50 protein-coding genes are annotated in these 47,111 nt (G+C 60.3%); 22 read left to right on the top strand and 28 right to left on the bottom strand.

Going from position 1 to position 47,111, the window contains the following annotated elements; all coding sequences use genetic code 11:
- Positions 1-436 precede the first annotated feature (436 nt).
- Positions 437-889, top strand: coding sequence for a thiol-disulfide oxidoreductase DCC family protein (locus tag H043_RS0125305; protein ID WP_177325664.1), 453 nt, complete (start codon positions 437-439; stop codon positions 887-889).
- 8 nt (positions 890-897) lie between these two features.
- Here the strand turns inward: H043_RS0125305 and H043_RS0125300 are convergent, their stop codons facing one another.
- Positions 898-1,389, bottom strand: coding sequence for a DUF2269 domain-containing protein (locus H043_RS0125300; protein WP_027614196.1), 492 nt, complete (start codon positions 1,387-1,389; stop codon positions 898-900).
- Positions 1,390-1,391: 2 nt separating this feature from the next.
- Positions 1,392-2,507 carry a saccharopine dehydrogenase family protein gene (locus tag H043_RS0125295; protein ID WP_027614195.1) on the bottom strand — a complete coding sequence of 372 codons (1,116 nt, stop codon included), beginning with the start codon at positions 2,505-2,507 and terminating at the stop codon, positions 1,392-1,394.
- A gap of 136 nt (positions 2,508-2,643) precedes the next feature.
- Here H043_RS0125295 and H043_RS0125290 point away from each other — a divergent pair, with 136 nt between their 5' ends.
- Positions 2,644-3,678, top strand: coding sequence for an FAD-binding oxidoreductase (locus H043_RS0125290; RefSeq protein WP_027614194.1), 1,035 nt, complete (start codon positions 2,644-2,646; stop codon positions 3,676-3,678).
- Between the two features lie 115 nt (positions 3,679-3,793).
- Positions 3,794-4,915, top strand: coding sequence for an SMP-30/gluconolactonase/LRE family protein (locus H043_RS0125285; RefSeq protein WP_027614193.1), 1,122 nt, complete (start codon positions 3,794-3,796; stop codon positions 4,913-4,915).
- 145 nt (positions 4,916-5,060) lie between these two features.
- Here H043_RS0125285 and H043_RS0125280 read toward each other — a convergent pair whose 3' ends face one another.
- Entirely contained in the window at positions 5,061-6,140 is a 1,080-nt protein-coding gene (locus H043_RS0125280; protein ID WP_027614192.1) for an SDR family oxidoreductase, read from the bottom strand.
- A 74-nt stretch (positions 6,141-6,214) separates the two neighbouring features.
- On the opposite strand from H043_RS0125280, the gene H043_RS0125275 reads away from it, so the two are divergent.
- The gene (locus H043_RS0125275; RefSeq protein ID WP_027614191.1) at positions 6,215-6,607 is read left to right on the top strand and encodes a MerR family transcriptional regulator; all 393 of its coding nucleotides are present in this window, start codon (positions 6,215-6,217) and stop codon (positions 6,605-6,607) included.
- Positions 6,600-6,737, top strand: coding sequence for a DUF1993 family protein (locus H043_RS31025; RefSeq protein WP_368681407.1), 138 nt, complete (start codon positions 6,600-6,602; stop codon positions 6,735-6,737). Before H043_RS0125275 ends, H043_RS31025 begins: the two co-directional genes overlap by 8 nt.
- Before the next feature lie 19 nt (positions 6,738-6,756).
- Here H043_RS31025 and H043_RS0125270 read toward each other — a convergent pair whose 3' ends face one another.
- The 3 genes from H043_RS0125270 to H043_RS0125260 form a co-directional block, all read right to left on the bottom strand.
- Positions 6,757-7,191: a GFA family protein gene (locus tag H043_RS0125270; protein ID WP_081730284.1), complete on the bottom strand. Its 435-nt coding sequence runs from the start codon at positions 7,189-7,191 to the stop codon at positions 6,757-6,759.
- Positions 7,192-7,374: 183 nt separating this feature from the next.
- The gene (locus tag H043_RS0125265) at positions 7,375-8,607 is read right to left on the bottom strand and encodes an NADH:flavin oxidoreductase/NADH oxidase family protein (protein WP_027614189.1); all 1,233 of its coding nucleotides are present in this window, start codon (positions 8,605-8,607) and stop codon (positions 7,375-7,377) included.
- A 74-nt stretch (positions 8,608-8,681) separates the two neighbouring features.
- On the bottom strand, positions 8,682-9,761 hold the full coding sequence (locus H043_RS0125260) for a trans-acting enoyl reductase family protein (RefSeq protein ID WP_049827952.1): 1,080 nt from the start codon (positions 9,759-9,761) through the stop codon (positions 8,682-8,684).
- 194 nt (positions 9,762-9,955) lie between these two features.
- Between H043_RS0125260 and H043_RS0125255 the strand changes: the two genes are divergently transcribed.
- Together H043_RS0125255 and H043_RS0125250 are read left to right on the top strand one after the other, a co-directional pair.
- The gene (locus H043_RS0125255; RefSeq protein ID WP_027614187.1) at positions 9,956-10,744 is read left to right on the top strand and encodes a type 1 glutamine amidotransferase domain-containing protein; all 789 of its coding nucleotides are present in this window, start codon (positions 9,956-9,958) and stop codon (positions 10,742-10,744) included.
- 37 nt (positions 10,745-10,781) lie between these two features.
- Entirely contained in the window at positions 10,782-11,786 is a 1,005-nt protein-coding gene (locus H043_RS0125250; RefSeq protein ID WP_027614186.1) for a hypothetical protein, read from the top strand.
- Positions 11,787-11,801: 15 nt separating this feature from the next.
- Here the strand turns inward: H043_RS0125250 and H043_RS0125245 are convergent, their stop codons facing one another.
- On the bottom strand, positions 11,802-12,281 hold the full coding sequence (locus H043_RS0125245; RefSeq protein WP_027614185.1) for a MerR family transcriptional regulator: 480 nt from the start codon (positions 12,279-12,281) through the stop codon (positions 11,802-11,804).
- A 71-nt stretch (positions 12,282-12,352) separates the two neighbouring features.
- A complete protein-coding gene (locus tag H043_RS0125240) occupies positions 12,353-13,048 on the bottom strand; it encodes a tRNA (adenine(22)-N(1))-methyltransferase TrmK (RefSeq protein ID WP_027614184.1) in 696 nt (231 codons plus the stop codon).
- A 240-nt stretch (positions 13,049-13,288) separates the two neighbouring features.
- Between H043_RS0125240 and H043_RS0125235 the strand changes: the two genes are divergently transcribed.
- From H043_RS0125235 to H043_RS30020, 3 genes are read left to right on the top strand one after another with little or no spacing between them, the layout of a single operon-like run.
- Entirely contained in the window at positions 13,289-13,483 is a 195-nt protein-coding gene (locus tag H043_RS0125235) for a hypothetical protein (protein WP_027614183.1), read from the top strand.
- Entirely contained in the window at positions 13,480-13,812 is a 333-nt protein-coding gene (locus H043_RS0125230) for a low molecular weight protein tyrosine phosphatase family protein (RefSeq protein WP_027614182.1), read from the top strand. Before H043_RS0125235 ends, H043_RS0125230 begins: the two co-directional genes overlap by 4 nt.
- Before the next feature lie 48 nt (positions 13,813-13,860).
- Entirely contained in the window at positions 13,861-14,019 is a 159-nt protein-coding gene (locus tag H043_RS30020) for a DUF2986 domain-containing protein (protein WP_081730283.1), read from the top strand.
- Positions 14,020-14,050: 31 nt separating this feature from the next.
- Here the strand turns inward: H043_RS30020 and H043_RS0125220 are convergent, their stop codons facing one another.
- Positions 14,051-14,647, bottom strand: coding sequence for a DJ-1/PfpI family protein (locus H043_RS0125220; RefSeq protein ID WP_027614181.1), 597 nt, complete (start codon positions 14,645-14,647; stop codon positions 14,051-14,053).
- A gap of 271 nt (positions 14,648-14,918) precedes the next feature.
- Here H043_RS0125220 and H043_RS0125215 point away from each other — a divergent pair, with 271 nt between their 5' ends.
- From H043_RS0125215 to H043_RS0125205, 3 genes are all read left to right on the top strand, one after another.
- Positions 14,919-15,842 (top strand): LysR family transcriptional regulator, encoded by a 924-nt coding sequence (locus tag H043_RS0125215; RefSeq protein WP_027614180.1) that lies wholly within the window; start codon positions 14,919-14,921, stop codon positions 15,840-15,842.
- Between the two features lie 100 nt (positions 15,843-15,942).
- Entirely contained in the window at positions 15,943-16,668 is a 726-nt protein-coding gene (locus H043_RS0125210; protein WP_027614179.1) for an alpha/beta fold hydrolase, read from the top strand.
- A 105-nt stretch (positions 16,669-16,773) separates the two neighbouring features.
- On the top strand, positions 16,774-17,223 hold the full coding sequence (locus H043_RS0125205) for a GNAT family N-acetyltransferase (protein WP_027614178.1): 450 nt from the start codon (positions 16,774-16,776) through the stop codon (positions 17,221-17,223).
- Positions 17,224-17,302: 79 nt separating this feature from the next.
- Here the strand turns inward: H043_RS0125205 and H043_RS0125200 are convergent, their stop codons facing one another.
- Complete coding sequence (locus H043_RS0125200; RefSeq protein ID WP_155953516.1) at positions 17,303-18,637, bottom strand: hypothetical protein; 1,335 nt, start codon at positions 18,635-18,637, stop codon at positions 17,303-17,305.
- A 163-nt stretch (positions 18,638-18,800) separates the two neighbouring features.
- On the opposite strand from H043_RS0125200, the gene H043_RS0125195 reads away from it, so the two are divergent.
- The gene (locus tag H043_RS0125195) at positions 18,801-21,182 is read left to right on the top strand and encodes a DUF3772 domain-containing protein (protein WP_027614176.1); all 2,382 of its coding nucleotides are present in this window, start codon (positions 18,801-18,803) and stop codon (positions 21,180-21,182) included.
- Positions 21,183-21,854: 672 nt separating this feature from the next.
- Here H043_RS0125195 and H043_RS0125190 read toward each other — a convergent pair.
- The 5 genes from H043_RS0125190 to H043_RS0125170 form a co-directional block, all read right to left on the bottom strand.
- On the bottom strand, positions 21,855-22,619 hold the full coding sequence (locus H043_RS0125190; protein ID WP_027614175.1) for an ABC transporter permease: 765 nt from the start codon (positions 22,617-22,619) through the stop codon (positions 21,855-21,857).
- On the bottom strand, positions 22,619-23,818 hold the full coding sequence (locus H043_RS0125185; protein WP_027614174.1) for an ABC transporter substrate-binding protein: 1,200 nt from the start codon (positions 23,816-23,818) through the stop codon (positions 22,619-22,621). The genes H043_RS0125190 and H043_RS0125185 overlap by 1 nt, the downstream gene beginning before the upstream one ends.
- The gene (locus H043_RS0125180) at positions 23,784-24,626 is read right to left on the bottom strand and encodes an ABC transporter ATP-binding protein (protein ID WP_027614173.1); all 843 of its coding nucleotides are present in this window, start codon (positions 24,624-24,626) and stop codon (positions 23,784-23,786) included. The genes H043_RS0125185 and H043_RS0125180 overlap by 35 nt, the downstream gene beginning before the upstream one ends.
- Positions 24,623-25,693: an acyl-CoA dehydrogenase family protein gene (locus H043_RS0125175; protein ID WP_027614172.1), complete on the bottom strand. Its 1,071-nt coding sequence runs from the start codon at positions 25,691-25,693 to the stop codon at positions 24,623-24,625. Before H043_RS0125175 ends, H043_RS0125180 begins: the two co-directional genes overlap by 4 nt.
- A gap of 64 nt (positions 25,694-25,757) precedes the next feature.
- Positions 25,758-26,303 carry a carboxymuconolactone decarboxylase family protein gene (locus H043_RS0125170; protein ID WP_027614171.1) on the bottom strand — a complete coding sequence of 182 codons (546 nt, stop codon included), beginning with the start codon at positions 26,301-26,303 and terminating at the stop codon, positions 25,758-25,760.
- Between the two features lie 103 nt (positions 26,304-26,406).
- Here H043_RS0125170 and H043_RS0125165 point away from each other — a divergent pair, with 103 nt between their 5' ends.
- From H043_RS0125165 to H043_RS0125155, 3 genes are all read left to right on the top strand, one after another.
- Positions 26,407-27,318 carry an AraC family transcriptional regulator gene (locus tag H043_RS0125165; protein WP_027614170.1) on the top strand — a complete coding sequence of 304 codons (912 nt, stop codon included), beginning with the start codon at positions 26,407-26,409 and terminating at the stop codon, positions 27,316-27,318.
- Positions 27,319-27,436: 118 nt separating this feature from the next.
- Positions 27,437-27,598, top strand: a complete 162-nt coding sequence (locus H043_RS30520; protein ID WP_007966374.1) for a hypothetical protein — start codon at positions 27,437-27,439, stop codon at positions 27,596-27,598.
- Positions 27,599-27,651: 53 nt separating this feature from the next.
- Positions 27,652-28,242: a helix-turn-helix domain-containing protein gene (locus tag H043_RS0125155; RefSeq protein WP_177325665.1), complete on the top strand. Its 591-nt coding sequence runs from the start codon at positions 27,652-27,654 to the stop codon at positions 28,240-28,242.
- A gap of 194 nt (positions 28,243-28,436) precedes the next feature.
- Here the strand turns inward: H043_RS0125155 and H043_RS30015 are convergent, their stop codons facing one another.
- Positions 28,437-28,946 carry a hypothetical protein gene (locus H043_RS30015; RefSeq protein ID WP_007966376.1) on the bottom strand — a complete coding sequence of 170 codons (510 nt, stop codon included), beginning with the start codon at positions 28,944-28,946 and terminating at the stop codon, positions 28,437-28,439.
- Between the two features lie 386 nt (positions 28,947-29,332).
- Between H043_RS30015 and H043_RS0125140 the strand changes: the two genes are divergently transcribed.
- Positions 29,333-29,794 carry a DUF3574 domain-containing protein gene (locus tag H043_RS0125140; RefSeq protein WP_027614167.1) on the top strand — a complete coding sequence of 154 codons (462 nt, stop codon included), beginning with the start codon at positions 29,333-29,335 and terminating at the stop codon, positions 29,792-29,794.
- Here the strand turns inward: H043_RS0125140 and H043_RS0125135 are convergent.
- The 11 genes from H043_RS0125135 to H043_RS0125085 form a co-directional block, all read right to left on the bottom strand.
- A complete protein-coding gene (locus H043_RS0125135) occupies positions 29,791-31,155 on the bottom strand; it encodes an APC family permease (protein WP_027614166.1) in 1,365 nt (454 codons plus the stop codon). The genes H043_RS0125140 and H043_RS0125135 overlap by 4 nt on opposite strands.
- A gap of 41 nt (positions 31,156-31,196) precedes the next feature.
- Positions 31,197-33,584: a TonB-dependent siderophore receptor gene (locus H043_RS0125130; protein WP_027614165.1), complete on the bottom strand. Its 2,388-nt coding sequence runs from the start codon at positions 33,582-33,584 to the stop codon at positions 31,197-31,199.
- A gap of 430 nt (positions 33,585-34,014) precedes the next feature.
- Positions 34,015-34,680 (bottom strand): sulfite oxidase-like oxidoreductase, encoded by a 666-nt coding sequence (locus tag H043_RS0125125; protein ID WP_027614164.1) that lies wholly within the window; start codon positions 34,678-34,680, stop codon positions 34,015-34,017.
- Positions 34,681-34,748: 68 nt separating this feature from the next.
- Positions 34,749-35,804, bottom strand: coding sequence for a substrate-binding domain-containing protein (locus H043_RS0125120; protein ID WP_027614163.1), 1,056 nt, complete (start codon positions 35,802-35,804; stop codon positions 34,749-34,751).
- Positions 35,805-35,835: 31 nt separating this feature from the next.
- Positions 35,836-36,861 (bottom strand): ABC transporter permease, encoded by a 1,026-nt coding sequence (locus H043_RS0125115; RefSeq protein ID WP_027614162.1) that lies wholly within the window; start codon positions 36,859-36,861, stop codon positions 35,836-35,838.
- Positions 36,854-38,404, bottom strand: coding sequence for a sugar ABC transporter ATP-binding protein (locus H043_RS0125110; RefSeq protein WP_027614161.1), 1,551 nt, complete (start codon positions 38,402-38,404; stop codon positions 36,854-36,856). The genes H043_RS0125115 and H043_RS0125110 overlap by 8 nt, the downstream gene beginning before the upstream one ends.
- 8 nt (positions 38,405-38,412) lie before the next feature.
- Positions 38,413-39,084: a methionine ABC transporter permease gene (locus tag H043_RS0125105; RefSeq protein ID WP_027614198.1), complete on the bottom strand. Its 672-nt coding sequence runs from the start codon at positions 39,082-39,084 to the stop codon at positions 38,413-38,415.
- Complete coding sequence (locus H043_RS0125100; RefSeq protein WP_081730282.1) at positions 39,081-39,881, bottom strand: methionine ABC transporter ATP-binding protein; 801 nt, start codon at positions 39,879-39,881, stop codon at positions 39,081-39,083. The genes H043_RS0125105 and H043_RS0125100 overlap by 4 nt, the downstream gene beginning before the upstream one ends.
- The gene (locus H043_RS0125095; RefSeq protein WP_027614160.1) at positions 39,878-40,687 is read right to left on the bottom strand and encodes a MetQ/NlpA family ABC transporter substrate-binding protein; all 810 of its coding nucleotides are present in this window, start codon (positions 40,685-40,687) and stop codon (positions 39,878-39,880) included. Before H043_RS0125095 ends, H043_RS0125100 begins: the two co-directional genes overlap by 4 nt.
- 27 nt (positions 40,688-40,714) lie before the next feature.
- On the bottom strand, positions 40,715-41,767 hold the full coding sequence (locus tag H043_RS0125090; protein ID WP_027614159.1) for an isopenicillin N synthase family oxygenase: 1,053 nt from the start codon (positions 41,765-41,767) through the stop codon (positions 40,715-40,717).
- Between the two features lie 215 nt (positions 41,768-41,982).
- Complete coding sequence (locus tag H043_RS0125085; RefSeq protein WP_027614158.1) at positions 41,983-42,918, bottom strand: Gfo/Idh/MocA family protein; 936 nt, start codon at positions 42,916-42,918, stop codon at positions 41,983-41,985.
- A 258-nt stretch (positions 42,919-43,176) separates the two neighbouring features.
- Between H043_RS0125085 and H043_RS0125080 the strand changes: the two genes are divergently transcribed.
- Both H043_RS0125080 and H043_RS0125075 read left to right on the top strand, forming a co-directional pair.
- Positions 43,177-43,440, top strand: coding sequence for a hypothetical protein (locus H043_RS0125080; RefSeq protein WP_003224234.1), 264 nt, complete (start codon positions 43,177-43,179; stop codon positions 43,438-43,440).
- A complete protein-coding gene (locus H043_RS0125075; RefSeq protein WP_027614157.1) occupies positions 43,437-44,174 on the top strand; it encodes a Fic family protein in 738 nt (245 codons plus the stop codon). Before H043_RS0125080 ends, H043_RS0125075 begins: the two co-directional genes overlap by 4 nt.
- 134 nt (positions 44,175-44,308) lie before the next feature.
- Here the strand turns inward: H043_RS0125075 and ycaC are convergent, their stop codons facing one another.
- Positions 44,309-44,941, bottom strand: coding sequence for an isochorismate family cysteine hydrolase YcaC (ycaC, locus tag H043_RS0125070; protein WP_007966399.1), 633 nt, complete (start codon positions 44,939-44,941; stop codon positions 44,309-44,311).
- Positions 44,942-45,512: 571 nt separating this feature from the next.
- On the opposite strand from ycaC, the gene H043_RS0125065 reads away from it, so the two are divergent.
- Entirely contained in the window at positions 45,513-46,280 is a 768-nt protein-coding gene (locus H043_RS0125065) for a helix-turn-helix transcriptional regulator (protein ID WP_027614156.1), read from the top strand.
- Positions 46,281-46,767: 487 nt separating this feature from the next.
- A partial coding sequence (locus H043_RS29330; RefSeq protein ID WP_155953515.1) for a hypothetical protein occupies positions 46,768-47,111 on the top strand: 344 nt, incomplete at its 3' end.

Here is a 47,111-nt window from a genome sequence, read left to right as displayed (position 1 = left end):
TTCTTCAACAACTTCAACCACTTGCGCTTCCGATCTCTCGTTAGCGGGAGGCGAATTCTACAGCGTTACACGCTGCTGTCAACACCTCTTTTTCTCCGCTTTCGACCGAGAAGATCGAACCGTCAAAAGAGCCAAGCATCACCGCTCTTTCAACTCCTTCCAGGCTTCGATGAACTGAAGCAAGTCGCTGCCGAAAACTGCGTAACTCATTGAATCTCAAGGAGTTTTCCGTTTCGACTGCGCCGGAAGTGGGGCGAATTATAGACCTCCTGAATCTGCCGTCAACCGTTAATTTCAGTTTTCTATCAATGCACCGAAAAAGCCTGCTTATATATAGACGCACCGTCAACAGATGCGCAGCATACGGTCCATCGCCTAAAACAACGCCTTCGGATGATGCCTCACAATGACAGCCCAACTTCCTGGACCCCGGGCCTTGTCCGGCTCCCGAATACGCCCTACCCCAGCGCCCCTGCTCAACCCAGGCGAGACCGTGGTGCTGTTCGACGGCGTCTGCAAGCTATGCAACGGCTGGGCGCGTTTTCTGATTCGTCATGACAACAAGCAGCGAGTGCGCCTGGCGGCAGTGCAATCGCCAGAAGGTCAGGCCTTGCTGGCATGGGCCGGTCTCCCGGTGGACGAATTCGACACTATGGCGGTGATCCGCGACCAGCATTACTGGGTGCGCTCTGATGCGTTCTTCGAAGTGATTGCACAACTGCCGTCTCGTTGGTCGCCGGTCAGGCTTCTGCGAGTTTTCCCACGAGCACTTAGAGATTGGGCCTACGACCGCGTCGCACTCAATCGCTATCGGATCTTCGGCAAGTACGACAGCTGCCTGTTACCCGACCCCGATCACGAACGTCGCTTTCTCAAGTCGCCGGTGTGAATGCTCAGCTACAACATCAACTGCAGCCACTGCCCCGGCGTCATCTTCGTCACCATCATCAGCACGATCACGAACATTCCCAGAAACCCGCAAACGCCCATCCAGAACCACTGCCGATAAACAGCCCGGTAATCAGCATCAAGCCCCGCCCCACATTGCACCGCGTCCGCCGCCATCCCTTGCAGACGTTTCTGCAGCAACAGCACCGGCAACCAAAGCGAGCCCACTACAAAGAACAGGATCAGCGACATCAGCACCCAATCCGTGGTCAAGGGCAACCCGGAAAGCCTTGTCAGCCAATAACCCGTCGCGATCTGGATGAAGCCCGCCGGCGTGGTGATCCAGGCGTCATAGCGCACGACCATTTTCGCCACATGCGCAATCACTTGCGGATTGGCCGTGCGACTGGCGGCGATCAGGTACAGATAGGAACCCATGCCGAAGCCGAAGAGGAAAATCGCAGCGACGACATGCACGTACTTCACGCTTAGATAAAGCATGCTCAACGCATCCCGCCAGAGAAGATCACGGACAGGCCAAGATTCTGCGGATCGTTGATCGCTGCCATGTATTCGTCGACGCTGATCTCACCGACGCAAGGACGGGCCCCCGGTTCGGGCAAGTAACCTCGAGCGATTTTCGCGGCCAGAGCAACGGCAGCACAACTCGGAATCTCCGGCCCCTTGTCATTCAGCGCGGTCAGTTGCGCCGTCATCAACAACGGCTGGTCGTTCAAGCCGACACCTCGCACATCTATATACATCGCACTTTTGCCATCACCGAAACGCTCAAACCATGTCCCCCAGCGATGCAACCGGGCCGCCCACACCCTGTGGTCACGCACCAGCCCTTTCCTCATCGCCAGTGCAAACAGATAATTGGCCACGCCGCCGAGCTTGAGGCCAGCGCCTGCCTTGAAACTCAACGTGTGCGCACCAAAGCGGCTGGCAAAGATGTCCATGTCCGGCACATCAACATTGGCCAGCGCACGAGTGCCCAGGTTCTGCAGCTTGCGCAGGGTCAGGTCTTCCCAGCCCATCACCTCATGCACTTGACCATTGCGCAGTTGGCGGATCGGTTTGCCCGCATACGCCAGCACACCCTCGATCGTCGACAACCCCGGCATTTTCGCTGACGAGGAAATGCCGTGCTCGATCGAGTCGATGCGTTTGAAGTGATGGCGCTGCTCATCGATGATCGCCGACGACAGCGTCGGCACCGAACTGCAACCACTGAGGATGGCGACACCAGCCTCTCTCGCCCGTGCATCGAGTACGCCGATGCCATTGACGAACGTCCGGCAGTCCGCCAGATCGCAATAGTTGACGCCCGCCTCGATGCAGCTTTCGGCCACCGCACAGGATTGCCCCTGAAACGGGCCGCCCGTGTGAATCACCAGTTGAATATTCATTGCGCGCAGAGCAGCGGTGAAACCGGCGCCCATCGCATCACCACACCAGCGCTCGCAGCTCGCCCCCAACTCAGCGACCTTGCGCCCCAGCTTCTGCGGATCGCGCCCCGAGATCGCCAGTTCGATGCCCGGCATGTCGATCAGATGCCGACAAACGATACTGCCAAAGTTTCCATACCCGCCAACCACCAACACCCTGAGTGCCATCAACGCTTCCCTGAACAATTCAACAACTGACCCGTAACCGGATTCGGCGCAGCTTCCCTGATATCACCGGGCCAGGCAAGCCTGCGTCAAAGTGCGGCGATGTAGTAACGTCAGCGCCTCGACAACGGAGGTTGATATGAGTAAACGAATCATCGTCATCGGCGCGGGAATCGTCGGCGCGTCAGTTGCGTATCATCTCGCCGCGAAAGGTGCACACGTCATAATGGTCGAGGCCGGTGAGATTGCGTCCGGTGTGACGGGCCGCTCCTTCGCCTGGATCAACACTTCGCACGGCGGACCGGATTCCATTGCGCCGTTGCGCGCAGCGGCCATCGCAGAATACCGCCGACTCGAATCCGAGCTGCCGGGGCTGAAGGTGCGCTGGACCGGTGCGCTGTCTTACGGCGATGGCCGGTTTCAAGCGCCTTCTATATATAGCGCGCAGATTCTCGAGCTTGAACCCAACCTCAAACATCCTCCAGAACGGGCGTTCTTTGCCGCCGAAGAAGGCGCGCTGGATGCCGTGCAGGCAACGCGGGCCTTGATTGCAGGTGCGCAGGCGCAAGGAGCGACTCTGCTCACCCATACGCCAGTGCTCGGTTTGCAGATTCTGGACGGTATCGTCAGCGGCGTGATCACTGCGACGGGCAAGCACGATGCCGACGTTGTCGTACTGGCAGCCGGAACCGCCACCCCGCTGTTGGTGGATCAACTGAACGTCACCCTGCCCATCGACGCCTCACCCGCAATATTCATCCGTTACAAAACCCAACCCCAACGAGTGAACACGATCATCTCCAGCCCCGAAATGGAAATCAGGCAAGACACTGACGGTACGTTGCTCGCTGCAGAAGACTATGTAGATGAGGCACCGCTAAACAGCGCGCAAGCCATCGCACAGAGAACGGCCAAAGTCATCCAGCACGAACTGCACGGGGTGCTATCCATAGAGCCGCAAACGGCGTGCGTCGGCCTCAGACCAATGCCTGTCGATGGCATTCCAGTCATTGGCTATCTGCCGAACCTCAGCGGTGCCTATGTTTGCGTCATGCATCCGGGCGTGACACTGGCGGCAGTCGTAGGACGACTGGTGGCCGAGGAGATCGTCGGGGGAGGCTTTGCGACCGCGTTAGCGCCGTGTCGGCCGGATCGATTCCAGTCACCGGTTTGAGTGATTCACCCGCGATAAAATGCAGCGCTGGCGGCGGCATGTCAGCTTGTACGATGTCTTATCACAGGGTATTACTACGCCTCCTCAACAAAAATAAAACCACGGAGATCGCTACATGGACTCATTCCTGTCCGCCAAGCCTGAAAGCCTTGATCAAGCGAAAGGCAATACCCGCCGCAGTTTCCTGAAAAAGTCGCTCGCTGTTTCCGCCACGCTCGCCACTGTCGGCAGCGCCGCACTGCCCCGCTTCTCCGATGCCGCCGAACCCTTGAGTCAGCGCTACCCTGATCCACTGATTCATATCCTCGACGACAGTTTCCTGGAGCTACGCGTTTTCAACGCCAGTGTTGAAAAGCTCGCCACCGGCATGCGCTGGGCCGAAGGACCGGTGTGGGTCGGTGATGGCCGGTATCTGTTGGTCAGCGACATCCCCAATAATCGCATCATGCGCTGGGACGAAATCACCGACTCCTTCACGGTGTACCGCGAACACTCAAACTTCTCCAACGGCATGTGCCGGGATCGACAGGGGCGTCTGATCGTTTGCGAAGGCTCCACCACCACTAGCGAAGGGCGCCGCATCACGCGCACCGAACACAATGGCACGATCATCGTGCTGGCCGACAGTTTCGACGGCAAGCCCTTCAACTCGCCCAACGACATCGTCTGCAAAAGTGATGCCTCGATCTGGTTCACCGACCCGCCATTCCAGACCGGCAACAACTACGAAGGCCACAAAGTCACCCCGACCCAACCCCACGCCGTGTACCGCATCGACGGTGAGAGCCAAAAAGTCACTCGGGTAATCGACGACCTCAACGGCCCCAACGGCCTGTGCTTTTCTCCCGATGAAAAGACCCTGAATGTCGTCGAAGGTCGCGCCAAGCCCAATCGCTTGATCTGGGCGATTACGGTGAAAGACGACGGCACCCTGGGTGAACGCCGCAAGCACATCGAAGGCTTGGACTATGCCGCGATTGACGGCATCAAGTGCGACGAAGCGGGCAACCTGTGGTGCGGCTGGGGCGGTAATGGTGATCCCAAGGCCGACCTGGAAAAACTCGACGGCGTGCGTGTTTTCAACTCGCAGGGCAAGGCCATCGGGCACATTTCGCTGCCAGAGCGCTGCCCGAACCTGTGCTTCGGCGGGCGCGAAGGCAATCGACTGTTCATGGCCAGTAGTCACTCGATCTACTCATTGTTTGTGAATACTCGCGGGACTACGTTTGCGTTGTAAAACCGACGTTGGTCTAGCGATAGTTCCGTGAGTATCGAAACAAGATCCTGCCGCGCATCCGAGGCTGCGCGGTGACGATCCTTGTCGCTGAATTGTCGTTCGATAGCATGCCGCCCTGTATCGACGGCGCCGCCCAAGGGAGAAGTCAGAGTGCCTGGCCCTTGGCTATGCAAAACGCGTTGACGAACGTTGCCGTGTGCTGCAAAGCCTGACGTATATCCGGTTTGGCGATTCCATGCCTGTTGGCAAACTGCTCGACCGCCGCGGTGTTGAAACGAGTGGTCTGGATAAAGTCCAAGGCTTCGGGTTTTGTATTCAAAAACCACGCGACCGGAGGAATACTCAGTAGCCACTTCAGCAGTCGGAGTGAAATGTGATGTTTGGGAGACTTCAAGCCCAAAGGTTTAGCCACCTGTGCCAGGAGTTCTCGCAAGTTTGGCGTTTGATCATCAAGCACCAGCAGTTCCTCGCCCACCATGGCAGGATCAAAAGCACAAACAGCCACCAGTTCGACCAGATAATCCACGGTGACCAGTGGCAGCCAGTGCTCGGCGGTACCGGGCACTGCAGTCATCTTGCCCTGCACCAGGTTGCGTATCAGCGCCACCAGCGGCTGACCGTCAACGATATGCCCGGTGCGGCTGTGGCCACAGACCGTCGCAGGGTGGACAACGGTCATCTCACCACCCTTGGCGGACATGACCTGCTGGGTCGCAAAATGCGCCTCCAGCTTGCTTGCCTCGTATCCACCGACACGTAGGTAGACGGCGGGCCAGTTCGTCAACTCCGGCTGACGAGGATCAATGCCGATGCGTTGCAGATGTTCATGATTGTTCAGCATGTAGCCGCCGATCATCACTAAACGGCTTTTTTGCTCAGCCGCCAACAGCGCCACACGCTTTGCCCCCTCCACATTCACCGCACGAGACTGCTCCATCGAAAGCCCCCATGCGAAGTGAGCGCCCAGATGGAATATGACGCTGGCGCGCCTCAGCACCTCCTGATCAGCCAGGCTCAGCCCGAGATTGTCCTGTTCCAGATCGCCAGCCACGGCAAATACCCGTGTTGCGCACCCGCCTAAACTATCAACTTGCTCGCGCAACGCAGCCAGCCGCTCCGGGCGACGCATCAATACCCGAAGGGTGTGACCTTTTGCACTCAGGTTCGCCAGCAAATGTTGACCGATGAAGCCGGTTCCTCCCGTGACAAAGCACTCCACGCTCATTTCCCTGCTCCTTGTTGAAGGTGAGAAATCAAGCGTAAAGTATCGACCCAACTCTACAGTCAAGTGGTGTTTTCATGAAAATCGGCGAACTCGAGGCTCGCAGCGGCGCCAGCCGTCATACGTTGCGTTACTACGAGCAGATCGGCCTGATCTCACCGCTGCGGCAAACCAACAATTATCGTGTATATACCGAGCAAACCCTGCAGGATCTGGACTTTATCCAGCGCGCGCAAAGCATGGGATTTTCCTTGGGGGAAATAGGCGAGATTCTGGATGCGCAGCGCAACAAGCTGATCGACTGTGCTGACGGCGCGAAGCTGATTGAAAAGAAGATGGCCGAAATCAAACAGAAAATTGCCAACCTCCAAAGCATCCATCGGTATCTGGATGTTGAGCGTGCGGCCCTCGAAGCGAGTGCTGCCAGGCAACTTGAGCTTCAACAGTTGAGCGACGCTGCCAATCATTGAGCCTAAGGCAAATGTCGTGGGGAGGCTCCGGCGCAAAGTGTGCTGTGCCTACAACATCCTGCGCCACAACGGTGTGCCGCTGGGCAAGGCGGATTATGTGCAGCACATGTTTGCGTATCTAAGGAAGTAATTGCAGCGCGAGCTTCGGGTCAATCAGGATTGAGCCGGAGTTTTTGCAGAAGAAACGCCAGTGACTCCACCGCCCCGTGATAACTCCGCGTTGAACGCTGCGTATCCCATGACATGGCATCGTCCACACAGAAATCGCCAACGCATTCCATGCTCAGATCCTCATCGAGCAGTCCGAGCGGAATCCACACGTAAGGCGATTCGCGAAGCGGGTTGGGCACGGTCGAGCCGCACTGTGCGCAGAAGTCGTTTCTGTAGCCGCTGGATTTGATCCAACTGTTGATCGAGTCCTGCCCTGCGTCCCAACGAAAGTCCCGAGCGCTGACCAGAGTAGCGAGGTTGAACCCGACACCGGTTTGTTTGCGGCACAGTGAGCAGTGGCAGCGATAGAAAAAGCGCGGTTCCACTGTGAGGGAGAAGCGTACTGCAGCGCAAAGACACTGCCCTGTTATCACGGATATCTCCTTTGGACGAGCGCTTGCGCATCCATGCTGAAGTTTCAAAACCGCATTCTAGCGATCTGCGACCGTATGACCTTGGCCCGAAATAAGAAAACTGCGCCCAAAGTTTGCCATCGGTTGACTTGGCGGGCTCTTCTCAGAGCGTCCGCCAACGTCAAGATTGAAATGCCTTGCGACTCACGCCGAACGCTTTTCCATCCAGCGCCGATATTGCCGAGTGCGAAACGCCATGGCGATCTGCTGCAAAATCAGCGCGCGTAACGGTGACACCCCCGGATCAGGCTTTTTCGCCCGACTGAGTTTACCCAGCTGAAACTTCACCACCGCCATGTTCGCCAAGGCCGCAATGGCCTTGTTTTTCCAGGTGATCGGCGGTAATTGCGGGGCGTTGTCCTTGCCCTGCAGCCAGTCACGCGGCAGGTACGGATCGATGGCCAACGCGGTACCGATGCCGACCATGTCCACACCACTCTGCACAACGCTTTCGGCCACCGGACGACGGCGGATGCCGCCGGTGACCATCACTGGCATTTTGGCAACGGTCTGAAGGTCCCGGGCAAATTCGACGAAATAGGCCTCGCGAGCCAGGGTTCGACCATCACGCGCCTCACCCTGCATGGCCGGAACTTCGTAGCTGCCACCGGACAGTTCCACCAGATCCACGCCCAGATCGTTGAGCAGTTCAACGACCTTTTTCGCATCGTCAGCGGTGAATCCGCCGCGCTGGAAATCGGCGGAATTGAGTTTGACCGCCACCGCAAATTGCGCGGAAACCACGGCTCTGACTGCCTTGACGATCTCGACCAATAACCGCGCGCGGTTCTGCAGAGAGCCGCCCCACTCGTCCGTCCTTTGATTGGTCAGTGGCGAGAGAAACTGGCTCAACAGATAGCCATGAGCGGCGTGGATTTCCACCCCAGTGAAGCCGGCCTGTTCACCCAGGCGTGCGGTATTCGCAAAACGCTGAATGACGTCCTCAATCACACTGGCGGTCATGGCGTGCGGCGTGGCGAAACGCTTTGACAGTTTGCCCAGCTCCAGTGGCACCGCTGACGGCGCCCAGGTTTTCTGCCCGAGGTTGGACTGCATCTGGCGCCCCGGATGATTGATCTGCAACCAGAACTGCGCACCGGCAGAACGGCCGATCCGCGCCCAGCGCTCGAACTTGTCGAGTTGCTGATCATCCTGCAGCACCACGCCGCCCGGCCCGGTCATGGCGCGGCCGTCGACCATCACGTTGCCGGTGATAATCAGCCCGGCACCACCGTCGGCCCATGCCTGATACAGACGCATCAGTTCTGCAGAGGGCGCCTGGTCGGCGTCCGCCATGTTTTCTTCCATGGCGGCTTTGGCGATGCGGTTCTTGATGGTTGAACCATTGGGTAAGGTCAGGGCGGCGAACACATTCATGGGGCAGTCCTCAACTGGAGATGAGGTCACCATAAGATTGAAGTCAACTTTAAGGTCAACGACTTTTTTCAAGGTCATTCAATGTTGATTTCGCTCGACCCAGGCAAGTGCGTCACCAGATCCGCGCCCAACAACCGCGCAGGTGTGTAGGCACCGCCGGGCGGACGTGTCTGCAACAGATAGCCAACCACCGCCAACGCAGCGTCGATCGTCAGGCTGTAAACGTTCGCGGTGTGCACGCGGGCGACTTTGCTTTCACCGCGCGCATTGCGGGCCTCGCCCCACACATAGGTGCCTTGGTCAGCACGTTTTGCCTGATCCGGGCCGGTCACTGTCTTGCCGATGCGCGCCTTGAGCAGCCGCTGCACAAACGACAGTCCCAGCAACGGACGAATCCAGTTGGCGAGCCTGGCGCCGCGAATCATCCCCGCCGAACCCGGTATGAACACCTCGATATTGGCGATGCCGGTGGTGTGCCAAGCGGTGGACACATCGCCCCAGGGGATGGTCATCGCCAGCTTCTCCCCGGCACCGAAATCGATACGCCGTACCCGATAGGCCAGCGGCACGGAAACAATCTTGCCGTCACGTCGGACCTTGCCACCCTGCGCCAGACCTTCGATTGAAGTCTTGGCAGTGCCGGGTGAAAAGCTCGAACGTGAATCGAAGCCCAGCGCCAGATGCGTCGCATCCGGCAGCGCGTCTTTCAGGGCGGCGGCAACGCAGTCGGTCGGGACTACATCGAAGCCGACGCCGGGGCAAATGACTGACCCCGCTGCCCGCGCCCGCTCATTCAGGGACTGCGCATGTTCGAATACGGCAATCTCGCCAGTGATGTCCAGATAGTGCGCGCCGGCCCGCAGGCAGGCCTCGATCATCGGCGCGGCGGTCGCGGAAAACGGCCCCGCGCAATGCAGAATCAAACCGTGGCCCTTGATCTGCGCCAGCAACCGCGCAGGGTCATCCAGGCCGAACACCCGGGCTTCGAGACCCAGTTCCCGGGCCAACGCTTCGACCTTGTCGCGGCTACGTCCGGCCAACACCGGCCTGAGTCCACGCCTGACGGCATCGCGAGCGATCAGTTCGCCGGTATAGCCGTTGGCGCCATAAATCATCCATTTCATCGGTGTATCCGGTTGGTCTTGCTGACTCATGCCTGGCTCCTGAGTGAATTGATGACCGGCGTTATTGCCTTGCCCAATCAGCTTCAGACGCTAGCGTTAAAGTCAGGTTGAGGGTCAAGCAAAAGTCCGATGGCATCGACGCAAATTATTCGCAGCAGCGGGGTTGACCTTAAAGCGAGGTTTAAGGTGAGCATGCGCCGACCTGCTTGCTCGATGGAGCCCGGATGATGCTCAAGACCCTTGTTTCCTCTGCCCTGTTATTGATAGGTGGTGCTTTCATGACGTTTGCAAATGCTGAGTCGGCGGCGATCAAGGATCGCCAGATCCTGGTGATCATGACCAATCACGCCAGCTATCCCTCTCGAACCGATACCACCGGGTTGTGGCTGACCGAGCTGACCCACTTCACCGATGTGGTGGAAGCCGCCGGCTACACCACCGTGTTTGCCAGTCCCAAGGGTGGCGCGGTGCCTCTGGACGAACGCAGTCTGGGCTGGTTGTACATGGACAAGGCTGCGCGGGAGCATTTGCAGTCGCCTGCGTTCCGCGCGCGCCTGGCCAATACGCTGCCGATCGCCGAGGTCGATCCGTCCCGCTTCGGCGTCATCTACTTCACCGGGGGCCATGGCGTCATGTGGGACTTTCCGGACAACCCTGACCTGCGCCGTGTCGCCGAAACCATCTACAACCAGGGCGGCATCGTGTCGGCCGTGTGCCATGGCGTAGCGGGTCTGCTGGATCTGAAGGACAGCCAGGGCCAATTGATCATCAAGAACCGAAACATCACCGGCTTCTCTGACCGCGAAGAGCTGCTCTCGGGCATGAAAAATCAGGTGCCATTCTTTCTTGAGGACCGCTTGGTGAGCCAGGGCGCGCACTACCGCAAGGGCTGGCTGCCGTTCACTTCATTTGCCATTACCGATGGAAGACTGGTGACCGGCCAGAACCCTCAATCGCCCAAAGCCGTAGCTGAAGCCGTGATGGCGGTGCTCGCTGGCGAACAAACGCGCTGAATCTTTTTGTAGTGCCTACCCACCGGAGAAAGTCCGATTGAAACTCGCGAGCGCCGTTTTAACAGGTTTGCTGATCACCACTTTTGCCAACGCTGCGTTGGCGGAGACACCTGAAATGCCCGACCTGACCGAGACCACCACCATCGACATTGCCGGCCATTCAGTACCCGTCGTCAAGGGTGGCCTCTATGACCGCTTTCGCTCCAATCCGCCGTTGTCGGTGATTGCCGCCGAAGTCCCGGGCGTTGATTTGAGCTGGTTCAAAGGACTGGAAAAGCACAAGGTCGACATTGGCTTCGAGTCCTATTCCCCAAACTTCTACTACCAGAACAGTCGTGTCACGGCGATCTACACGGCCGACCTCGAGCGACTCCGGGCGTTGATGCCGCCCGAAATACTGGCCACCGTGCAGCCGCTGCAAGTCTGGCCAGGACGCGGCTTGATCGCATTCACTGCATACACCTACGAGCATTGCGATAACGACGCCTATAACGAAGTTGCCGTGTCGATCATTACCAACAAACCCGGCAAAGCCAACCTGGGCCCGCTCACGTTGATTGGCCAGTCGATGTCAGAAGATTTCTGGGGTTATGTGCTCAAGTTGCCGGTCAATACCGAGCTGGCGCGGGTGCGCGGAGTGGTCGGATACAACCTGCCGAAGTGGCTGACCGGGATTGATCGCAAAGAAAACGGGCAATCGGTGATCTACGAGATCAGTGACAGCCAGACCGGCAAACCGGACGTGTCCTTCACCGCGAAGAAGCTCGACAAACTGTCGCGCAATGAGAATATCGTCACCAGCAGTTTCACCAACCTCGATCACCAGGGCCAACTGGCCTATGGCTACGCGGTTTCGCGCCAACTCAGCCACGGTTCAAGCCGAGACGCGGATGCCGCCACGCTGACACTGGGCGATGGCAGCCTGTCGAACTACTTGCGCGACTTGAAGCTGGGGAAAATGCTCAAGTACGAATATGTCCCTGAGTTCCAGAGTGCGCTCTATGCGCCAAAACCGCTTGCCACGCTGGTTGGCAATCGCTGAAAGCGGTAACGCCCGTCAGGCTCTGGATGCCTGACGGGCGTTTGCTTTTCTTGCCGCAGCTGCTGGCTGCTTGTCGGGCGCAGAAGCCACGCCGTCTTCGCACAGCCGTTGGATCAGCCTCTGCGCATTGTCCGCACACGCCATCCCCGCAGGCTTGCCCTCGATCCCCTTGATGACCAGCAGCAGTTGCTCCTTGTTCTGCGCCAGCCGTTGCTGCAGGACTTCGATTTCTTCGACCTTTTGCTTCAAGCCACTGAGCAATTGGTCATGCTGCCAGCCACTCGCGTTCATCGGCATCAACTGACGGATCTCCTCCAGGGAGAAACCTGCCGCCTGCGCGCCGGTGATGATATGCAACACCCACTGTGTGTCGGGGGCGTAATCGCGATAGCCATTGGCTTTGCGAGCGACCGAAGTGATCAATCCGCTCGCTTCGTAGAAGCGGATACGCGATGGCGCCAGTCCGCTGATTTTTGCCAGTTCACCAATTCTCATGTCCGACTCCGCAGCACGTTAACCTTGAAGCTGACTTTAAACCTGAAAGCCGCCAGCGCCAACATGCCAGATCACGCCAGCAGCTCGGTAATCCACTGAACCTGCCGCGCAATGTCTTGCAGCTTCTCCTCGGGCACAGCCTGGCGCGCCTGTTTGAAACTGTTCAGGGTTTTCTGTTTCTGCCTTAACAAGCGCTGCCATTTAGCGAGGAATGCCGGGCTGCGCGTCTGCATCAGCAACGGGCCGAAGTACAACTGTTCGGCGCTGTAGCTCAGCGGTGCGCCGCGCTCGGCGACGATGATTTCGTAGAAGAAGCGGTTTTCCTGCAGCACTTCCTCATCGAGGATGCGGTAGCCGTTGTCCATCAGCCATTGGCGCAGGGGTTGCTCGCCGCCGTTGGGTTGCAGGATCAGCCGCTCGTGCCCGCGCAGGCGCGCCTTACCGCTGTCGAGGATGTCGCGAATCGTTTCGCCGCCCATGCCGCAGAGGCTGATCGCGGTAATCCCGTCATCAGGTTCGATCGCCGCCAGACCACTGGCCAGACGCACGCTGATGTGCTGCTGCAGATCGTTGTCGCGCACCGTGCGCACCGCGGCATGGAACGGCGTCAGCGCCACCTCGCCGGCCACCGCCGCAACGATGGCGCCACGTCGCATCAGGGCCACCGGCAGATAGCCGTGATCCGAGCCGATATCCGCCAAACGCGCGCCGGCCGGTACATGCGCCGCCACCCGCTCCAGTCGCATGGACAATGTGTGTTCGTTCAACTGCCGCCCTCTTCCCCAGCCATCGCCGGCGCTGCTGGCCGGACAAGGGGCGCGACTCTAGCGGGCAATGGTGGGTATTTCAAATCCGGGCAAGCGCCTTACTGCGTTGGTGTGACCAGTGGCTGCAGAGACAAGGCTTCAACGGCTCAACCACCTAGCCACTGCGTCGATTCACGCTTACCATACCCACAACTCGTATTACTGCGGCTGCTGAACCCGGTACTCACGAGGAAATGAAGCATGGACAGAACCCGCGCCTGGAGACGTCATCAGGCCCGTAAACGGGGCAACGGCAAAGCGGCTGATCCGCTGAAGTTCAAACCGCCAAAGAACTGGAAGCTGATGTATACCCGTGCCGACAAACTCGCCAGGGCGCGCCAACTGGGCATGAGCTATCCCATCCGCACCACCCGCCAATTGCTGGATCTAGTGTGACCAATCTCCTGTTCGTGTGCAGCCGCAACCAATGGCGCAGTCCGACGGCGGAAGCGATCTGGCGCCGTCGGCCCGGGTTCGAGGCCCGCTCGGCAGGCACCAGTCCCAATGCACGCAAACCCATCGGCCCGGCGGATATCCGCTGGGCCGATGTCATCTTTGTCATGGAACGCAAGCACCTCAATCGCCTGCAAGCCGAATACGCCCGATTACTTGAGCACAAGCCGATCCACACGCTGGATATTCCAGATGACTATCGCTTCATGGATCCCGAGCTGGTGGATATTCTTGAGGACGCCGTGAAGCCTTATCTCGAGCCTTGGGCTTAGTGCTCAGGCTGCCATCCTCATCACCGTACTTTCAAATTGAGTAGAAACATGAACCGCCAAAAGAAACTGCAGCAGTTGTTCAAGGAAAAAGCCAAAAAGGCCAGCGCCAAACTCGCGCCGAAAAAGCCCAAGTACATCAGCAAGGCCGACCGCGCGAAACTGGCTGCTGAAGCGGCGGCAGAACCGGTTGAGACCCGTGAGAGCTGATTCGCTGCTTCAGGCGTCGATTAAACGTGCTTTACAGATACGCCTCGATGTTCGCGATCGCCCGATTGATGTAGAGCTCTTTCTCGCCAACGGGCGTCACATAATGAAACGCGTTGCGGGTGGCCTCCACACCGGCCAGACGGGCGATGAACCAGGCAGCCATATATTGTGAGGACAGGCAACCGCCAGCGGTGGCGACATTGCCCTTGGCCATGAACGGCTGATTGAGCACCGCCACACCGGCCTCCTCCACCCAGGGCTTGGTGATCAGATCGGTACAGGCTGGGACGTCATTGAGCAGGCCGAGCTTTGCCAGGATCAGCGTGCCCGAGCACTGGGCGCCCAAGAGCTGGCGCTGCGGATCGAGCCGTAGCCGCGCCATCAGCTCGGTATCCGCCACGATATCCCGGGTCAGACTTCCGCTGCCCACCAGCACCGCGTCCGCGTCGCTCGCCTCCTCCAATGACACCTGAGCCTCGATCACCAGGCCATTCATCGAACGCACTTTTTCCGTCGGGCTGGCGATCGACACGCGCCAATCGGGCTGTTTGACCCGGTTGAGAATGCTGAACGCGATAAGCGAATCCAGTTCGTTGAAGCCTTCAAAGGTCAGGATGGCGATGTGCATGGTGAGTCTCTAAATGGGCGATGACTCATCGTAAAATCTGCCGCTTATCACAATCAAAAAATTGTCATGGGTACATTGCAGGCGACATCGACGGGCATTTGATACACCGGCTACGCGCCACGGAAAGGACGGCTGAACAACCGCGTCGTCTCGCCCTATACCTTCTCAGGCGACCACGCCTGCATGCCTGCAAGGACAGATCGGGCTGTAGCTTTCAGCCAGTGGCTGCAGGAAAGTGGCGAACATCGAATGATGAAAAGGCCAACACCCCATGAAGCCGCTGGATCTCACGCGTTTCGACCTCAATCTTCTGGTGGTTCTAGAGGCGCTTTGGGCGGAAAGGCACGTCGGTCGTGCGGCGCAGCGCCTGCATTTGTCGCAGTCAGCCACCAGCCATGCCCTGTCGCGTTTGCGCACGGCGTTTGATGATCAGTTGTTCATTCGCAACCCCCGCGGCATGGCACCGACGCCGCTGGCCATCGAGCTGATGCCCAGAGTGGCGGCGGTGCTCGAATCGGTGCGGCTGCTCGCCAGCCCACGGGGGCCGTTCGATCCAGCGCGTCTGCAGGCGACACTGCGGATAGCGGCCACCGATCACGCCGTGCTGACCGTCATCGCCCCGGCGCTGGCGAAAATTCAGGTTGCGGCGCCGGAGGTGGTGCTGAAACTCGGGCCGGTGGATGGCGAGTCGGCGATGCGCCAACTGGACGCCGGCGAGATCGACCTGGTGTTGGGTTCGGGTTCGTTTGCGCAAGTGCCGCAACGCTTTGATTACCAGCTCGCGCACAAGGAGCGATTCGTCGGCATCGCCCGCAAAGGGCACCCGGCATTGGTCAAGCGCGGCAAACATTTGCATATGGAACTGGATGACTTCACGCGTCTGCCGCACGTTCTGATTTCGCCCCGGGGCGACGCGCGGGGCGCTGTCGATGACGCGCTGGAACAGCTCGGTCGCAGCCGCAAGGTTAGCGTCACCTGCCCGAGTTTTCTCGCAGTGCCATTCATGGTTGGCGCATCGGAATCGATTGCCGTGGTCGCCGAACGTGTCGCCTTGCAGATGCAGGAAACCGCACAACTGAGCCTGTTCGAATTGCCTTTGCCGCTACCGACCTGGGAGGTCTTCGTCGTCCGCGCACGCGGGCGCGCCAACGAGCCGGCGGTTGAATGGATGACCAGAATGCTGATCGGCGACTGACGATCGATCTCGTGCATCGAGAGGCTGCACCAATGCCATTGGATCGCGCGCCTCGGTACTCCTAGAGTGCGGACATCCGTTCAACACTCCTGGAATTCTCATGCAAACCGAGCCCACGCTGGTCATGGTTCCCTGCTTCGCCGGTGCGCCGTGGCAGCTCGACCCACTCAGCCACTTGCAGCACCGCGCCATGCGTACTTTGCGCTTACCGGACGACGTAGCTGATCTGGAAAATCTCGCCAACTTCATCATTGATCAGGTGCAGGATCTCGAAAGCTACGTGCTGGTGGGCGACTCCTACGGTGCGGTCGCCTCGATCGCGGTTGCAACACGCCAGCCCAAAGGCCTCAAGGGCCTGGTGCTGTCCGGCGGTTTCGCCAAAAGCCCGATCACCTCGCCCCTGCTGAAAACGCTGGCCGCTCTGGCGCCGTTCTTCCCCGGGCCGTTTTATCGACAGACCACCCTGCGCTTCCACGCCGCGCAACTGGCTTCGTCGTTCGACAAGGAAGGCGAAATCCCTTGGTCAACCGCCAGGAGCCGCGCCTTCTTCATCGAGCAAACCCCACACAAGGCCTACGTCAACCGCGTGCGCTCGATCGAGACCGTCGACTACACCGCCCTGCTGGCAAAGATCGACGTGCCGACGCTGATCCTTACGCCCGAGGAAGACAAGCTGATCGGCAAAGAGGCTGCAGGGATTCTGCTGAATGGCATAAAAGGCGCGCAGGAAGTCGTCATGCCGAGGACCGGGCATATGTTCAGGTTTTCGCATCCGGGGGCGTATTCGCTGGAGGTCAGGAAGTTTCTGCAGCGGGTGGCGCTTTGAGTGTATTTGGGCCAGTCAGATTCTGCGCGGCATATCGATCCGAATTGCCGTTTTGTGTTGCAGCCACTAGCCTCACCAGGTCAAAAGCACAAATCAGAGACCAGCATGACCGCACGCCCCGCCACCGATAGCGACCAGCCAGCCCTCTTCGACTTGCATCGAGCAGTCTTCCGCGAACACATCGAGAAAATATGGGGCTGGGATGAGAGTTGGCAACGCGCAAATTTCGCAACGGAATTCGCCTGCGCGGCCACTTCGGTTATTGAACAAGACGGCCGGATTGTTGGCTATGTGCAGATTCTGGACAAGGAAGATCGAATCCATATTCAGAACATCGCTATTTCGCCCGAGTACCAAGGCAAGGGCATTGGCTCGCGCATTCTGAAGAACCTCCAGCTGCAAGCCGCTGCCCGCAAGGTGCCGTTGCAGTTGGGCGCTTTTCGCACGAACACTCTGGCGCAGAAGCTCTATGAACGGCTGGGCTTTCGCCAGACTGGCACGACAGACACGCATATTGAAATGTCGTGGACAGGCCCTGACAGCAAGCAGACGTGATCCTAATCCAACCGCATAACAGACCTTCCCCGATTCAACCTATCCGGGTTCGAGCACTCATGCCTGCCTGACATCACCTTCATGTCAGCCTGGCAACCGACCCTGTCGGCAATGCCCCGTCCTTCTCAAGCGCAGTCAGTTTCGCGACAACTCGGGCACGCTCGCTTACCGAAGTTTCTCGGTCGGTAATCGAGTAAGTCTGGCCATAGACCCATGCACGCAACTGCTCAAGCACGGAAGGTTCAGCAGGTGTGCGAGACAGCTGCTGCAACAGATACCCGGCCTGCGTCCATTTGGGCATCAGCTCAAGCAGCGCCTGACGTCGAGAGGCGGACAGCGCTGGCCAGAGGGTCTCGAGCTGAGCGCTGAATGCTAACTCGATGACTTTCCATGGCTGCGGGCGCAGGCCGCGTACCCCGGCCTCGAACACCGGGCGTGACGGATCCGCGATCGCCGCGATCAGTAAATCAGGCCTGCCCTCTCCTTCGAGGCTCAGGACCAGTGACCGAACCTCGCCACTGTTTTGGCTGAGGGCCGCGTTCATCCACCCTTGCGGGATGGCCATGCCAAGCGACTGCGCCAACCCGAGTACGCCAAGCCAACGGGCTTTGGTAGCGGGAATCTCGCCTGCCAGTTGCGCTTGAAGTACCTGCAACGGGTCGACGCCATACTTTCTGGCGGCCCAGAGTGCAGTCGATCTTGCTGCAGACGATGGGTCGGTCAGAAAGTCTTCGATCAGTCGTGTGCGATCCGTTTGCAACTCAATGGCTTGCAGAAACGACAGGCGCCTGAGAATGCTGCTGTTGCTGGCGAGTCCATAGGCAATGGCCTTCTGCGCCGATGCCAGAGGCAGCGCCATTGCCCTGCCGAGCGCAGCCCGACGCACACTGAAATCTGCATGATGAAGGCTCGCGACAAGAAACGCCTCCAGCTCATCTGCGCGCTTTGTCTGAGCGAGTACCCTGAAAAATAACCGCGTACAGGCGCCACGGCTGGTTTCGAAGGCCGCCGTGGTTTGCGCGAGGCACTCAGGTGTTGCCAGCAGCGCTTCAAGCTTTTGGATGGTAACGCCATGGTCTTCGCGTCGGCGCTGCTCAAGGGCAAGGATGGCGGGAGTCTTGGCGATCAGCCAAGGGCCATACTCGGGTGTCAGATAGTCCGCGAAAGCGTCTCTGGCCGCCGCGCGTACCTGCGGCACCCAGTCGTTGAGCCGCACGATAATGGACGCCAGCCGCTCGATCGACTGCGATGAGCGGATTTGCCGTAGACCGGCCTCCCGGTCGAATCCATCCCAGGACGTGACCAGCCACTTCCAGTCGCGCACTGGCAATACTTCTGGTGGATCTACTGAGCGTTCGGCTTTTGCAGTGGTGGATGTTTTTCCGGTGAGCCTTCGCAACAAAACTTTCCACATGTAGCTGACTATCCCTGACGTCCGAACATTGGCGTGAGCCATAGCATGCCTGTCGCTGAGTTTTTTTGAAACGCATGCCCTGCTCCCCCCGAAATTTTCCGCCGCGCCCGGTTCGATCACCTAACCTCATAGCTTGTGTGATCAACGAGAACCGGCCCCTTTCATGCGCAACACATTGAACTCATTGTTTTTTGTCGCGCTGCTCCTGCTCGCTCCGGGCGGTTCGGCGTTGTGGGCGGCAGATTTGCCGGCGCCCTCGGCGACCGCTGCGGCGCCGCTGGTGGAGGTTTCGCAAAGTGATCTGCAAGCCTTGCAGTTGCGCCTCGACGGGCTGAAGCAGCAGATTTCCGCCGCGAACAATTACAACCAGCTCGAAGGCCCGCAGGACCGGGTGCAGACGTTCATTCTGGATGTCGATCGGTTGTCGGCGTCGTTGTTGCCGCAGCAGGCACAACTGGCGGTGCAACTGGGGGTGCTCGGCGCAGCACCGGATACGCAGATTGCCGCCGAACAGGCGGAAATCGCCGCGCAACGGGCGCAGCTCAACGAGCAGAAAAACAAGGTCGATTCCACGCTCAAAAGCCTTGCCGCGCTCAAACAAAGCGCCGCCGAGCTGATCACGCAAATCGCCGGCATCCGCCGCACACTGCTCGAAAGCGAACTGACGCTGCGCACCGACAGCATTCTGAGCCCGGCCTTCTGGTCGCCGTTGGTGGTGCCGGAACCGGATGATCGTCAGCGCCTGACGTTTTTCATCGATCAGGTCAGCGTCACCTGGGCCACAGTCTGGGCACCGGGGCAGCGTTTTTTCACCTGTGTGCTGGTGCTGCTGGCGCTGGCTTTCTGGACGGTCGGCCGCCGACTCGCCGAGCGCGGCCTGACCTGGGTTTGCATCCACCGCATGCCGGAGGGGCGCCTGCGCCGCAGCGCGCTGGCGTTCGCCTCGGCGCTGGCGACCCTGGGCACCACGGCCATCGCCCTGCATCTGCTGTTCTACGCCTGCACCCGCCACGAACCTTTGACGCCCATGCTGCAGACTTTTTCCGAGGAGTTCGAAAAAGCCGTTTACGCCTGTGTCCTGATCACCGCGCTGAGCCGCGCGCTGCTGTCGACTCAGCATCCTTCATGGCGGCTGCCGGCGATAGCCGACTCGGTGGCGCTGGCGTTGCGGCCCTATCCAAGGATTCTCGCTGCCACTCTGCTGGTGCTGGTAACGCTGGTGCAGGTCAGCAACGCCACCGGCATGAGCAGCCAGATCGTGATCGCCCAGCGTGGGGTGATTGCCATCGTGGTGATCGTGATTCTGGTGCCGCTGCTGTTGCGCGTCGGCAAAGTGCGCAAAGCGTTGCTCACCGCCAATGAACCGGAGGCCGGCAGCACGTTTGCCGGGGCGATCTACAGCATTGCCACGGTGTGCATGTGCATATCGGCGCTGGCCTTGCTCACCGGCTACGTGTCGCTGGCCCGCTTCGTCACCTATGAGTTGGTCTGGGCCTATATCGTGCTGGCCGGGTTCTATTTGCTGGTGCAGGTGGTCAAGGATGCCTGCGAATACCTGTTCTCGCCGCGCTACTCGGCCGGTAAGACCATCAAGCAGACCCTGGGCATGGGCGACCGGCGGCTGGAGCAGGTTTCGATTGTGCTGTCCGGTGCCAGCCGCGCCGGGCTGCTGTTGCTGGCGGTGATTACCCTGTTCGTCGGCGGCATCGGCACCACGTTCGGGCAACTGACCACCAATGTCATGGGCATTCTCGGCGGCGCAGGATTGCGCAAGCTGAACATCGTTCCCGCGCATCTGATCAATGCCGTGCTGGCGTTGCTGATCGGCATCTACCTGATCCGCGCTTTGCGCCGCTGGCTCGACAACGAATTCCTGCCCAAGACCGATATGGATCCGGGCATGTGCGCGTCGTTGAGCACGCTGTTTTCCAATATCGGTTATGCCACGGTCATCCTCCTGACGCTGTCGTCGCTGGGCGTGCGCTGGACCAATCTGGCGTGGATCGTCAGTGCGCTGTCGGTGGGGATCGGTTTCGGCTTGCAGGAGATCGTCAAGAACTTCGTCTCCGGGCTGATCCTGCTCACCGAGCGCCCGGTGAAAGTCGGCGACCTGATCAGCATCAGCGGCGTCGAGGGCGATATCCGCCGGATCAACGTGCGCGCCACGGAAATCCAGCTCAGCGACCGCTCCATCGTGATCGTGCCGAACTCGCAACTGATCTCGCAGAACCTGCGCAACGTCACCCTCGGCGGCAGCGCCCAGGGGGTGGCGAGCCTGGAGCTGATGTTCCCGCTGGACATCGACCCGGAACAGGTCAAGGAACTGCTGCTGAACACCTACCACGAAAACGAAAACATCCTCGACAAACCGGCGTCGTACGTGCGCTTCAGCAAGCTGTCGCCGGATGGCATCACCTTGACGGTGACCGGCTACGTCGGCAGCCCGCGGATTGTGGGCGGGACCAAGAGTGATCTGCTGTTCGAGATACTCAAGCGGTTGGGGGATGCGGGGATTGCTTTGGCGAAACCAGCCTCCGCCCCGTAACAGCCCGCTCCCACATGGGTTAGCGGTGGCCCATACAATGAATATCAGCCTGGCCATTGTGCTGGCTGACTTGGCCCCATCGCTGGCTGTCAGAAATCCACTGTGGGAGCGAGCCTGCTCGCGAAGAGGCCGGTACAGGGAAAATTTCCGGCGACTGATACCCCGCCTTCGCGAGCAGGCTCGCTCCCACAAGGGGCTCTGCGCTAAACACAGAATGCATGCCTGTCATTAATCCATTGTGGGAGCGGGCTTACTCGCGAAGACGCCGGCACAGGCAAAACCTCCGGCGACTGACACTCCGCTTTCGCGAGCAAGCCCGCTCCCACAGGGGCTCTGTGCTGAACACGGAATGCATGCCTGCCATTGATCCATTGTGGGAGCGGGCTTGCTCGCGAATGCAATGGGTCAGATAAAGAAATGTTGACTGACACTCCGCTTTCGCGAGCAAGCCCGCTCCCACAGGGGCTCTGTGCTGAACACGGAATGCATGCCTGCCATTGATCCATTGTGGGAGCGGGCCTGCTCGCGAAGAGGTCGGCCCAGCGAAAATTTGCGGCGACTGACACTCCGCCTTCGCGAGCAGGCTCGCTCCCACAAGGGGTTCTGCGCTAGAAAACAGAATGCATGCTTGTCATTAATCCATTGTGGGAGCAAGCCTGCTCGCGAAGAGGCTCAGGCCGGCGCCCAACGCCGATGCAGCCAGCGCGCAAACGCATCCAGCGCAAAGCCCAGCACACCGATCAGCAGCACCATCGCCATCAGTTCCGAATACGCCAGTCGATCACGCGTATCGAGGATGAAGTAGCCCAACCCGGCGCTGACCCCGAGCATCTCGCACGGCACCAGCACGATCCACAGAATGCCGATCGACAGCCGCACCCCGGTCAGCACATGGCCGAGCACGCCGGGCAGGATCACCTTGCGCAGGGTTTCCCAGCGGGTGGCGCTGAGGCTGCGGCTGAGTTGCAGCCAGCGCGGGTCGAGCTGGCGCACACCGGCCACGGTGTTGAGCAGGATCGGCCACACCGCAGCGAAGGTCAGCAGGAAGTAGATCGGCTGATCGCCAACGCCCATCAGCATCACCACCACCGGCATCCACGACAGCGGCGAGATCATCCGCAGAAACTGAAATGCCGGCGTGGTCGCCGCTTCCAGATGCCGGTGACTGCCAATCATCAAGCCCAGCGGCACGCCGATCAGCAGCGCCAGCAGCAGACCGACCAGAATCCGCTTCAGGCTGACCAGCACATGCTCGTACAGCTCCGGGCGCAGCAACAGTTCGCCAAGGCTGGCCAGGGTTGCCTCGGGTGAAAAGCGCAGCGCCAGGCTGTCGTTGCCGCCGAACACGTGTACGCCCAGCCACCACAGCAGCAACAGGCACAACAGCCCCGCCACACCCAACAAACCGTGTACGGTCGAAGAAGATCGCTGACGCATCAGAGGCTGAACTCCTCGCTGCGTTCGAAGCTTTCCGGCAGGCCAAAGGTCTGCATGCCGCCAACGGCCGCGATGGCATTGCGCACGAAGCGATCATCCACCAGATCCTTGGCGGTCTGCTGCGGATCAAGGCCGGCGAGGAAACCCTTGTCGCCCTCGATCAGCGTGTCCTTCAGACGTTTGACCAGTTCTTCGGTGTAGCTGGGGAACGGGTACGGCTGAAAGTCGATGCGCTGCTCGTCCCAATGGCTGTGCTGGATCGCGCCGCTGGCCAGATACTGCTCGCGGTCGCTGGTGGCCGGCGACAGCACCCGGTCGAGCACCGGTTGCGCGTGCGGCGTGTAGCGATTTTCGCCGTCCTTGGACAGCAGTTTCGCCGCCTCGGCGCGGTTGTCGCGGGTCCAGACCTGCGCCTTGACGATGGCGTTGACCACTTTCTGCGACCACTCGGGGCGGTTGTTCAGATCCTGCTCGTGCATGAACACCACGCAGCAGGCGTGATTGCGCCAGACGTCGCCGGTAAAGCGCTGCACGCGGCCGACCTTGAGTTCCTCGGCCAGCGCGTTGAACGGCTCGGCGACGATGTAGCCGGCAATGCGTTTGCTCGCCAGGGCCGGCGGCATGTCCGACGGCGGCAGCACCAGCAGATTGACCTCGTTCGGCGCCAGCGCGGCGCTCGCCGATTTGCTCACCGGCACCAGACCGTGGTCGCGGAACAGCTGTTGCACCACCACGTTATGGATCGAATACCAGAACGGAATCGCCACCGATTGCCCACCGAGTTGCTTGACCTCGGTGATGCCCGGCGCCACGGTCAGGCCCGAGCCGCCGACGTGGTTCCACGCCACGACTTTTGCCGGCACCTTGCTGCCATAACGCGCCCACACGGTCATCGGCGACAGCAGGTGAATCACGTTGACCTGCCCGGAAATGAACGCCTCGATCACCTGCGCCCAACTGCGCAGCAGCACCGGGCGCTCAGCCTGGATGCCTTCGGCTTCGAACAGGCCATTGTTGTGCGCGACCAGCAACGGCGTGGCGTCGGTGATCGGCAGATAACCGATGCGCACCGGCGCGTTCGGCTCGGCAGCGGCGCGCGCGCTGAGGCTGTTGAGCAGCGGCAACGCGCCGCCAGCGGTCAGCAGCGCGCTGAGTTTGAGGAAGTCACGACGTGTGTGAGTGAAGTCGTCCAGGCACATGGTCAATCTCCGACGTAGCGGGCACAGGTTGAATGAGGGGGTTGCGGCTCGCCCGCCGAAGGGTTTTGAGGATTTCTATACGCAGCGCGCCCAGTTCCTCGACCAGCTCGGCACGCGGCTGAGGCAGGTCGATGCGCCACTCGCCGAGGATGTGCGCCGGGCTGTTACCCAGTAGCAGAATCCGCTCGGAAAGCAGCAGGGCTTCGTCGATGTCGTGGGTGATCAACACGGCTGCGGTGTGGTGCTCGGCAATCAGTTGCAGGAGCAACTGCTGCATGTCGGCGCGGGTGATTTCATCCAGCGCGCCGAACGGTTCATCGAGCAACAGCACCTGCGGCTGCCGCGCCAGACACCGCGCCAGCGCGGTGCGCTGGGCCATGCCGCCGGACAGCTGCGCCGGGTGCTGCAACCGCGCGTGTTCGAGGCCGACCACAGCGATGGCGTGGTCGATCCGCGCCTTGCGCTGCTCGGCCGTGAGATGCGGCTGGCGGGCGAAGTCGAGACCGAAGGCGACGTTCTTTTCCAAAGTCAGCCACGGCAACAGGCTCGGGTCCTGAAACGCCACCGCGACCCGTGGATGCGCGCCGGTCAGCGGCTCGCCAAGCAGGCTCACCCGGCCCTGTTGCGGCGCCTGCAACCCGGCCAGCACCCGTAGCAGGCTGGACTTGCCGACACCGCTGGGGCCGAGAATGGTCACCACTTCACCGGACTGCAATTGCAGGTCGAAGTGTTCCAGCACGGTGTGCCAGCCCTGCTCTCGCGGGTAGCCGAGGCTGATGCCCTGCGCCTCCAGCACCGGCGCGGTCATGCCGTCGCTTCCCGTTTCTGCCGCTGCAATTCAGCGCGCAATTGCACCAGGCTCGGGGTGACAATCGGCACGAACGCCGACTCGCGCCAGCGCCGGGCGAAACCGCTGCCGTGCTCCGTCAGATAGGCCTTGCCGCCGCTGGATTGCAGTTCCAGTTGCACGGCGTTGGCGGCGGATTCGGCCAGCGCGATGCGGATCTGGAACAAGGCGCCCGGCTGGGTCAGGAAACGTCCGTCGTGCAGACCCTGCTTGAGCGCATCGACGCTCTGCGCCAGTTGCTCGCGTTGTTCCTGCAACGGCTCCAGCAGAATCGAACGGCCGTCCTGCAAATGTCCTTCGACCTCGGCCAGCGCCCGTCGCGCCAGACCAATCGCCATGCCGCACTGCAAGCCGAGGAACGCCGGGCGCACCGCTGGCAGAAACTTGCGCGCATCTTCATGCAGCAGCCATTCGCGTCCGACCGCCACTTGCGCGAAATCGATCGCAGCCGTGTTGCTCGATTGCAGCCCCATCAGTTGCAGATCGGCGGAACGTTGTACGCCGGCAGCGTCATCGGCGATCGCCAGCACGAACGGCGAACCGCCCTCCTCGTGCTCTATTGCCGCCGCCACCACGAAACCGCTTTTGCGCAGATTGGTCACCCAGTGCAGGCGCCCGTTCAAGGTCCAGCCGTCTGCGGTGTTGGCGGCACGCACTTGCAGTGCCTCGATGCCCGACAGGTATTTCATCGCGTTAGACAAACCGGTGGCGCCGGCCAGTTCGCCGCTGAGCAACGCCGGCAGCAGTTTTTCCCTCAGCGCAGTGTTGGGGCTGTGCAGCAGGTATTCGATAAAGGCCCGTTGGCCCCAGAACACAAACGCCGCCGCCAATGAATGGCTGGCGACGGCAGCCAGGGTTTCCACAGCATCACTGACGTGGCCACCGCTGCCGCCCAGCGCCGGGCTGATGCCGACCCGTAGCACCCCGGCCTGCGCCAGTTGCGTCAGCACCTGTTGCGGATCGCCGTCGCCCGCATCCAGGGCCTGGGCGTTGTGTTCCAGCCATTGCATCAATGCCGGATTGAGCATGTCGTTTCTCTCCTTGTACGCAGCCGCATCAACCATAGACGATGCGGCCTGAAGCGCTGGCCGATTACGCGCGATACGGCGCCAGCTCGGGGTTGAGCGGCGTGTCGGCGAACACGTTGGCGAAGTTGCACAGGGTCGCCAGGCTGATGCCAAGGATCACTTCCAGCGCATTGCCTTCGGTGTAGCCGGCAGCCTTGAACTGGTTGAAGGTCTGGTCGCTGACCTTGCCCCGGGTGGCAATCACTTCGCGGGCAAACGCGGCCAGGGTTTCCAGTTTTTCCACGGGCACGGTGGCTTTCTCACGCAGCGCACTGACCACTTCCGGCGGCAGTTTGGCCTTATTCAGCGCGACGGCGGTATGACCTGCGACACAGAAATCGCAACCATGGTTGGTCGCCGCAATCAGTTGCACCACTTCGCGCTCGGCGAGGCTGAGTTCGGACTTGCCATTGAGCGCCGATACCGTAACGTAGGTTTCCAGCGCGGCCGGGGCATTGGCCAGCACGGCCAGCAGGTTCGGAATGAATCCGGAGTTTTTCTGCGCATTTTCCAGAAACGGTTTGGCGGCTTCGGGAGCGCTTTGCACGGTGTGTAGAGTAAGGCGCGACATGGAGTGGACTCCTGCTGTTGAGTGTCCGGCCAGTCTGTTGGTTATAAAAATTTCGATCCATATTCTAAAGTAGCGATTACTTGCTCCTGAGTGTTTCCATTAGATGATTTCGTCCAGCCCACTGGTTGATTGGTTATTAGAAAGCCTCGAACTCGATGCGAGCCTGTTTCACATCGGCCGCTATTGCGGTGGCTGGCATGCAAGTACGCACGGACTGGCGCGCGCCAGTTTTCACTTGATCGTGCAGGGGCGTTGCTGGCTGCACATTGACGGGCAGGAGCAGCCAATTCCGCTGAACACCGGAGATGCGGTGTTTCTGCTGCGCGATCTGAACTACCGCCTCTCCAGCGCCGAAGAGCCGGCCCTCGCCCAAACGCTGCCGCGCAGGGCCATGACCGCGCTCGACAGTCAGGCACAGGATGGCGTCGGGCTGGTCTGCGGGTTCTTTCATTTCAAGTCCGGGCTGTCGTCGCTGATCATCGAAGGCCTGCCGGACTGGATCATCCTGCGCGCGGGCGATCCTTCTTCGAGCGCGGCGCGAGCCTTGTTCGAGTTGATCCTGCAAGAGTGCGAACGCTTGCCGGCGCCCTCCTCGGCGCTGCTCGAACGCTTGAGTCATCTGCTGTTTTTGTATGTGTTGCGCCAACAGATGGCCGACAACCAGAGCCTCGGCGGTCTCGTGGCTTTAGCGCGCAATCCGCAGTTCGCGCCGTTGCTGGACCAGTTGATCGAACAACCGCAATTACCGTGGTCGCTGGAGAGCATGGCGGCGAGTATCGGCCTGTCGCGCTCGGCGTTTTTCAAACGCTTCAACGAACTGGCCGGGCAATCGCCGGGGCAGGTATTGCTGGCGTTGCGCATTCGGCATGCCTGCCAGTTGCTGCGGGCCAATCACACGGTGGAACAGGTGTGCGCGGCCGTGGGCTATCAGTCGATCGCTGCATTTACCCGAGCGTTTGCCAAGTCGGTGGGGGTGCAACCGGGGGCTTATCGCAAGCAGCATGAGGGGCGCTGAGCGACGCCCTCGCCAAAGAACTTAAAAGCATTAATAAATACAAAATCATTATTTATCGTTATAAAAATTATTGCGTACTCTCTGAGTCAATCCCTCATTGATCACAGTGAAGTGCGCCATGAACCCGACTGCCAACCTGATCGACTTCGTCGCCTACCGCAAACGCCGCCAGGCCCAGCAAGCTGCTCGGGCCATGTGGGAAATGTATGCGCGCAACGCCGGTTACCAGGCCTTTCAGTGGGTGCAAGCCAGTCGTTCGACCGAGCCTCGCCAAGCGTGAACGCGCGTGATCCCTCGCGCTTTCTGGCGAGCGCCGACGAACCTGTGCTGGATCTGAACAGCCTCGAAGCACTGGAAGAAGACCCGATCTGCGAACGGGTCGCGCAGAATTTGCAACGCTTGCGCGCCAAACGGCATTTGTCGCTTGATGCACTGGCGCGTCAATGTGGTGTGAGTCGGGCAATGCTGGCGCAGATCGAGTCCGGGCGCAGCGTGCCGTCAATCAAGGTGCTGTGCAAAATCGCCAAGGGCTTGAAGGTGTCGGTGGCAGCGTTCCTCGAACATCGTGCCTTTGAGGGCGTGGCGGTGTTGTCGGCGAGCCAGAGCAAACGGCTGGTGAGTGCCAGCGGTGCTTTTGTCAGCCGTGCGCTGTTCCCGTTCGACGTGGCGCGGCAGTCGGAATTTTATGAACTGCGTTTGAGTCCATTGGGCGAGGATCTGTCCGAGGGCCATGGGCCGGGCGTACAGGAAAACCTGGTGGTGGCTCAAGGTGTGCTGGAAATCAGCGTCAATGACGAACGCTATTTGCTCTCCACCGGCGACTCGATTCTGTTTTACGCCGACCAACCCCACCGCTACCGCAACCCCGCGGACAGCGAGGCCGTGGCCTATCTGGTCGTGACCTACCCCGAACGCCTGGACTGACCGCCCCTTTGTGGGAGCGAGCCTGCTCGCGAAAAGGTCGGCACATTCAGCATTTGCGTTGCCTGACTCACCGCTATCGCCAGCAGGCTGGCTCCCACAGGGGTTTGTGGTGATGGCTGGATAAGTGTTGGTCAACAGAATGAAAAAGCCCCCGAGGCCTGAGGCCGTCGGGGGCATTTTTTGCGCTGCCGGGATCAGCAGGTGCAGCACATCATCGGCATGCCGTTACAGCTCATCATCATCGGCATGCTGCAGTCGTTCATCATTTTCATCATCAGAGCACAGCAGTTTTTCATCATGTCCATGCTCATGCCGGGCATCGGCATGATTTTGCACATCATGCAGTCAGCCATCATGGTGCATTCCATCACGCACTTCATCGATGGCATCGGCATGCCCATCATCGGCATCGGCATCATCATGTTCATCATCGGCATGGCCATGGCCGCCTGAGACATGCACATCATGCTCATGTTGCCGCAATGCATCATCATCGGCATGCCGCAGTCCATCATCATCTGCATCATTTCGCCGCTGTTCTTGAACATGGCCATGTCCATGCCGGCGGCAGGCATCATCTTGCACATCATGCCGTCGTCCATCATTTCGCAGCTCATGGTCGCCATCATCATCGGCATGCCGGTCATTGGCATCATCGGCATGTTGGCGTTCATTGGCATTTGCATCTGCATGGCGTTCATCATGGTGTAGCTCCCTGAGGATTTAAGAACTGGATGAAAAGTTGATGGCGCTGATTCTATGGACTGGAGCAACCGGAACAAGATGCCCATCGAACAGCAAAATCCGATGTTCAAACCGCTCAAGCGCAGCGTTCCGCGCGCGTTGAACTGTTGGAGCAGCAGAGTAGACGCCATGACAGAAAGAGCAAATGTACTGACAGCGAATCCGACATCATGGATATGTAAAACAACGCTATATAAATAACCGAAAGAAATTATCGGTCTAACGCGGGCGATTATTTTTCTTATTCCATCAATCAATCAAAAAACCACTTTTTAATCTTTTATCGCTATTAACCTCGCCCCTTATAATTGCGCGTCTGCACTTAACTCATAAAAAGGGATGTTCCATGCAAAGACGCCTGTTACTGGCTGCAATATTTGTCGCTGTCGCCGGGTGCGCCAGTCCTCCTGCTATTTCGGTGCACACCAAAGACCCCACCAGTTCAACCCTGCAAGGCGACGCCTCGCGCCCGGCGCAGGCGCAGTGGATTCGCACCGAGCTGTACTTCTCGGTGGGCACCGTGGATGGCAAGGAAGGCGCGGTCAGCCCCGCGCGCTGGCGCGAGTTTCTCGATAAGGAAGTGACGTCGCGGTTTGCCGACGGTTTCACCGTGTTCGATGCCTATGGGCAGTGGCGCGATCATGGGGCGAAGGAGCCGGAGCGGCTGAGCACCAAGGTGATCGTGATCCTGCACGAGAACAATCCGCAGAACGCCGGCAACATCGAGGCGATCCGGCTGGCTTACAAGCGCATTACCGGGGACTTGTCGGTGCTGCGCCTGTCGCAACCGGCCGACGTATCGTTCTAATCGCTGGTATGCGCGAGAGCTTGCCGAGGCGTCGACGCCAGGCGGCTCAATCCCGCTAGCAGCAGCGCGCCCACCAGCAACACGCCAATCCCCAGAAACGCGCCCCACCCCACCACCGTCACGCTCGAATAGAGCATGTACAGGCACAGACCGAAAAACAGCAGCGGCACCAGCGGATACAACGGCACCCTGACCGGCCTCGGCACCTCGGGAAAGCGCCGCCGCAGAATGATCAACGCCAGGCTGCTGAAGCTCAGAAACAGCCAGTACACCGGGGTCAGGTACTCGACCATGGTGTTGAAGCCGCTCTGGGTGAAACTGCCAAACAGCACCAGCAACAATGCCACCGCGCCCTCCGCCAGCAACGCCTTGCGCGGCACGCCGTCGCGTTCGTGCCACTCGCCGAAACGACGCAACTGCGGCACATCGCGGGCCGCGGCATAGGTGGTGCGGGCGCCAACCAGCAAGGTCGAGTTGATGCTGGCGATGGCCGCGATGCCGACCATCAGCAGAATCAGCAGCACTCCCGGCGCACCGAATGCACGGTTCAACAGTTCCACCGCCGGTGCGTTGCTCGCCGCCAGTCCGGCGAATCCCAGGCCTCGCACAAACGCCCAGTTCAGCGCCAGATAAATCGCCATCAGCAGCGTCAGCGCACCGAGCATGGCGATGAAAATCCCTCGCCGCCCATCGCGCACTTCCGCCGATAATGTGGCCGCATCGCTCCAGCCGCCAAACGCCAGAAACACAAAAATCATCGCCGCGGAAAACCCAGCCATACCGGTGTTTTCCGGCGCAACCGAAACGCTCGCTGGCGCTGCTTCAATCCCCTTCCACGCCAGCCACACCCCGGCGCTGGCGATGCTCAGAAAGCCCAGCGCCAACAAGCCCACCAGCAAGGTCTGAGTGATGAAACCGATGTGCTTGCCCGTGAGATTGAGCAGCACCAGCGCAGCGATCACCCCGCCGGCAAACAGCCCCGAACCGTATCGCCCCAACGGCACCACGGCGTTGACGTAATCGGCAAACATGAACGCCGACAAGGCGATCCAGCCCGTGTGCATCACCGAGAAGCGTGACCAGGCAAACAGGAACCCCATGCGCTCGCCATAGGCGGTGCGCAGAAAGTGATAGTCGCCGCCAGGATGTGGGAATGCCGTGGCCATTTCGGCAAAGCACAACGCCCCGGCCATCGACGCCAGGCCGCCGAGCACCCAGACCCAGTAGAACCAGGCAGGCCCGACGTTCAGCGCCACGGTCGGCGCGGTCTTGAGGATGTCGGTGGTGATCACCATGCCCAGCGTGATCAGCAACGCCTGCAACACCGGCAGATGGCGCTTGGGGCCGTTCGACTGATTCATTGAGTGTCCCGCAGAAGATCCGTCGTCCATGGCGGTTCGGCTCAGAAGCCGTAAGTGGCGCTGGCGTAGTAGTAAGCGCCGTTGGTGCCGATCGGCGACAACACGTCATACGGCAAGTTGCCGCCGTAATTGATCGCCGAGCCGGAGCGCTCCGGGTAGTTGTCGGTGAGGTTGTTGCCGCCCAGGGCGACGCTGAATTTCGGGGTGAATTTGTAGGTCACCTCGGCATCCAGTTGCCACACCGCGCCATAGGTCTGCTCCGGTTGCGAGTCGCCAAAGTCGAACACGCGAGTGGTCTCGCCCTGACGGGTCAGACGCCCGAGCAGGCCCCAGTGTTCGCTGGCCCAGTTGGCGGAAAACACGAAGCGATCCTTGGGCGCGGCGTCGGTCAGGGTATTGGTTTCTTCAACGCCGACCAGTGCATCGTTGCCGATCCCCAACGCCGTCAATTGCGAGGGTGTGCCTTTGGTGCTGGTGACTTTGGTGTGGTTGTAGGTGTACGCGGTGGTCAGGCCCAGTTGCCCTTCGTACAGCGGCTGATGGTAGTTGAGCACCAGCTCGGCACCGTGGGTGCTGGTGTCGGCGGCGTTGGTGAAAAAGTTGACGTCATGCACCCCGGCCACGCCGAAGTTGTCGTTGATGTATTGCTCCATGGCGTCGCTGCCGATGCGCTGCGACAGGGTGATGCGGTCCTTGACGTCGATGCGGAACACATCGAGCGAAGCGTCGAAGCGTTCGTTGAGCTGGAAGGTCAGGCCGAGACTGAAGTTCTTCGAGGTTTCCGGATCGAGCTTTTGCGCACCCAGCGCGCGGGCGATCGGGTCGTTGACCGAGAGCACACGAATATCGGTGAGCGTGCCGCCTTCGCCGAAGTTGCTGGTGGTGTTCTGGAAACCGCTCTGCGCCAGCGACGGCGCGCGGAAGTTGTTCGACACCGCACCGCGCAGCGCCCACTGCTCGGTCAGTTTGTAGCGACCACTGAGCTTGCCGGTGAGTTTGCTGCCGGCATCGTCGTAATGTTCCCAACGCGTGGCGGCGTCGACGAAGAAGCGCTCGGTGAGATCGCCCGACAACTCGGCGTAGGTCGCAAACACGCTGCGGTCCAGGTCCGACTCTTCGCTGGGGCGCAGACCGTTGGCGCCGTCAGCGCCGGAGCCGATGTAGGAGGCCTCGTCACCCGCGTAGGTCAGGTAGTTTTCGTAACGGTATTCACCACCCAGCGCCAGCACGAACGAGCGTCCACCGAGGCGCAGCTCGCGGCTGAAATCGAGGTTGGTGGTGGTCTGGCGCAGCTCGTAATCGCCGGTGTCGAATTTCGTCGGCGAGTCCTCGCCGAGGCTGACGTTAAGGGTGCGGCGGGTGGATCCGTCGAAGCGGTTACGGCCATGGGTAAGGCTGCTGTCGAAGTCCCAGTCTTCGCCGATCATGCCTTTGAAACCGGCGGTGGCAGAGACGTCCTTGTTGTCGCCCAGCGACTGCGGCAGGTAGCCGTTGGGATAGAACTGCGGCTGCTCGTAGGGGTAGCGATAGAATTCGGCGCCGGTGGTGTGGCGCTGGTTGTAGGTGCCGAAGCTGTAGGCCTTGCCGCCGGCCAGCGGCAGCTCGCTGTTGAACCACAGGTTGACGTCCCGCGCCAGGCCGTCGCCCATCACGTAGTTGCGCTGGTCCGGGGTATCGGCAAAACCGTCGAAACCGGCGCGGTTGGTCGGGTTGCGATTTTTGTACTCGGTGCCGCCACGAATGAACCCGCCCTCTTCGCCCAGGCGCGTGCCGATCTTGGCCGTGGTCACGCTGTTCTGGCCGTCGGTGGTGGTTCTGCCGATGGCGTCCTGATGGGTGTGAAACGCGCCGTAGCTGGTGGACACTTCGCCGCCCTCGGGGGCGTCGTCGAGGATGATGTTGATCACCCCGGCAATCGCGTCGGAACCGTACTGTGCGCCGGCGCCATCGCGCAGCACTTCGATGCGTTTGATCGCGCTGATGGGGATCGAGTTGAAGTCCACCGGCGCTGTGCCGCGACCGATTTTCGACGAGTCGTTGACCACCGCTGAAGTGTGGCGACGCTTGCCGTTGACCAGCACCAGCACCTGGTCCGGACTCATGCCGCGCAACTGTGCGGCGCGCACATGGTCAGCACCACCGGAGTTGGACTGACGCGGCATGCTGAACGATGGCAGCAACGTTTGCAGCGCCTGGCCCAGTTCACCGTCGGCCGCGCCGGTGGACTTGAGATCGGCAGCGGTCAACACGTCAACCGGCACTGGAGAATCCAGAACCGTGCGAGCAGTGCCACGGGTGCCAGTGACCAGCACGGTACCCAGCCGTGTGTCATCGTCAACGCGGGTGGAAGTGTCTTCGGCTTGCGCCGGAACTTGCCAGATCGCACCGACCACCGCGATGGCCAGTAATGAACGGGAACGCTGATACATGTGACAGCTCCTTTATCGCAGCTAATACCCGGCCGTTGCCGACAATAAAGGGTCGGCAATCAATGCGCGGCAATGTCTGCTGTAGTTTTAGAAAGCAGGAAGGTGGTGAAGGCTGGTTAAACGTATTGAGTTGGTTAAGCGCAGAATCCCCAAAGTTAGTTATTTCCCCTTGAACACCGATGCTAGACGGGCCGAAGGCCTGCCGTAAAAGAACCAATAACACTTAGGTTAGATCGGGCTGATTAACTGTATTTAGTCCAACACAAGTGTTGCTGGACAAACAGTTGATGCAACTAACAAACAACGATTACAACTGCAAAAAAGATCCCTGTGGGAGCTGGCTTGCCAGCGATAGCGGTGTGTCATTCAACAGAAACAGGGACTGAATGGACGTCATCGCTGGCAAGCCAGCTCCCACAGGGTGTTTGTATTAGTCGAAATCCTTTTCCAGCCAGGCATCTTCGGCAATGTCCAAAGCGTCAGCACTGAAGCGTTGTTCCGCAAACGGATCGGCGTGCAGGTGAAAGCCGTTGCGCTCCCAGAAACCGGGTTGTTCTTCGTCGACAAACTCCAGACCGCGCAACCATTTGGCGCTCTTCCAGAAGTAGCGCCCGGCGACCACCAGCCGCAGCGGCCAGCCGTGCCGAGCGGTCAAGGGTTGGCCGGCGTAATGGGTGGCGAGCAGGTTGTCCGGGTGCAGCAGGTCGTCCAGCAACAGGTTGGTCTGGTAATCGTGATCGGCGTGGGCCATGACAAAACGTGAAGCGGGCTGGATATCGAGCTCGCTCAGCAAATCCTGCAGATGCACCCCGCTCCACTGCGTGTCGAACTTCGACCAGCGTGTGACGCAATGAATGTCACATTGCAACTGGCGTTGCGGCAAACCCTGCAGGTCGGCAAAACTCAACTCGACGCCACGCCCGACCTTGCCGAACAGGCGCAGTGACCAGGTTGCCAACTCATACTCCGGCACCGTGCCTTCGTGGAGAATCGGGAACCGCTCGGTCAACACCTGCCCCGGCGGCAAACGTTGACCGAGCGCCGGATCAGACTTAGGTGCGCGGCTGTTGCGCAAACGCATGGCTTTGTTGTGCATGTTCACTCCCAAGCGCGTCAGGATGCCTACCGCGCATACAGCGCATCACCCGGTGATAACGGCTGCATTCAGTTCGCCACAGGAATCCACTCGGCCCGCGCCACATTGGCGGTATCGCCGAACGCCGGCAGCTTCTGCGCCAGGTCGCGGACGTTTTTCACGTCCAGATCGAGCAACTGTTGGCGTGTGATCAGGGTCGGTGGTACCAACACCTGATGTCCCGGATTTTCGCCGGCAATCAACATCGCCAGACTGCGCACGCTGATCGCTCCCGCCACTTGCGGATTGACCGCGGCGGTCGCCGCCCAGGCACTGTCCGGTTCTTTCATGATCTGGATGTCGGCGGTGGAGATGTCGGCGCTGTAGATCTTCACCTTGCGCCCCAGCCCGGCCTCGTCGACGGCGATCTTCGCGCCTTTGGCAAACTCGTCGAACGGCGCGAAGATCACGCTGATATCCGGATTGGCGCGCAACACCGCGCTGGCCTGATCCGCCACCGAGTTGGCAATCGGCGGGTTGAGCGTGCCGAAACGCGCCTTCTCGATGATGCCCGGATTGGCCTGTTTCACCTGACTCCAGATCTCGTCGCGGCGCTCCATCGGGGTGAAGCCGCTGATGTACACGTAACCGGCATCGAACCGCGTGCCGTTGTCCTTCACCGCCTGATCCAGCGCCAGTCGCGCCAGTGCATGGTGATCCTGCTCGACCTGAGTCACTTGCGGGCTGTTCAGATCGACGTCGAACGCCACCACCTTGATGCCTTTGGCGATCGCCCGGTCAATCGGTCCCTTGAGGGTTTCCGCCAGGCCCAGTTGCACGATGATCCCGTCGACGCCGAGGTCGATTGCCTGATCGATCATCTCGCCCTGACTCGCCGCCTGCTGGCGCGCATCGAACACCCGCAGATTGGCCCCCAGCGCCTCGGTCTGTTTCTCCACGCCGCGCAGATAGGCCTCGGGAAAGTCCCCGGAAAACAGATAGCCGACCAGCGCGATCTGCACCTGACCTTTATCGAACGGCGCCGGAGCACCTGGCAATGCCTTGGCCTGAGCACTCAAAGCCAATGCCGAGAGCACCGCGCCGGCGAGGCAATGGCGTGCGAACTGCTTGATTGAACCGTGCATACATCTTCCTTGCAGCGACAAATGAACCGGCTCAGCGCGCCCGATGCGCGAGGCCGAAGGTGAACATCAGGGCCAGCACCAGCACCAGTCCCTTGACGAAATCCTGCGCGTAATACGGCGCGTTGAGCATGGTCAGGCCATTGAGCAGCGACGCCACCAACAGTGCGCCGACCAACGTGCCGAACGCATTGGGCTTCTTCGCTCCGAGCACGGCAAAACCAATCAGCGCCGCGCCGAGGGCGTCGAGCACCAGACCGTTGCCGGAGCTGACATCACCCCGACCCAGGCGCGCCGCCAACAGCAACCCGCCAAGTGAAGCGAGCAATGCCGACAACACGTAAGCGAGCAACTTCAAGCGCTGTACCGGCGCGCCTGCCAATCGCGCCGCCTGCTCGTTGCCGCCAATCGCATAAAACAACCGGCCGATGCGCGTACGCTCGAGAAACAGCCACACCGCCAGCGCCACCAGCGCCGTGATCAACACCGGCACCGGCACCATGTCCCACAAGCGTCCGCGGCCGAGGGCGAGAAACGCCGTACTGAACGTGCCTTCGGTTTCCACTCCACTGGGCAAGGTCATGCCCACCGCAATCGAGCGTCCGCCCGTGGGAATCAGTTGCACGCCGATCACCAGAAACATGCTGCCCAGCGTCGCGAGAATGTCCGGCACCCGCAGCTTGACGATCAGCCAGCCATTGAGCAGCCCGACCAGTGCGCCACCGGCCAGACTGATCAGCACCGCCGGCACAGCGCCCCAACCGAGCACCACCATCACGTAACTGGAGATCATCAGGCTCATCGCCGCCACCGCACCAATCGACAGATCAAGTCCGCCGACGGCCATGGTCAGCGTCACGCCAAGGGCCAGCAGCGCGACGATCGACACCGACTGCAAGATGCTGAACAGATTGCCGACGCGCAAAAACGCCGGCTCCGCGACACTGAAAAACACCACGATCAGCGCCAGCAGCCACAACAGGCCGTAGCGGATCAGCGCTTGCAGCAGGCGCTCGGCGGGTGCCGTAGCGGACGACAACAATGAACTCGAATCAGGCACTCGCTCTGCTCCTTGGCGTGGCATGAAAGGGATTTTCGCTAGCGTCGCTGCCGGCCAGCGCAGCGACCAGGGTCGCGCGCTCAAGACCGGCGCGCGGGTATTCGGCGACCACGGCGTGATCGCGCACCAACAGAATCCGGTCGGCGATTTCCAAGGCTTCATCGACATCGGCGCAAATCACCAGGGTCGCGCGGCCGCCGGCACTGTCGCGCAGCAGTTGGCCGATCTCGCGGCGGGCGCGCACGTCGACCCCCTGAAACGGCTCGTCGAGGATCAACACCCGCCCTTCTCCGAGCAGCCAGCGGCCAAGCACGACCTTCTGTTGATTGCCGCCGGACAGCGCGCTCATCGGCACCTCGATGCCGGCGGTCTTGATCCCCAGCGCCGCGACTTGCGCCTCGACCGCTGCGGCTTCGGCGCGGTTGCGAATGAAACCGGCACGGGTGAAGCGCTCCAGAAACGGCAAGGTCAGTGTGCGGCGCAGGGAAAAGTCGGGCACCAGCGACTGACTGGCGCGATCCTCCGCCGCGAGAAACACACCGCTGCGAATCGCCGCCCTTGGCGAACCCGGCAGCCAGTCCATGCCATCCAGTTGCAGGCTGCCGGCGACGGCTTTGCGCAAGCCGAACAGCACTTCGGCAATCTCACTTTTACCGGCGCCGAGCAGCCCGGTCAGCACCACCACTTCGCCTTGGTGCAGGTCGAAATCGAAGCGCCTGGAGCGTGGCAAAATCTGCAAACCGCGCACACCAAAGACTTTTCGGCCCACGGTGCCGGGCGTGTAGACATGCCGGTCCAGCGCCTGCCCGAGCATGGCGTGCACCGCTTCCGGCAACTGCTGCGCACTGAACCCTCCGGCCAGTCGCCCGTCGCGCAGGGCAATGGCGCGATCCGCCACCCGTTGCAGATCGGACAAGCGATGGGAGATGTAAATAATCGCCACGCCACGGCTGCGCAGGGTGTCGATCAGCCCGAACAGCCGCTGCGCCTCGGTCTCCGACAAGGCTGCGGTCGGCTCATCGAGAATCAGCAGGCGCGGCTGCAAGGCAAAGGCCCGCGCCAGCACCACCAACTGCCGTTCGGCCTGGCCCAGATGTTCAATCGGCTGCTCCAGCGGCAACACCAGCCCCAACCCGGCGGCGATACTCGCGGCGCGCTCGAGCAGGCGTTTGCGATTGAGCCAGAAGTCCGCGTCGGGTTTGCACAACTCATCGAGCAGCAGGTTTTCCGCCACGCTCAAACCGGGCGCAATGCCCTCGTTGATCTGCTGATGCACCGCGACAATCCCGACCCGGCGTGCCGACAGCGGCGAGCTGAATTGCCGGGGCTGACCGTCGATGTAAATCTCGCCGCCATCGGCGCGCTGGCTGCCGGCGAGAATCTTCACCAGCGTCGATTTGCCGGCACCGTTGGCACCGAGCAACGCCACCACTTCGGCGGGATGAATCTGCAGGCTGACGCGATCCAGTGCGCGGTTCGAGCCGAAGCTCTTGCTCAGATCACGCACTTGAATCAGCGGCGCGTGGGCCACGACGACACTCATAAAATTCCTTAACGTCGATGGGCCAGCGAACGCACCAGCCGGTCGCCCAGGCTCTGCACGCCCTGCACCAGAATGACCAGCACCACCACGGTGGCGACCATCACTTCATTGTTGAAACGCTGATAGCCGTAACGGATCGCCAAATCACCGAGGCCGCCACCGCCAATCACCCCGGCCATGGATGAAAAACCGATCAGCATCACCAGCGTCAGAGTGATCCCCGCCAGCAACGCGGGTAGCGCTTCGGGCAACAGCACTTTGAAAATCACATGACGGATGTCGCCGCCCATGGCGAGGATCGCTTCGATGCGGCCCTTGTCGACTTCGTCCAGCGCGTTCTCGACGATCCGCGCAAAAAACGGAAACGCGCCGATGGTGATCGGCACCACCGCAGCGGTGCTGCCGAGGGTGGTGCCGACCACCAGTCGGGTCAGCGGAATCAGCGCAATCAGCATCACCACAAAAGGCAGCGAGCGCCCCAGATTGACCAGCGAACCCAGCGCGGCATTGAGCCGTGGCAGCGGCCACAGGCCGTCGCGGCGACTGACAAACAGCAACACCCCGAGCGGCAAACCGATCAGCAGCGTGAACAGCCCCGCGAGCAAGACCATGTATAGGGTTTCGCCAGTGGCGTTGAATAGCAGTTGCAGGATTTCATCCCAGTTGATCGTGCGGTTCATGACTGAGCCGCCCGCACGCCGTATTGCTTGAGGAAGCTGAGCCCGGGGATGTCGTGGCCCAGCGGCAGGCCGCAGGTCGGACGCAACGAAGTGCCAAGACTCGATTGCGCATCGGCGAGCAAACGCGGCACCGGGCCGGACTCGACCAGGCGCCCGTCGGCCATCAACGCCGCGTGATCGCAGATCGACTTGACCACGTCCAGCTCATGGGTGATCAGCACAATGGTCACGCCCAATTGCCGATTGATGTCGCGCAGCAGCTCAAGAATCGACGCGGTGGTTTCCGGATCCAGTGCACTGGTGGCTTCGTCCGACAGCAGATACGCCGGCTCGGCTGCCAGGGCGCGGGCAATCCCCACCCGCTGTTTTTGCCCACCGGACAACTGTGAGGGAAAGGCTTGCGCCTTGTCCGTCAAGCCGACCAGTTCCAGCAGTTCGCGCACCCGCACATGGCGCCACGGTTTGCCGACGTTGGCGATTTCCAGCGGCACGGCGATGTTGTCGAACACGGTGCGCGAATGCAGCAGATTGAAGCCCTGGAAAATCATGCCGATGCGCTGACGCTGGCGGCGTAGGTCGCTGGCAGACAGCGTCAGCAGGTCCACGCCGTCGATCAGGATCCGCCCGCTGTCCGGGCGTTCAAGCAGATTGAGACATCGCAACAGGGTCGACTTGCCCGCCCCGCTGCGCCCGAGAATGCCGTAGATCGCGCCGTCGGGAATACTCAGCGACACCTGATCCAGTGCTGGTGCCGGCGCCGACGGGTAGGTCTTGCTCAACTGCTCGACGACGATCATGGCTTGCCATCCTCCACCGGAATCACCGACCCCTTGAAGTTATCGGTGATGTATTTCGCCACTTGCGGCGAGGTCAGGTCCTTGGCCAGTTGCGCAATGCGCGGATCGTTCTGCAGTGTCGGCGTGGTCACCAGAATGTTGGCGTACGGATTGTGCTCGGCCTTTTCCAGCCCCAGCGCATCCTGGGCCGGCACCAGTCCGGCTTCCAGTGCGTAGTTGCCGTTGATCACCGCAAGGTCGACATCGTCCAGGGCCCGAGGGATTTGCGGCGATTCGATTTCAAGGATCTTCAGCTGTTTCGGGTTCTCGGCGATGTCTTTGGGTGTGGCCTGATCGGCTGCCGGATCCTTGAAGCCGGGCTTGAGTTTGATCAGGCCGTTGTCCTGCAACAGGTACAGCGCACGGCTCAGGTTGGTGACGTTGTTGGGCACGGCGACGGTGCCTTTTTCCGGCACCTCGGCGAAGCTTTTGTGCCGGCGCGAATAGATGCCCAGCGGCTCGATATGCACCGTGGCGGCCACCGCGAGTTTCTGCCCCAGCGCTTGTTCCTGGGATTTCAGGTACGGCAGATGCTGGAAGTAATTGGCATCGACATCGCCATGCACCAACAGCTCGTTGGAGTTCACGCCGTTGGGAATCTCGATGACCTTGAGGTTGAGTTGCGGATCGATTGTCTGGATGTACGCGAGAATCTGCGCGTGGGGCACCGGGTCAGCGGCCACCCGCAACGGCTCCAGTGCCTGCACGCCGAACGAAGTCACCAGCGCGCCGAGCACGGCCAGAGTCAAACCTGCTTTCTTCAACATGAGCGGAGTCCTTGAGCGAGTGATGAATCAGGCGTTGGCGGTTTTACGAGCCGGTGCGGCGGGCATCAGCGCGTCGGCATAGAAGCGCCGGGCGACGTCGGGGTGCGAACGCAACCGACCCTTGAGGTAGTTCCAGCCGACATCGCGAAACAACGGATTGAGCGGATCACTCGCCGGGCCACGCGCTTCGCGCAGCAGCGCGGTGGGCAACGGATACAGCGGCACCACGGCATCGAGTTGCGCGCCGAGGAAGAAGGCGATGGACAAGCGTTCGCTGCCTGCGGGCGGCGACACCACCCGATGCACCGTGGCGCGCAGATAGCCGTTGGTGGCCAGCTCCAGCAGTTCGCCGATGTTCACCACCAGCGTGTTGTCGCGGGGCAGCGCATCGATCCAGCGCCCTTCCTCGACCTCCACTTGCAGACCGGTCTGCTGGTCTTGCAGCAGAAAGCTGAGGAACCCGGAATCCTTGTGCGCGCCGACGCCCTGCTGACTCGCGCTGGCGGCCTGGCCTGGATAGCGCATCAACTTGATGTGTTCGTTGGGCTTGTCGCCGTATAACTGATCGAACGCGTCCGCCCGCAGCGACAGCGCCTGGGCGAAGGCACGCAGCAGGCGCAACGCCATGCGCGTCATCGCCTGTTGCCATTCGAGCAGCAGCGGTTTGAGCTCTGGCAGCGCCGCCGGCCATTGGTTGGGCCCCTGCAAGCGCGCCCACAACGGGCTTTCCGCGTCCAGCGGCAACGCTTCGCGCTCGGCGCCGAGATCGAACTGCTCACGCCAGTCGGGTTGACCACGGGTGATCTCGGAAGCGGCACGGTTGTACCCGCGAAAATGCGGCGAATTGATCATGCCGACGGCGTTTTTTTCGTGCTCGGACAAGGCGAAGAACTGCCGGGCGTGATCCTGCACCTGCTTGAGCAGGTGGCTGTCGATGCCATGGCCGGTGAGATAGAAAAAGCCGACGTCACGCGCGGCGTGACGCAGGTTTTCAAGAAATTCATAACGCTGCTGCGCGGTGCCTTCGAACAACGAAAGGTCCAGCGTCGGCAGCGTGGTGATATCGAGGGTATGCGGCATGATTCACTCCCGTGTGAATCAAACCTGAAGAGCCTTTGATCGATTCAGCGTGTGCCGTCATGGCAATCGGGGGTCTATCGGTTTGATGCGTTTGATTCGTCGTGAGACAAAACTAAACGATCTTAAAAACCACGAACAAATACCCTTTTTGCATTAGCTTAGGCCTGACGCTCAAGTTCGCTGTCATCACGCGACAGCTCTCCCGCTTCAACTGATCAACGTGCCGGGTCATAAAACGGTTCGACTGCCACCCGGCTGCCGACAAAGAAACTGTCAGCCACCAGCCGCAGTGGCTGCAGATCGACGTCGCTGGCCCGATCGCCAATCAGTTGCCGGAAGTGTCGATACACCGCGGTGTACTCGCCCTCTTCCGACACCACTTGGCGCACGCCGTCGATGCTCAGCAGCGCCCCGCCGTTGTCCAGGCGCAGCACCCCTTCGGCGCAGCGAATCTCGATGCTCCAGAGTTCGTCGTGACCGTGGTCGAAATCGAACTCGGCCTGCACGTCGAGACTGTGCGCATCGGACATCTTGATCGACGCGGCAATCGGCGACTGGCAGTTGTCCGGTACGCGCAGTTCGGCGGATTCGACAAACAGTGGCTGCGCCAACAAATGGGTGACAATCGACAAGGCATTGATGCCCGGATCGAAAACGCCCAGACCACCGGGTTGCCAGATCCACGTCTGACCGGGATGCCACTTGCGCACGTCTTCCTTCCAGTCGATCTGCACGCTTTGCAGCGTGCGGCCGGCGAGCCAGTCGCGGGCGGCTTCGATACCTGGGGCGTAGCGCGAATGCCAGGCGAACAACGCACTGACACCCTGTTGCTGCGCTTGACTGACCAGGGCCAGCGCCTCACCCAGCGTGGCGCACGGCGGTTTTTCCACCAACACATGTTTGCCGGCGGCCAGCGCCTGCTGCACCAGTGCGAACCGACCTTGCGGCGGCGTACAAAACGCAATCGCATCCACCTCGGGGCCGTTCTCCAGCAACTCGCTCAACGAGTGAAAGTTCTCCACCCCGGCACAGGGTTTACCTTGCGTGGCGACCGCCACCAGACGAAATCCGGGATTGGCGTTGATCGCCGGAACATGTTGATCCTGGGCAATTTTGCCGTAGCCCACCAGACCGAGACGGATCGGTTGCATCAGTGACTCCTGTTTTTGTCTTGTTGTCGTCAGCGAGTGCGCAGATTAGCCGTAAACGTCAGGGAATACCCGGTGGCGGTGATCAAAAAACTGCTGGTGTGCGCGTTCGGTCAGCGCAACGGGTAGCAACGCTGATGCAGCGGCGCAAACGAATAAGCCGCTTTCTGTAAGTACCTTCCCAGGTAGCCGAGCATTAGCTGGCATGCCCTCGGAAACGACACCGTGCTATGCTCCGAGAGAGAAAACGAGGGGTTCCAAATGACCAGATCAGCCACTGAGAGCGTCGCGACTGAAGTTCGCCTGCTCGCCAAAGCCCACAAGGTTACCGCCGACCGTGACAACCTCAGTTGCATGGCGGTGACGATCACGCGCCTGGCCGGTGATGTCGTGGAACTGGACGGTGTTGAGCAATTGCTCGTCAACCTCAAAAGAAAAGGCGTTCTGAGCAAGACAGAAATCATGGCCCTGCAAGGCCGCTACCTGCAGGAAAAAAGGCGTTGCAAAAAGCAACTGAGCGCATGAATTTCGACCCCTTCGGCGATTTTGAGACTGAAGGCTATCTTCAAAACTCGCTCAAACTCAAAGATCCCACTGAAGTCAAAGAGTCCGAGCACCTCTCATTTGAAGCCAGTATCGACGACGCTCTCGCCTATCTCGCCAAGAAAAAGCCCATTGACTACAAGGCAGTCCTGAAAACGCACGAAATACTTTTCTCGGGCTTTTACCCTTGGGCCGGGAAAGACAGAAATGAGCTAGTCCCCCACCTGGCAGTTTTCAAGGGATCGAAAGATGATCCTCATCACACGATATTTGAGCGTCCCGACCTGATCAAACGGTCCGTCGAATACGCCCTCGAACTCGCAGCAAACAAAAAACGCTTCCGTGCTCGGCCTGGGGAAGTCATGGGTCAGCTGGCTTCTGCGCACCCTTTTCTGGACGGCAATGGGCGCACGATCCTGCTCGTGTACATGGAGCTGTGCTTTCGCACCAAATTCGCCATCAACTGGGCAATGACAAGTAAAGATGACTATCTGCGAGCTCTCAGCGACGAGATTCGAGATCCTTTCCAAGGCCATCTGGATCGTTACCTGACACCTTTCATCATCGACATCTCCAGTCGTGAAGAGTGGCCTGAAATGATTGGCGGAATAAAAGGACTGGATGGCCTGGATAAAGAAGGCATCACCTACGAAAGCCTGGATGATCCTGAGGTTCAGCAACTCTATAAAACGTATAGAGCGCAGCCCATGGAGTGAGCGTCAGTCGGGAAGCCCCCCCTTCCCTTCAGATCTTCATCACATTTGAGGTGTGCCACACGCCTGCAGCAGACTGAAACCGAAAAACAAAAGCCTGCCTTTGAGGGCAGGCTTTCACGTTCACAACGCTGCAATCACTTCTGCTGCGCGGTCAACGCCGAGTAACTGTTCATCAGGTTCCGGTAGTTCGGAATCCGCTGAGACAGCAGATTGCCCAGCCCTTCGATGTCGTTGCGCCAGTCGCGGTGCAGCTCACAGGCGACCGAGAACCAGTTCATCATTTGTGCGCCGGCCTGGGTCATGCGGCTCCAGGCGGCTTGCTGGACGGTGGTGTTGAAGGTGCCGGAGGCGTCGGTGACGACGAACACATCGAAGCCTTCGGCCAGTGCCGACAGAGTCGGGAATGCGACGCAGACGTCGGTCACGACACCGGCGATGATGATCTGCTTGCGGCCGGTGGCCTTGATCGCCTTGACGAAGTCTTCGTTGTCCCAGGCGTTGATCTGGCCTGGGCGGGCGATGTACGGCGCATCGGGGAACATTTCTTTCAGTTCCGGAACCAGTGGGCCGTTGGGGCCTTGTTCGAAACTGGTGGTGAGGATGGTCGGCAGGTTGAAGAATTTTGCCAGGTCGGCCAGCGCCAGGACGTTGTTCTTGAACTCGTTCGGCGAGAAGTCCTGAACCAGAGAAATCAGACCGGTCTGGTGGTCGACCAGCAGGACTACGGCGTCGTCTTTGTTCAGGCGGTTGTAGGTTGCAGTGCTCATGTTTGAATCCCTTTTCTTGGTTGAGGTAGTGGGCGTTGCGTTGAACATGGGCACAGATTACTGACACGACCGGAACCGATAAATCGGTTGAAAAGCGTTTCACTGTCAACTCATAACGGACAATCCTGGCGACACAACACAGGCTTGCCAGCCTCCAACTCAATCCGCCTCGGGAATTGGTTTGGCGATCATCAAACTGTACGGTGCCCGGTTCAGGACCCTCTCCACCGTTGCGCCAATCAAGTTGAGGCCTTGCGGGTAGGCGGTGCCCCATAACCCTGTGGGAGCGGGCTTGCCCGCGAAGGGTTCATTCCAGGCAACATCTCAAATGGCTGACACACCGCTTTCGCGAGCAAGCCCGCTCCCACACTGGATCTCGACAGGCCGCCATTCCTGGGTTCACCTCACAATCCTGTGGATGAAGTTATGAGCTAATAACACCTTCATTAAACCGTCTTTCAAACGTTGTACTAGGATAGGATCCACATCCTGACATTTGCGCCGACCAGGGAACATGCTCGACGCAGGTCAGGAATGGGACTGTTTCACCTGCAACTCATGGATGATGTTTATGAATTCACACCTGTTTCCCCACATCGGTAAAGTCATTGCGAGCACCGGCAGCCGGCACTTTCCGCGGATGCTGCATGACCTGATCCAGACACAACTGGCGGTGGACGCCACACACATTCGCCAGATGCGCGTCGAGGCGGTGGGCCGCCCCGTCCATCGCAACCCGCCGGAAACCGGCCAAGACTCGGCCCAGCAGGCTGAAACGGTATTCTGCGAACAGATTGCCGCACGCTCGAGCGAGCCGATAGACACGCCAGACGCGGCCAGCGCCGACGCCTCGCAGCTACACCTGACCCGGCGCAAGGACGGCTACCGCTACGTGATTTCGGTGTATCGCAACGACCAGTCGCAGCGCTTCTCGGCTCAGGAGCAGAGTTTGTTGCAGGACATATCTCCGGTGCTGTTGCCGATGGTGGAAAAACACATTCACGCCCTGCAACCCCAGCAGACCAACACAGAAGACCCGTCGCCCAGCGCTGATGGCGCGCAACAGGGCCTGGAAAACTTGCGGCTGCGCTTCAACGAGCGTTTACAGCAACTGGGCCTGAGGCTGTCCAATCGCGAAACCGAAGTGTGCATCGGCCTGCTCGCCGGGCGTACCGCGCCGGAGCTGGCCGAACAGTTGCAACTGAAGGTCAACACAGTGGAAAGCTACCTCAAACGCGCCGCAATCAAACTGGGGATCAGCGGCCGGCATTCGTTGATGCGCTGGATGTATTCGCCTGAACATACCGCCACCCTGCCCGGCTCACCCCACGCCGCTTGATAGTGCCCGATCTGCAGGAACTGCCGCTGCGAGCAAGCCCGCGCCCACATCGAAATGCGCTGAGCCGATGGTTACAGCAACACCCGGTTAAAACTGTGGGAGCGGGCTTGCTCGCGAAGAGGCCGTGTCAGGCACTTAAGGTGTTGGCTGGCACACCGCATTCGCGAGCAAGCCCGCTCCCACATTGGTATGCGCTGAGCCAATGGTTACGGCAACACCCGGCTAAAACTGTGGGAGGGGGCTTGCTCGCGAAGAGGCCGGTACGGCTGGCAACCCTCTCATTCAAGTCCTGCAGGTACTGCCCGCGACGGGCACAGAAGGCGCCAAGGGAGGCCGGGAAGCGTCTTTTTATCCGTCGGGCCGCGCCTTACCGCTCATCCGAAAAGGCCTCGTACCTGTAATTTCTGACAGTAGCCAGAGCCGTGATCTTCAGCGCTGAATAACTCCACGCCCTTTGTCTCCCGACAGTTCGCTTGGAGTTCCGACCATGCTCGTTCAGCCCAGGATGAAAATCTCTGCCCCCCATTCATTGCTGGACCCGCTAGTGCTCGGGCGCCTCCTGCCTTCCGGCCAGTGGGGGATCAACCGGGCGGCGGTGTTCACTTTTCCCGACCTCGGCCTGCTTGTCGTCATCCCCGTCTGGGCCAGCAAGGATGTCGGCGATACCGTCAAGCTGCTGCTCAATGGCCGTGAGGTCGACGGGCGTCCCATCATTGACGAGGCCGAGCTCAAGCAACCGACCCTCTTGTGGGTGGCTCCCCGTCATCTGCAGACCGGTTCTTACGAACTCACCTACGAAATCAAACAGCCCAATCAAAAAGAAGAGCGTCC

The organism is Pseudomonas sp. URIL14HWK12:I6 (assembly GCF_000514195.1).
GTDB lineage: Bacteria > Pseudomonadota > Gammaproteobacteria > Pseudomonadales > Pseudomonadaceae > Aquipseudomonas > Aquipseudomonas putida_A.
The sequence above is the reverse complement of the archived record's forward strand: the minus strand, read 5'-3'. Positions and strand labels throughout refer to the sequence as shown.

Bases quoted from the DNA above. Each gene is read 5' to 3' on its own strand.
- H043_RS0125300 (WP_027614196.1), bottom strand. From the start codon at position 1,389: ATGCTTTATCTAAGCGTGAAGTACGTGCATGTCGTCGCTGCGATTTTC.
- H043_RS0125295 (WP_027614195.1), bottom strand. From the start codon at position 2,507: ATGGCACTCAGGGTGTTGGTGGTTGGCGGGTATGGAAACTTTGGCAGT.
- H043_RS0125290 (WP_027614194.1), top strand. From the start codon at position 2,644: ATGAGTAAACGAATCATCGTCATCGGCGCGGGAATCGTCGGCGCGTCA.
- H043_RS0125285 (WP_027614193.1), top strand. From the start codon at position 3,794: ATGGACTCATTCCTGTCCGCCAAGCCTGAAAGCCTTGATCAAGCGAAA.
- H043_RS0125280 (WP_027614192.1), bottom strand. From the start codon at position 6,140: ATGAGCGTGGAGTGCTTTGTCACGGGAGGAACCGGCTTCATCGGTCAA.
- H043_RS0125275 (WP_027614191.1), top strand. From the start codon at position 6,215: ATGAAAATCGGCGAACTCGAGGCTCGCAGCGGCGCCAGCCGTCATACG.
- H043_RS0125265 (WP_027614189.1), bottom strand. From the start codon at position 8,607: ATGAATGTGTTCGCCGCCCTGACCTTACCCAATGGTTCAACCATCAAG.
- H043_RS0125260 (WP_049827952.1), bottom strand. From the start codon at position 9,761: ATGAGTCAGCAAGACCAACCGGATACACCGATGAAATGGATGATTTAT.
- H043_RS0125255 (WP_027614187.1), top strand. From the start codon at position 9,956: ATGATGCTCAAGACCCTTGTTTCCTCTGCCCTGTTATTGATAGGTGGT.
- H043_RS0125245 (WP_027614185.1), bottom strand. From the start codon at position 12,281: ATGAGAATTGGTGAACTGGCAAAAATCAGCGGACTGGCGCCATCGCGT.
- H043_RS0125235 (WP_027614183.1), top strand. From the start codon at position 13,289: ATGGACAGAACCCGCGCCTGGAGACGTCATCAGGCCCGTAAACGGGGC.
- H043_RS30020 (WP_081730283.1), top strand. From the start codon at position 13,861: ATGAACCGCCAAAAGAAACTGCAGCAGTTGTTCAAGGAAAAAGCCAAA.
- H043_RS0125220 (WP_027614181.1), bottom strand. From the start codon at position 14,647: ATGCACATCGCCATCCTGACCTTTGAAGGCTTCAACGAACTGGATTCG.
- H043_RS0125215 (WP_027614180.1), top strand. From the start codon at position 14,919: ATGAAGCCGCTGGATCTCACGCGTTTCGACCTCAATCTTCTGGTGGTT.
- H043_RS0125210 (WP_027614179.1), top strand. From the start codon at position 15,943: ATGCAAACCGAGCCCACGCTGGTCATGGTTCCCTGCTTCGCCGGTGCG.
- H043_RS0125205 (WP_027614178.1), top strand. From the start codon at position 16,774: ATGACCGCACGCCCCGCCACCGATAGCGACCAGCCAGCCCTCTTCGAC.
- H043_RS0125200 (WP_155953516.1), bottom strand. From the start codon at position 18,637: ATGTGGAAAGTTTTGTTGCGAAGGCTCACCGGAAAAACATCCACCACT.
- H043_RS0125195 (WP_027614176.1), top strand. From the start codon at position 18,801: ATGCGCAACACATTGAACTCATTGTTTTTTGTCGCGCTGCTCCTGCTC.
- H043_RS0125190 (WP_027614175.1), bottom strand. From the start codon at position 22,619: ATGCGTCAGCGATCTTCTTCGACCGTACACGGTTTGTTGGGTGTGGCG.
- H043_RS0125185 (WP_027614174.1), bottom strand. From the start codon at position 23,818: ATGTGCCTGGACGACTTCACTCACACACGTCGTGACTTCCTCAAACTC.
- H043_RS0125180 (WP_027614173.1), bottom strand. From the start codon at position 24,626: ATGACCGCGCCGGTGCTGGAGGCGCAGGGCATCAGCCTCGGCTACCCG.
- H043_RS0125175 (WP_027614172.1), bottom strand. From the start codon at position 25,693: ATGCTCAATCCGGCATTGATGCAATGGCTGGAACACAACGCCCAGGCC.
- H043_RS0125170 (WP_027614171.1), bottom strand. From the start codon at position 26,303: ATGTCGCGCCTTACTCTACACACCGTGCAAAGCGCTCCCGAAGCCGCC.
- H043_RS0125165 (WP_027614170.1), top strand. From the start codon at position 26,407: ATGATTTCGTCCAGCCCACTGGTTGATTGGTTATTAGAAAGCCTCGAA.
- H043_RS30520 (WP_007966374.1), top strand. From the start codon at position 27,437: ATGAACCCGACTGCCAACCTGATCGACTTCGTCGCCTACCGCAAACGC.
- H043_RS30015 (WP_007966376.1), bottom strand. From the start codon at position 28,946: ATGATGAACGCCATGCAGATGCAAATGCCAATGAACGCCAACATGCCG.
- H043_RS0125140 (WP_027614167.1), top strand. From the start codon at position 29,333: ATGCAAAGACGCCTGTTACTGGCTGCAATATTTGTCGCTGTCGCCGGG.
- H043_RS0125135 (WP_027614166.1), bottom strand. From the start codon at position 31,155: ATGAATCAGTCGAACGGCCCCAAGCGCCATCTGCCGGTGTTGCAGGCG.
- H043_RS0125130 (WP_027614165.1), bottom strand. From the start codon at position 33,584: ATGTATCAGCGTTCCCGTTCATTACTGGCCATCGCGGTGGTCGGTGCG.
- H043_RS0125125 (WP_027614164.1), bottom strand. From the start codon at position 34,680: ATGCACAACAAAGCCATGCGTTTGCGCAACAGCCGCGCACCTAAGTCT.
- H043_RS0125120 (WP_027614163.1), bottom strand. From the start codon at position 35,804: ATGCACGGTTCAATCAAGCAGTTCGCACGCCATTGCCTCGCCGGCGCG.
- H043_RS0125110 (WP_027614161.1), bottom strand. From the start codon at position 38,404: ATGAGTGTCGTCGTGGCCCACGCGCCGCTGATTCAAGTGCGTGATCTG.
- H043_RS0125105 (WP_027614198.1), bottom strand. From the start codon at position 39,084: ATGAACCGCACGATCAACTGGGATGAAATCCTGCAACTGCTATTCAAC.
- H043_RS0125100 (WP_081730282.1), bottom strand. From the start codon at position 39,881: ATGATCGTCGTCGAGCAGTTGAGCAAGACCTACCCGTCGGCGCCGGCA.
- H043_RS0125095 (WP_027614160.1), bottom strand. From the start codon at position 40,687: ATGTTGAAGAAAGCAGGTTTGACTCTGGCCGTGCTCGGCGCGCTGGTG.
- H043_RS0125090 (WP_027614159.1), bottom strand. From the start codon at position 41,767: ATGCCGCATACCCTCGATATCACCACGCTGCCGACGCTGGACCTTTCG.
- H043_RS0125085 (WP_027614158.1), bottom strand. From the start codon at position 42,918: ATGCAACCGATCCGTCTCGGTCTGGTGGGCTACGGCAAAATTGCCCAG.
- H043_RS0125080 (WP_003224234.1), top strand. From the start codon at position 43,177: ATGACCAGATCAGCCACTGAGAGCGTCGCGACTGAAGTTCGCCTGCTC.
- H043_RS0125075 (WP_027614157.1), top strand. From the start codon at position 43,437: ATGAATTTCGACCCCTTCGGCGATTTTGAGACTGAAGGCTATCTTCAA.
- ycaC (WP_007966399.1), bottom strand. From the start codon at position 44,941: ATGAGCACTGCAACCTACAACCGCCTGAACAAAGACGACGCCGTAGTC.
- H043_RS0125065 (WP_027614156.1), top strand. From the start codon at position 45,513: ATGAATTCACACCTGTTTCCCCACATCGGTAAAGTCATTGCGAGCACC.